Origin of the sequence: Embleya hyalina, assembly GCF_003967355.1 — a bacterium.
Taxonomy (GTDB): domain Bacteria; phylum Actinomycetota; class Actinomycetes; order Streptomycetales; family Streptomycetaceae; genus Embleya; species Embleya hyalina.
Map to the genome: position 1 here is coordinate 1 of NZ_BIFH01000033.1, position 57,307 is coordinate 57,307.

Below are 57,307 nucleotides of genomic sequence, written 5' to 3' on the forward strand. Positions count from 1 at the left end.
AGCTCCGCACGCCGCCGCCGGCGGCCCACCCCACGGCCCGGACCCGCCCGGCGCCGGCCGGTCCGCAGCCGAGAGTGCGACGCGCGTTGGAAGCCACCCGGCCCGCTCGGGAAGGTCGCCCGGGGGATTCGACCCGACCGCCTGCCTGCTCCCCGCTGCCTGCCGGCCGGGTTTCGGTGCGTGATGCATTCGGCTCGTCGGGGATCACGAGCTTCCGAGTTCGGCTCGCCCCGCTGGGCGGTACCGTTGGGGGTTTGTTGTGGGGGGATTGTTCTTCGGAAGGATTTGTTCTCGTGGCCCGCATCGTGTTGTTTCACTCGGCCTATGGGCTGCGGCCCGCCGTTCAGGACGCGGCCGGGTGGTTGCGGGGGCTCGGGCATGAGGTGGTGGTGCCTGATCTGTATGACGGGCGTTGCACCGAGTCGATCGAAGAAGGCATGGAGATCAAGGACGAGATCGGTGCGGACGAGCTGATTCGGCGGGCGGTGAAGGTGGCTGCGGGGCTGGGGGAGGGGCTTGTGTACGCGGGCTTTTCGCTCGGGGCCTCGATCGCGCAGAACGCCGTGTTCGCGGATCGCACCGCGGCTGGGCTGTTGATGTTCCACGGCACCTCCGACCTGCGTGAGGACGCCGTGACGGAGGTGCCGGTGCAGTTGCACGTGGCCGAGCCGGATCCGTTCGAGACCGAGGACTGGCTGGGGACCTGGTATCTGGGCATGCGCCGCGCCGGGGCGGATGTGGAGATCCACCGCTACCGGGGCGCCGGTCACCTGTTCACCGATCCCGGGCTGCCGGACTACGACCGCGAGGCCGCCGCGCGTGCCTGGGCGATCGCCTCGGACTTCCTCAACGAGATCGACTCGGCCGCGGCGGCCGCGGCGGCCAGCGACTGAGGCTTCTTGGCCAGGCTCACGTACTTGCGCGGACCGGTCTGCGCGGGCACCTGCGGGGTCGGACGCGCCTTCGCGAAGCGCCCGTTCCCGCTGTACGGGCCCACCGCCTCGTTGCCCAGCGGCGCGGGCGCGGTGGCGATCCGGGGCAGCGCGTACGGGTGTTCGCGGCGCAGGTAGTCGAGCAGCTTCTCGCGGACCTCGCAGCGCAGCGTCCACAGGTCGTCGGAGTCGCGGGCGGTGACCACCGCGCGGACCAGGATCGTGGTCGGCGTGGTGTCGGTGACGTACAGGCTCCAGCCCTGGCCGTCCCACAGGCCGGTGTCCTTGAGGATCCGGTGCAGTTCCTCGCGCAACTCGCTCACCGGCGCCGAGTGGTCCAGGTGCAGGAACACCGTCCCGGTCATCCGGGTGTCGGTGCGCGACCAGTTCTCGAACGGCCGCGAGGTGAAGTAGGACACCGGCATCACGATCCGGCGCTGGTCCCACGTGTTGACCACCAGATAGGTCAGGGTGATCTCCTCGATCGTGCCCATCTCCTGGTTGACCACCACCGAGTCGCCGATCCGGACCATGTCGCTGAACGCGATCTGCAACCCGGCGAACAGGTTGGCCAGCGCGCTCTGCGCGGCCAGACCGGCCACCACGCCGAGCAGACCGGCGGAGGCGAGCAGGCTGGTTCCGATCGTCTTCATGCCCGGGAAGGTCATGATCATCGCGGCGAAGGTGATGATCCCGACGATCGCCACCGCCGTGCGCCGGATCAGCGCGATCTGGGTCTGTATCCGGCGCACCCGGCCGGTGTCCGTCGCGTTCGCCGCGTAGCGCTCGAACGAGGTGTTCACCAGCAGGGTGACCGCGTGCACGATCAGCCACGAGCAGGCCGCGATCACCGCGAGCACCAGGATGTGCCGGATCATCCCCCGACTGCGCTCGGGCAGCGCGGCGGCGGGCTCGGCGAGCAACAGCATCGAGGTGCCGAGGGTCGCCACGATCGAGGCGCGGCCGCGCCGCGCCATCGACCACAGTGGTCCGGTCAGTGGTTTGCGGGTCTGTACTTCGCGGGCCAGGCGAGCCATTCCCCAGGTCACCAGGCCCGTGAAGGCGATCACCGAGACGAGCACGATGAGCGGGCGAAGTATGTGCCACACGTCCACGTCGAAGGCCTCCCAGGGGCTTGCGGTCAAACACGTACGGTACCCGAGCCCGCCGAGGTCACCCATCGCCTCGCGGGGCGCGCGGGAGGCGCCCCGGGGGTTCGCGGGGGCGATAGCGTGCTGGTTCGGGTGGTGCACGGCACGGAGGACGCGCGATGTCCAAATGGACCAGGATCGGCAAAGCCGGCTTCGGCGCGGTGCGTCGCGGACAGCGGTTCCGCAGCGCTTCCCGGGCCGCGGCACAGCGCTCCGCCGAGGCCGGCGCGACCGCCTTCGACCCGGACGTGGACACCCGGCTCACCGCGCGGCAGACCGCCCTGCTGATCCGCTACCTGGCGGGCAAGGTGGTGCTGGGCCGGCTGGAATTCGTCTTTCTGGTCAAGTATTCGTTGGTGCTGATCGGCCTTCCGGCGCTGTTTCTGTTCCCGCCCCTGGGAATCGTGTTGCTTGTGCTGTTCTGCCTCGCGGCGCTGACGCAGTGGATGATCTCGCGTGCGGTCGGGCGGCTCGCCGCCTTTCATCGACTCGGCGCCGCCGAGGGGGAGTTGACCGACGCGGCGACCGTGTGGTGGCCCAACCTCAAGCGCGAGACCGCCCGGGTGGGCCTGCCGACCCGGCCGCTCCCGCTGCTGCGCCTCGCCGCCGCCCGGGCGACTCGGCGGTTGGACCCCGAGCGCGAGGCGGCGTTCGCGGCGATCGACTGGCGGGCGGTGCTGCCGCGCGACCAGTGGCGGCGGGCCCGGGTGCTGCTCGCGGAGGAGGCGGGCGGCGGACCGGCCGGGCGGACCGCGTAGAGTCGTCGGGTCGTGTGTCACCCCGCGCGCGCACCTCCTGACGCGCGTCGCGGGCGCCGCACACCGTCACCACCACCTTCAGGACGACGCGCGGGGTCGGATGTACAAGCTGCCCGGAACGGACGAGCGGAGCGTGACCATTCCCGGCGAGCGCGCGAACGCCGACCCGTGCTTCACGGTGCGCGGCCTGACCAGGACCTATCGCACCGGGCGCCGGCGCGATCGGCAGGTCGTCACCGCCAACGACACGATCGACCTGGACGTGCGCCGGGGCGAGATCTTCGGCCTGCTGGGGCCCAACGGCGCGGGCAAGTCCACCCTGGTCCGCCAGCTCACCGGCCTGCTCCGGCCCGACTCCGGCAGCATCGACCTGCTCGGCCACGACCTGGTGCGCCGCCCCGACGTGGCCGCCCGACTCGTCGCCTACCTCGGCCAGGAGTCCGGCGCGCTGGACGAGTTGACCGTCGCCCTCGCGATCGAGACCACCGCCAGGCTGCGCGCGCTCGACGCCCACCGGGCCCGAGCCGAGCGCGACGCGGTGCTCGACGAACTCGAACTCGGCCCGATCGCGGACCGTCCGCTGAAGAAGCTCTCCGGCGGCCAGCGCCGACTGGCCTGCGTGGCCACCGCGCTGGTGGGCGATCGGCCCGTGCTGGTCCTGGACGAGCCGACCACCGGCATGGACCCGGTCGCGCGCCGCGCGGTGTGGGCCGCGGTGGACCGCCGCCGGGCCGACGGCGGCGCCACCGTGCTCCTGGTCACCCACAACGTGATCGAGGCGGAGACCGTGCTCGACCGGGTCGCGGTGCTCGACGAGGGCCGGGTGATCGCGTGCGACACCCCCGGTGGCCTGAAGGCCATGGTCGGCGACGAGGTCCGACTCGACCTGGTCTGGCGGGCCGACCCGCCGATGGACGACCCGGCGGTCGGTATGCTCGCGCGCAGCGCGGTGCGCACGGGCCGACGCTGGAGCACCCGGATGGAACCGGGAATGGCCCGCGAACTGCTCGCCGGTGTCACCTCCGGGCCCGCGTTCGAGGCGCTCGACGACTTCACGCTGTCCACGCCGAGCCTGGAGGACGTCTACCTCGCGCTCGGCGGCCGCCACCAGGGACTGGTCAAGGGATGAGGGTGTCGACCCCAGTGAGTGCAGCGAGCATCGAGACCGCGCCGACACGCCCGGTCGAATCGGTCGCCCCGGCGGCGGGTACGCCGCTCGCCGCCGGGCTGCTGACCGTCTACCGCGCGCAGTTGTCCCGGGTGCGGGTCTCCCGGGTGCCGCTGCTGTTCGTCGCGGTGTTCCAGTCGGTGGGCATCATGATCCTGATGCGCGGCGTGGTGGACACCGGCAGCGACAGCGCCCGCGAGGCGGTGGTGGCCGGGTCCGGCGTGCTCGTGGTCGCCTTCGTCGCGCTCAACCTGCTCGCCCAGCACTTCGGCAACCTGCGCGCGGCCAACGCGCTCGACTACTACCTGACGCTGCCGGTGCGCCCGGCCGCCGTGGTGCTCGGCATCGCCGCCGCGTACGCGTCCTTCACGCTGCCCGGCACGGTGGCCACCGCGGTGATCGGCGCGCTGATGTTCCAGCTGCCGCTGGCCAACCTGTGGGTGCTGCTGCTGGTCGTACCGCTGTCCGGCGCGGCCCTCGCGGGCATCGGCGCGGTCTTCGGGCTGCTCGCGCCGCGCCCGGAACTGGCCACGCTCCTCGGCCAGTTGGGCATGTCGGCGGCGCTGCTGCTGGGCGTGCTGCCGGAGGACCGGATGCCCGAGGTGATCGTGCTCGCCCGGGACCTGCTGCCGTCGTCCTACGGGGTGGACGCGTTCATCGCGAGTTACGGCGACCCGAACTGGGCGGTGGTGGCCGGCAACCTGGCGGTCTGCGCGGGAGTGGGTGTGGTGATGCTCTCGCTGGCCACCTGGGCCTTCCGGCGCAGTACCCGGGCGTAGCCGACGCCCTTCGACACCGGACACATCGCCGCGCGGGGCCGACCCGCGGGCTCGAGCCGTACATGGGACGCTGACCAGATGACGTCTGCCGGGGATATCGACCCCTACCCGTCGCCCGAGGGCGCGCACGTGGGCTTCGCGCCCGGGTACGACGCGCCCCCCTCGCTGTGGCGGCGCTACCGCACCGACGTGATCGCGTTCGCCGCGGTGGTCGCGACCTGCCTGGTGGTGGGCGTGATCGTGGGCGTGGTCTGGGAGCAGATCACCCCCCGGGTGCCGCTGATGGCCACCAAGGAGGGCGTCTTCCAGGTCTCGCCCGAGACCGAGACCTCGATCGCCCTGGACGGCTGGTTCGCGGTGTGCGGCGTGGTGGCCGGCATCGTGCTCGCGCCGCTCGCGTTCTGGCGGTTCCGTCGGCAGGGCGTGGCGACCGCGCTCGCGCTGACCGTCGGCGGGATCGCCGGCGCGTATCTGGCCTTCAAGGTCGGCGTGGCGCTCGGTCCGGACGGGATCGCCGACGAGGTGCGTCGCGTCGGTCTGGGCAAGCGCTTCGACCAGGAGTTGGACCTGAAGGCCAAGGGCGTGCTGCTGCTGTGGCCGATCGCGTCGATGGTGATCTTCCTCGGTCTGTCCGCCGGGTTCGCCCCCGCGGAGCGCCGCGAGACGTTCCAGGGACCGTGGCCGTGGGCGCCCCAGGGCCCGGGCCGAGACCACGCCCCCGGCCCGTTCCCGGACTCGACCGTGTCCACCCCGGTGGACCTCACCAAGCACCGGTCCGACGAGGGCTGACCCCGGGGGCGGTACGCGGTACCCGGGCCGACCCCTGCGGGGCGAAGCCGCTAGACCCGCCCCACCGGAGCCGTCACCGCGTCCGTGAGCCGGATCAGGTCGGCCGGGGCCAGCTCGATCTCCAGGCCCCGGCGACCCGCCGACACGTACACGGTCTCCAGCGCGAGCACGGAGGCGTCCACCACGGTGGGGTGCCGGCGCTTTTGGCCGAGGGGGCTGATCCCGCCGAGCACGTAGCCCGTGGCCCGCTCGGCCGCCGCCGGGTCGGCCATCGCCGCGCGCTTGCCGCCGACCGCCGCGGCCAGCGCCTTGAGGTCGAGCCTGCCCGCCACCGGGACCACCGCGACGGTGAGCGCGCCGTCCACGTCGGCGAGCAGCGTCTTGAACACCCGCTCCGCCGGGACGCCGAGCACCGTCGCGGCCTCCTCGCCGTACGAGGCCGCGTCCGGGTCGTGCGTGTACGCGTGCGTCGTGAACGCCACGCCCTCGCGGGTCAGCGCCACCGTCGCCGGGGTGCCCTGTCCACCCTTGGTCCTGCCCTTCGCCATGCCGGCGCGCCCTTCGGTCGGGTCGGTCGGGCCCGAGGCGGTCGGGCCCGCCTCGGCCGGTCCGCGTTCAGTTGGGTTCGATGTTCTGCCGCAACAACTCGATCGCGGGCAACGAGGGCAGGTGGTCGAGCAGCGCCGCCTCACGGCGCAGCAGTTCCACCTCGGCGGTCAGCCGGGCGGTCGCGTCCTCCGCCTCCAGGAGCCGCTGCTTGTCGTGCGGGTCGAGCACCACCGCGGCGGCCACCAGGTAGGACAGCACGACCGGGTCGTCGGGCAGCTCCGGCAGGCTCATCGGAGTGCGCTGCTGGGCGGTGAGCAGCCGGCGCTGATACTCGGCGAAGGCCCGCGTCGCGGCCAGCCCGAGCACGTCGGCCCGCTCGCCGGGCGGATCGGCCAGGTATTCGACCTCGGCGTACAGATACGGCCCCGAGTCGTCCACCGAGACCAGCTCGAACCGGGTCGCGCCGGTGGCCACCAGGTCGTAGCGGCCGTCCTCGTGCGTCTTGATCGTGGCGATCTCCGCCGTGCAGCCCACCTGGTGCAGGACCGCCCGCGGATCGCCCTGGATGTCGCCGACCTCGCGCCCGGTGCGCAGCGCCACCACGCCGAAGCGCTGCTCCGCCTGGGGCAGCGCCTCCAGGTCCCGGACCAGCGCGCGGTATCGCTCCTCGAAGATGTGCAGGGGCAGCACCAGACCCGGATAGAGCACCGAGTTGAGCGGGAAGAGCGGAAGCCGGTCGGTCACGGTGACCAAGAGTAGGCCCTGACCGCCGGAGCGCGTCGATCATTGATCTCACCCACGATTGAGCACCCGCGTCGCGCCCGCCGCCGCGGCCCCGGCGAGGATCCAACCGAGCAGGATCAGCGAGTAGGCGAGCCACTGGCCGATCCCGGTCGGCTTCCACGCGCCGTCCTGACCGAGTGTCACCACCGGCAGGAGCAGGTCGAGGGTGTACCAGAACGGGTTCCAGCGCGGCGCCTCGTCCGCCTTCAGCGGGGCCGGCGGATCGGCCGCGAACACCGCCGTGCCGATCGCCACCAGCGCGACCAGCCAGCCGACGGCGCGCGCCGGGCGGTAGCCGTAGCCGATCGCCACGTCCTGCACATGGCCCCAGAGCCGGCCGGCCGGGCCCAACCCGGCGCGCCGCCTGCGCTGCTTGGCCAGCAGCACGGTCCGGGCCTGCTCGTCCTCGCCCGCCGTGCGGTAGGCGGCGGCGAGTTGGTCGTAGGGCTGGGGGGCGTATTCGGCGGTGCCCCGCTCCACCCAGTCCACCCGCTGACGCACGCTCAGCGGGGGCTCGGCGCGCAGCGTCGTGTACCGCGTCCCGGCCAGGACCAGGTCGCCGGGCGCCGGCCAGGAGTCCGGCCCGTCGGTGAGCGTGCCGAAGGTCGCGTTGGTGAGCACGATCCGTCCGCGCGGCGGCCGGGCCGGCTTCATGTGCAGGCCCTGCGCGACCACCCGCGACATGGTCAACTCCTCGCCGGGATTCGCGCAGATCACCGCGCGCCTGAGCACCAGGCCGCCGCCCAGGCGCGCGTCGTTGAGCCGGATCGAGCCGGTCGCGGCGAAGCCCACGCTCAGATGCAGCGAGTGCTCGACCGTGATCCGCCCGAGATCCATCGCCAACTCCCCGGGGCGCTCCACCGTCGCCCCGTACAGCGTGACCCGCCCGCCGAACCGGCCCCCGTACAGGCTCACCTGACCGCGGAAGACGCTGCGGTCCATCGACGAGTCCGCGCCCACGTGCAGGCCGTTGGCCATCAACGCCACCCCGCGCCGGTCCGGACCGACCACGCAGTCGTCGATCCGCAGGTCGTTGTCCACGCGCGTGTCCAGGATCCGCAGGCCGCGCGCCACCTCGCAGCGGCACAGCGACAGGTCGCCGTCGACCCGCATGTTGCGGCCCTGGATCTCGGTCAGCGCGCAGTCGAGCAGGTTCAGCGTCCGCGTGCTCGCCACGTTCAGCACGATCGGGCCCTCGAAGCGGCAGCCGATCATCGAGACGTAGACGTCGAGCCGGGCGCCGCCCAACTCCAGGTCGCCCACCACCCGGGCGCCGCTCAGGCGCAGCGCCGTGGTGTGACCGGGCTCCGCCTCCGGCGGCTGGAGCAGCAGCCGGGCGAGCACCTGGGCCCGGACCGTGCGGTCCGGCCCCCACGTCGCGCCCGTGCGCGGGTCGTCGTCCGCCGGCACGCCCGTGCCCAGATTCAGCCGCTCGCCGCGTCGATACGCCTCCCACAGGCGGATCTCGGTCGCGCTCAGATGCCCCGGCGGTGTGCTCATCCGTGTTCCCCCGACACTGGAAGGCTGCTGCGTCCCGCCCATGATCGCGCGTCTCACTGTCCGACACGCGAGGACGTATGGTTCGGAGCCGTCTCTACACTGGGGCGGGTGATCTCCCGTATCGACCTGCGCGGTCCCGCCTCGCGGGCTGTCCTGGACAGCCCCGCCGCACTGCGCGACGTGTTGCCCCGAGCCGAACTCGACGTCGAGGCGGCCCTGGAGAAGGTCCGCCCCCTCTGCGAGGACGTCAGGCATCGCGGCGTCGAGGCGCTGATCGAGATCACCGAGCGCTTCGACGGTGTGCGCCTGACCGACATCCGGGTGCCCGCCGAGGCGATCGCCGCGGCCCTGGACACGCTCGCGCCCAAGGTGCGCGCGGCCCTGGAGGAGTCGATCCGTCGGGCCCGCGCGGTGCACCGCGAGCAGCGCCGCCAGGACGTCACCGTGCAGGTCGTGCCCGGCGGCACGGTCACCGAGCGGTGGGTGCCGGTCGAGCGGGTCGGGCTGTACGTGCCAGGCGGCAACGCCGTCTACCCGTCGTCCGTGGTGATGAACGTGGTCCCCGCCCAGGAGGCCGGCGTCGCCTCGATGGCGGTCGCCTCGCCGCCGCAGGCCGGCTTCGGCGGGCTGCCGCACCCGACCATCCTGGCCGCGTGCGCGCTGCTCGGGGTGGACGAGGTCTACGCCGTGGGCGGGGCCCAGGCGATCGCGATGTTCGCGTACGGCGCGGGCTCGTGCGCGCCGGTGCACCTGGTCACCGGTCCCGGCAACATCTGGGTCGCCGCCGCCAAGCGGCTGCTCAAGGGCCGGATCGGGATCGACGCCGAGGCCGGGCCGACCGAGATCGCGGTGCTCGCCGACGACACCGCCGACGCCGGGCACGTCGCGGCCGACCTGATCAGCCAGGCCGAGCACGACACGCTGGCCGCGTCGATCCTGGTCACCGACTCCGAGGCGCTGGCCGACGCGGTCGTGGAGGAGCTGAAGGTGCGGGTGGACGCCACCCGGCACCGCGAGCGGGTCACCGAGGCGCTGGCGGGCCGGCAGTCGGGGATCGTGCTGGTGGACTCGGTGGACGACGGCCTCGCCGTGGTGGACGCCTACGCCGCCGAGCACCTGGAGATCCAGACCGCCGACGCGGGCGCGGTCGCCGCCCGGGTGCGCAACGCCGGCGCGATCTTCGTCGGCGCGTTCGCCCCCGTCTCGCTCGGCGACTACTGCGCCGGGTCCAACCACGTGCTGCCCACCGGCGGCTGCGCCTGCCACTCCTCGGGCCTGTCCGTGCAGTCCTTCCTGCGCGGGATCCACGTCGTGGACTACTCGCGCGCGGCGCTCGCCGACGTCGCCGAGCACGTCAGCGTGCTGGCCGACGCGGAGGACCTGCCAGCGCACGGGGCGGCCGTGCGGGCCCGCTTCGCGACCGGCGAGCTGTCCGGCCTCGCGGCATGGGAGGAGGGCGCGTGAGCGATCTGGACCGGCTGCCGATCCGCGCCGAACTGCGCGGGCAATCACCGTACGGCGCCCCGCAGTTGGACGTCCCGGTGCGGCTCAACACGAACGAGAACCCGTATCCGCTGCCGGCCGCGCTGGTGGCGCGGATCGCCGAGCGGGTCGCCGCCGCGGCCCGCGACCTGAACCGCTACCCGGACCGGGACGCGGTGGAACTGCGCACCGCGCTGGCCGACTACCTGTCCCGGACCGGCGACTACCCGCTGGGCCCGGAGCGGGTGTGGGCGGCCAACGGATCCAACGAGGTGCTGCAACAGCTGCTCCAGGCGTTCGGCGGCCCCGGGCGCACGGCGCTGGGCTTCGACCCGTCCTATTCGATGCACGCGCTGATCGCGCGCGGCACCGGCACCGAGTGGATCTCCGGCGCGCGCGGCGCCGACTACACGATCGACCTCGACGAAGCGCTGGCGCGGATCGCCGAACACCGCCCGAACGTGGTGTTCCTGTGCTCGCCGAACAACCCCACCGGCACCGCGCTCGCCGGCGAGGTGGTCGAGCGGGTGTACGACGCCGCGCAGGCCGCCCGGCCGTCGCTGGTGATCGTGGACGAGGCCTACGTCGAGTTCGCGCACACCGCGTCGCTGCTGCCGCTGCTGGAGGGCCGGCCGCACCTGGTGGTGAGCCGGACCATGTCCAAGGCGTTCGGCGCGGCGGGCCTGCGGCTCGGCTACCTCGCGGCGGACGCCGCGGTGGTCGACGCGGTGCAACTGGTCCGCCTGCCGTACCACCTCTCCGCGGTCAACCAGGCCACCGCGCTGGCCTGCCTGGAGTTCGAGGACACCCTGCTCGGCTATGTGCGCGAGCTCAAGGAACAGCGCGACCGGCTGGTCGAGGAACTGCGCGCGCTCGGCTGCGAGGTGACCGACTCCGACGCCAACTTCGTGCAGTTCGGCCGGTTCGACGACCCGCACGCGATCTGGGCGGGGATCCTCGAACACGGGGTCCTGGTCCGCGACAACGGGGTCCCGGGCATGCTGCGGGTGACCGCCGGCACGGACGCCGAGAACACGGCCTTCCTGGACGCGATGCGGCACGTTCTCAAAAGCGCGCGTCCGAAGGACTGAGAGAAAGTCGAAATCACCGTCATGGCAAGAACCGGTCGCGTCGAACGCGCCACGAAGGAAACCTCCGTCGAGGTCGAGATCGACCTGGACGGCTCGGGGAAGGTCGACGTCGCCACCGGCGTCGGCTTCTTCGACCACATGCTCGACCAGCTCGGCAAGCACGGCCTGTTCGACCTGACCGTCAAGACCCGGGGCGACCTGCACATCGACGCGCACCACACGATCGAGGACACCGCCCTCGCGCTCGGCGCCGCGTTCCGCCAGGCCCTCGGCGACAAGAAGGGCATCCGCCGCTTCGCGGACGCCTCCGTGCCGCTGGACGAGGCGCTGGCCCAGGTCACCGTGGACCTGTCCGGCCGGCCCTACCTGGTGCACTCCGAACCGGATCGCATGGCGCCGATGATCGGCCCCGACTACGACACCACGCTGACCCGGCACATCCTGGAGTCGTTCGTCGCCCAGGCACAGATCTGCCTGCACGTACACGTGCCGTACGGGCGCAACGCGCACCACATCGTCGAGGCGCAGTTCAAGGCGCTCGCCCGGGCGCTGTCCGACGCGTGTGTGCTCGACCCGCGCCGGGCCGGCGTGATCCCCTCGACGAAGGGCGCGCTGTGAGCACCGGCGCGATGGTCCTGATCGTGTTCGGGCTCTTCCTGGTCGGCGGGTGTATCTCGTTCGTCAAGCAGGGCCTGCCCAAGAGCGTGATCGCCCTGCTCGCCGTCGGCGCGTTCTTCTCGATCGCGGCCGGCGTCCTGAAGATCGGATAGGCGCGTGCCCAAGAAGGTCATCGTCCTCGACTACGGATTCGGGAACGTGCGCTCGGCCGAGCGGGCGCTCGCGCACGCCGGCGCCGACGTCGAGATCAGCGCGGACCAGCACGCCGCGCTGAACGCCGACGGGCTGCTCGTGCCCGGCGTCGGCGCGTTCGCGGCGTGCATGGAGGGCCTGCGCGCGGTCCGCGGCGACACCATCGTGGACAAGCGGCTCGCCGGCGGCCGGCCGGTGCTCGGCATCTGCGTCGGCATGCAGATCCTGTTCACGCGCGGCGTCGAGCACGGGGTGGCCACCGAGGGCTGCGCCCAGTGGCCGGGCACGGTCGAGCGACTGGCCGCCCCCGTGGTGCCGCACATGGGCTGGAACACCGTCGAGGCGCCCGCGGACAGCGTGCTCTTCCGCGACGCCGCGCCCGACACGCGCTACTACTTCGTGCACTCCTACGCGGTGCGCACGTGGGAGATGCCGGTGGTCCAGGACGGCCCGCACATCCCGCCCGGCGTCACCTGGAGCACGCACGGCACGCCGTTCGTGGCGGCCGTGGAGAACGGCGCGCTCAGTGCCACCCAGTTCCACCCGGAGAAGTCCGGCGAGGCCGGCGCGCAACTGCTGCGCAACTGGCTCGAGACGCTGTAGCCCGCGCGGCGCGCGCACCGCGCCGCACCGCGATCGCATCCCCGACCGCACCCCGTCCGAACTTCCGACCGAACTGCTGAGGATCCCAAGCGTCATGACCGAGACCCACCGCCTCGAACTGCTGCCCGCCGTCGACGTCGCCGACGGCCAGGCCGTCCGCCTGGTCAAGGGCGAGGCCGGGTCGGAGACCTCCTACGGCGACCCGCTGGCCGCCGCCCTGGCCTGGCAGAGCGCCGGTGCCGAGTGGATCCACCTGGTCGACCTGGACGCCGCCTTCGGCAAGGGCAGCAACCGCGCACTGCTCGCCGAGGTGGTCGGCAAGCTCGACGTCAAGGTCGAGTTGTCCGGCGGCATCCGCGACGACGCCTCCCTGGAGGCCGCGCTCGGCACCGGCTGCCGCCGGGTCAACCTGGGTACCGCCGCGCTGGAGACGCCCGACTGGGTGCGCTCCGCGATCGCCCGGCACGGCGACCGGATCGCGGTCGGCCTGGACGTGCGCGGCACCACGCTGGCCGGGCGCGGCTGGACCCGCGAGGGGGGCGAACTGTTCGAGACGCTGGCCCGGTTGGACGCCGACGGCTGCGCCCGCTACGTGGTCACCGACGTGAACAAGGACGGCACCCTCGCGGGCCCGAACCTGCGGTTGCTGCGCGACGTCTGTGCGGCCACCGACCGCCCCGTGGTGGCCTCGGGCGGGGTGTCCTCGCTGGCGGATCTGCGCGCGATCGCCGAACTGGTGCCGCTGGGTGTGGAAGGCTCGATCGTCGGCAAGGCGCTGTACGCCCAGGCGTTCACCCTCGAAGAGGCGTTGGAGGCTGTGTCCCGGTGACAAGAAGCGACAATTCGGCCGGCTCGGGTGGTTCGGGCGGCATCGAGCGGTACTCCTCCGGCGGACCGTGGGAGGACACGTTCGGCTACTCGCGCGCGGTCGCCGTCGGCGACTACGTGCACGTGTCGGGCTGTACCGCGGTCGTCGAGGGCAATCTGGCCCACGAGGGCGATCCGCACCACCAGGCGCTCGCCGCCTTCCGGATCGCGCTGGACGCGCTCGCGCACTTCGGACTCGGCGCGGCGGACGTGGTGCGCACTCGGATGTACATCACCCACTCGCGCGACTCGGACGACGTCGGGCGCGCGCACGGCGAGCTGTTCGCCGAGGTACGACCGGCCGCCACCATGGTCGTGGTCGCCGGGCTGATCGACTCGCGGATGCTCGTCGAGGTCGAGGTGGACGCGTACCGGGGGAGGGCGTCGTGACGTTGGCCGTACGGGTGATCCCGTGTCTGGACGTGGACGCGGGCCGGGTGGTCAAGGGCGTCAACTTCGAGAACCTGCGGGACGCGGGCGATCCGGTCGAGATGGCCCGGGTGTACGACGCCGAGGGCGCGGACGAGTTGGTCTTCCTCGACATCACCGCCTCCTCGGGCAATCGCGAGACGACCTACGACGTGGTCCGGCGCACCGCCGAGCAGGTGTTCATCCCGCTCACCGTCGGCGGCGGGGTGCGCGCGGTCGAGGACGTGGACCGGCTGCTGCGGGCCGGCGCGGACAAGGTGGGCGTGAACACCGCGGCGATCGCGCGGCCGGAGTTGATCGCCGAGATCGCCGACCGCTTCGGCTCCCAGGTGCTGGTGCTCTCGGTGGACGCGCGGCGGCGCCGCGACGGTGCGCCGGGCTTCGAGGTGACCACGCACGGCGGGCGCACCGGCACCGGCATCGACGCGGTCGCCTGGGCGGCGCGGGCGGCCGGATTGGGCGCGGGCGAGATCCTGCTCAACTCGATGGACGCCGACGGCACCAAGGACGGCTACGACCTGGAGCTGATCCGCCTGGTCCGGGCCGAGGTGGGCATCCCGGTGATCGCCTCCGGCGGCGCGGGCGCCCTGGGGGACTTCGTCCCGGCCGTGCGGGCGGGCGCCGACGCGGTGCTCGCGGCCAGCGTGTTCCACTTCGGCATGTTGCGGATTCCGCAGGTCAAGGACGTATTGCGGGAGGCGGGGCAGCCGGTGCGCTGAGCCCCGAACCGAGCGGGAAAGCCGACCGCGGGTGCGGTCGGCTTTTTCGTGCCGGGATGTGCAACCTTTTTTGCGAAAGACTTATTGCGAAAGAACTCTTTCACATCTATCGTGGGGTCATGAGCGAGCAGCCTCCGCCCCGACGGATGATCAAGGACGTACAGACCCTCAAGGTGTTCACCCACCCGCTGCGGATCTCGCTGCTGCGGATGCTGCACGCCGGCGGTCCGGCCACCGCGTCGATGCTGGCCAAGCGGGTCGACGCGACCCCGGCCCTGGTCAGCTACCACGTCCGCACGCTGGCCGCGCACGGCTTCGTGGTGGAGGACCCCGAGCACGCCGAGGACGGGCGCGAGCGCTGGTGGAAGGTGGTCGAGGACCTGACCTTCTCGCTCGGCGACTTCGCCGACGACCGGGTCGGCCGGGACCTGTCCACCGGCATCGTGCGGGTGCTCGGCTCGCAGTCCGAGGACCGCTACCGCCGGTTCCTGGACGAGGTCGAGTCGTGGGGCCCGGAGTGGGCCGGCGCCGCCTTCAGCGGTGCGCCGACCCTCCGGCTGACCGCCGACGAGCTGCGCGAACTGGGCGAGGCGCTGCAGGAGTTGGTGGCCCGATACCGGGACCGGCAGACCCCGGGCGCGGAGCATGTCGAGGTCTACGTCCGAGGTTTCCCGTACCGCATGTGATCGCCGGGCGCCGCACCCGCGCCCGCCCGCCCGCCCGAGCCGTCCGACGCCATCCGGTACCGGAATGGGGAGCATCATGGCCGTACCCGACACCGCGACCGGCGTCGCGACCGCGACGCCCCGACCCGCGCACCGCGACCCGCGCGTGCTGGCCTGGCTCGGCGCCTTCACCGCGTCGCTGATCGGCGACCAGATCTGGTTCCTGGCGCTGTCCTGGACGGCGGTACGCGGCGGCGACGGCACGCAGACCGGCCTGGTGCTGGCCGCCGGCTCGCTGCCCCGGGCGCTGCTGATGTTGCCCGGCGGGGCGATCGCCGACCGGTACGGGCCGCGCCGGGTGGTGATCGGCAGCGACCTGGTGCGCTGCCTGGTGATGGTGATCGCGGCGTTCGCGGTGGCGGCGAGCAGTCCGACGATCTGGCTGCTGATCACGATCGCGCTGGTGTTCGGCGCGGTGGACGCGCTGTTCATGCCCGCCGTCGGGGCACTGCCGGTGCGGCTGACCACCCGCTCGCAACTGGTCCGGGTCCAGGGCATGCGCTCGTTGTCCCAGCGGGTGGCCACCGTGGTGTCCGCGCCGATCGGCGGCGCGGTGCTCGCCTGGGGCGACGCCGAACTCGCCTTCACGCTGAACGCGGTCCTGTTCGGGCTCTCCCTCGCGCTGCTGTGGCGGCTGCGCCCGGGGCCCGTGCCCGAGCCGGAACCGGGCACGGAGGAGCCCGAGTTGGGCCTGCGCGCCGGGCTGCGGTACGTGCTCGGGCATACCTTCCTGCGCCCGCTCCTGGCCATGGTCGCGCTGATGGAGTTGGGCTTCACCATCCCGATGAACGTCGGCATCGTGCTGCTCGCCGACGACGCGGGCTGGGGGCCGGGCGGGATGGGCACGGTGCTGGGCGGGTGGGGGGTCGGTGCGGCGATCGGCGCGCTGGGGCTGACCGTTGCCGGGCGGGTGCCGCGTCCGGTGTTCGTGCTGCCGGCGGGGATGCTGGTGATGGCCGGCGGTCTGGTCGGCCTCGGCTACGCGCCGGGGGTCGGTGTCGCGGTGGCCTGCGCGGCGGTCCTGGGCGTGGGTACCGGCGTGGTGGGCGGGGTCGGGAGCGCGCTGGTGCAGACCACGTGCGCGCCGAGCGCCCTGGGTCGGGTGACCGCGCTGCAGATGATGTTCGCGGTCGGCCTGATCCCGCTGCTGTACCCCGTCGGCGGCCTGATCGCCACGGAGTTCGGCCCCTCGGCCGTGTTCGCCGGCGGCGGCGCGGCGATGCTCGCGGGCATCCTGGTCGCGTTGGCGAGCGGACCCTTTCGGCGCCGGACCTGACTTCGGGTCACGGAAGGATTCCGGTCGCACAACGATCATCTGACTCGAAGTCAAGCAGTTGGGCCCGGCCGAGCGCGAGGTTCACCCGATCGGGCAGGCTAGGCACATGACGATGCCGCCATCACCCGGACAGGGTGGCTACCCCGGATACGGGCAGCAGCCAGGCCAGGGTTATCCGAGCAACCAGCCGTACCCCGGGCAGCAGTACCCCCAGGGCGGACAGCAGTACCCACCGCCGCCGAACCCGTACGGCGGCGGCGGACCGCAGTATCCCGGCAACTACGGCGGTGGCGGGGGCTATGGCGGCGGCATGCCGCCGGGCCCCAACCAGGGCGGCTCCGGCAAGGGCCCGCTGATCGCCGTGGTGATCGCCGCGATCGTCGTGGTCGGCGGGATCATCGCCACCCTCGTGGTGGTCCTGGGCGGGGACGACAAGAAGAAGTCGGCGTCGCCCACGCCCGGTCCGACCACCTCGGCCGTGTCCTCGCCGAGCGCCACGCAGAGCGCGCCGCCCACGACCCGTCCGACCACGAGCCGCCCGACCGCGCCGCGCACCACCGCGTCCGGCGGCACGGACCCGACCATGCCCTCCGAGGTCCAGTACGTCGACCTGTCCAAGGGCGACTGCGTGACCCTGGACACCACCTCGGGCACCATCGACAAGAAGACGTGCACCACCACGCACAACGGCGAGGTCATCATGACCTACGAACTGACCGGCAGCACCTACCCGGGCGAGTCGGCGATCACCGACCAGACCGAGACCAAGTGCACCCCGGCGCTGACCGCGGCGGTGAACGGGCGCCCCGACGCCTCGCAGTTCACCTTCACCTACACCTTCCCGAAGCAGCCGGGCTGGGACATCGGTCGCCGCAAGGTGACCTGCATCGCGAAGTACAAGTCGGGGCAGACACTCACCAAGCCCCTGCGCTGACCGAGCGCTCGGCCCTTGGGGGAGGGATCGACGTGATGAGCAGTCCCGGCGGATATCCCGGCGGCGACCAGGGCGGTGGCAACCCGGGCGCCGGCGGCTACGGCAACTACGGCGGGGGAGGATACGGCGGCGGCTCCGGCGGCGGTTATCCGGGCGGCCCGGTGGGGCCCCCGCCCGCGAACCCGCCTCCGCCCTACGACGGTCCGACCATCGGCGGGCCGCCCTATCGCGCGGGCCCGCCCTACGGAGGCGGCGGCCCGCCGTACGGCGGAGGTCCGCCCTACGGCCCGCCCACCGGGCCACCCGGCGGCGGCCGCAGCGGTCGGGTGGTGGCGATCGTCGTGGTCGTCGCGCTGGTGATCGCCGCCGGCGTGATCGCGCTGGTGCTGAACCTGGGGGACGACGGCAAGAGCGACAAGGCGGTTCCGACGCCGAGCGCGACCCGGCCCACGAGCGCGCCGCCGAGCGACACCGCGTCGCCCGCGGACTCGCCCGAGCCGCCCACGAGCGAGCCGCCGGCCACGGACACCCCCACCTCGCCGCCGGCGACCAACCCCAACGGCAGCGTCGCGGTGCGCAAGGTCCCGCTCAGTCCGGGCGACTGCGTCTCGTTCACGGCCGGGAGCACCGACGTGAACAAGGTCGGGTGCACCACGCCGCACGACGGGCAGCACATCGAGAACGTCGCGCTCCCGGACGGCGCGTGGCCCGGCGACGCGGAGATGGACACCAAGGCGTCGGCGGTGTGCAAGCCGATCACCGAACCGGTGATCGGGCGGCAGCCCGATGCCGCGCAGCTGACCTGGCTCTACATCTACCCGAAGGAATCGGGCTGGGCCTCCGGTGACCGCGAGGTCCAGTGCCTGGTGTCCTACTCGGACGAGACCAAGAAGCTGACGGCGCCCCTGCAATAGGGGCACGGCCCGGGTGGGTCCTCGAACGCCGGACGGGCTGGGGCCTCGGCCGCGAACGATGCCGGCCGCCACGTGCGGTGGCCGGCCTCCGGCCCGGTTGTCCTCAAACGCCGGACGGGCTGTTCCGGCCTCGAGCGCCGGCCCGGCTGGTCGGCCGCAAACGCCGGCCGGGCTGGGGTTGGGCTGGTGTGGGCTTGGAGGTTGCGGCTGGGGATGGGTGCCGGATGGGCTGCTTGTCCTCGAGTGCCGGACGGGCTGTTTGGCTTCGAGCGCCGGGCGGGCCGGCGTTGGGCTCCGGTGGGCCTGGAGGGCGCGGCTGGGGACGGGTGTTGGACGGGCCGGGTGGCTTCAAGCGCCGGCTCGGCTGTTTGGGTTCGAAGGGCGGACGGGCTGAGGTTGGGTTGGTGCGGGTTCGGAGGCCGGGGTCGGGCGCGGGTGTTCGGACGGGTGGGTTGTCGACAGCCTGTCCGGCGTTCGAGGACGGCCGGGCCGGAGGCCGGCCTCGGCGTGAGCGGGGTGTTGGGTGGCCGGCCCGTCGGCAACGTTCATTGCCGAACGCAGCCGACGATCCGGCCTGTCCGGCGTTCGAGGGTGGCCGGGCCGGGGCGGCTTCGGGGGGGATGGGTGTGGGGCCGGGCTCGTCGGCGACGTTCGTGGCTGAACGCGGCCGAGTGGGGTGGTGGCCGGCCCGTCGGGAACCTTTGTTGCCGACGGGCCGAGGGAATCCAGCCCGTCCGGGGCGGGGGCGGCTCAGGGGATGTGGGGTGTCAGGGTGGGCTCGGGGTGGTTTTTTGTTGGGCTGTCCAGGACGCGTGCAGGCGGGCGTAGATTCCTCCGGTGTTGACCAGCCTTGTGTGCGGGCCGCGTTCGACCAGCTTTCCGGCGTCGAACACCAGGACCTCGTCCGCCGATTCGGCCGTGGACATCCGGTGCGCGATGAACACCGCGGTGCGGCCCCGGGTCAGCCCGTCCAGCGCCCGGTTGATCCGGACCTCGGTGGCCGGGTCGACCGCCGACGTCGCCTCGTCCAGGACCAGCAGGTCCGGGTCGGCGATGTAGGCCCGGACCAGCGCGACCAACTGCCGCTCGCCCGCCGACAACGACTCGCCGCGCTGACCCACCCGGGTGTCCAGGCCGGCGGCCAGTCCCGCGAGCCAGTCGGCCAGCCCCAGGTCGGCGAACGCGCCGACGATCGCCGCGTCGTCCGCGTCCGGCCGGCCGTACCGCACGTTCTCGCGCAGCGTGGCGTCGAACAGGAAGCCCTCCTGCGGCACCATCACCACCCGCGCGCGCAGCGACGAGAAGCGCACCCGGGGCAGTTCGACGCCGTCGAGCAACACCCGGCCCTCGTCCGGGTCGACCAGGCGGGTGAGCAGCTTGGCGAACGTGGTCTTGCCCGAGCCGGTCTCGCCGACCACCGCCACCCGGGTCCGGGGCGCGAGCGTGACGTCCACGTCGTGCAGGATCCGCGGGCCACCGGGATAGCCGTACGAGACGTGGTCGAACCTCACCTCGACCGGGCCGCGGGCCAACTCCTCGCCCGCCGCGCCCGGATCGGCGATGTCCGGCTCCGCGTCCAGCACCTCCAGCACCCGACGCCAGCCCGCGAGCGCGTTCTGCGCCTCGTTCAGGATCTCCACGCCCATCTGCACCGGCCCCACGAACAACGTGACCAGGAACAGGAACGCGACCAGCTCGCCCACGCTGAGCTGCCCGTCGATGCCCAGCCACACCCCGACGACCACCACCAGGCCGTTGGCCAGGCCGACCACGAACTCGCCCATCGGGAAGGTCAACGCGACGAACAACTGGGCCCGGGTCTGCGCGTCGCGGTGCGCGTCGACCGACTCGTCGATCCGGCGCGCGGTGCGCTCCTCGATGCCGTGCGCGCGCACGATCGCGGCGCCCACGACCGGCTCCGAGATGGCGCCCAGCATCCGGCCCATGGCGACGCGCACGTGTGAGTACGCGGCGGCGATCCGCTTCTGTACCGCGCGCATGAAGAAGTACAGCGGCGCGAAGCACACCCACACCAGCAGGGTCAGCTGCCAGGAGTAGACGAACATCAGCACCGTCACCAGCGCGATCTGCCCGACGCTGACGATCAGCAACAGGCCGCCGAACTGGATGAATCGGCTGATCGTGTCCACGTCGCCGGTCACCCGCGAGACCAGCGAGCCGCGCTTCTCGGACTGCTGGTGCAGCGTGGACAGGTCGTGGATGTGCCGGAAGGCGGCCACCCGCATCGTGGACAGGCCGCGTTCGCTGGTGCGGTACAGCCGCACGTTCATCGCGTACGCGGACACCGCGGTGACCACCACCGCCAACGCGGCGAGCGCGGCCATCGTGCGCACCACGGTCAGGTCGGGACCGGCGTCGGCGCGCAGACCCCGGTCGATGGTCTGCTGCACGGCCAGCGGCACCACGATCCGGCCGGCCGTGCCGATCACGGCCAGCAGCAGGGTGACGATCAGACCCTCGGTGAACTCCGGGGTCATCCGCAGGCCGCGGCGCAGCACGCTCAGGCCGGACTCGGTCGGCGTGTCGGCGTCGGCGGCTATTCGGGAGCCCGACCTCGGCTCCGGCTCGGGTTCGGCCGGCTTGGGCACGGCGGTGGCGATACTCATGAAGCCGTGGCCTCCTCGGCCTCGCTGACGTCGATGTCGGTGTCGAGTTCCTGCTCCGCGTCCTCGCGCGCGGCGCGTTCGTACGCGTTGACCAGGCGGCGGTAGCCCACCGAGCGCTCCAGGAGCGTGTGGTGCGGGCCGCGGTCGAGCACCCGGCCGCCCTCGACGTAGACCACCTCGTCGGCGAGCGCGATGGTGGCCTTGCGGTAGGCGACCACGACCACGGTGGCCGGTCCCGCGTCGCGCAGCCCGTGCAGGATGGCCGCCTCCACGCGCGGGTCCACCGCCGAGGTGGCGTCGTCCAGGACCAGCAGGCGCGGCCGGCGCACCAGGGCCCGGGCCAGCGCGATCCGCTGGCGCTGGCCGCCGGAGAGGGTGGTGCCGCGCTCGCCGACCTGGGTGTCCAGGCCGTCGGGCAGCGCGGTGACGAAGTCGGCCTGGGCGATCCGCAGCGCCTCGTGCACCGCCGCGTCGTCCAGGTCCAGGCCCAGGGTGATGTTGTCGCGGACGCTGTCGTCGAACAGGAACGCCTGCTGCGGGACCAGCGCGGCGGTGGCCGCGATCCCGCCCCGCCGGTAGTCGCGCAGGTCGGTGCCGTCGAGCAGGATCCCGCCGTCCACCGGGTCGACCAGCCGGACCAGGAGCGAGACCAGGGTGGACTTGCCCGATCCGGTCGGGCCGACCACGGCGATGGTGCGCCCGGGGTCGACGTCGAACGCCACGTCGTGCAGCACGTCGGTGTCGTCGGTGTAGCCGAAGCGCACCGCCCGGGCCTCCAGGCGGGCCGGACCGGCCGCCGCGTCGCCGCCCTCGATCTCGCCGTAGGTGTGCTCGCCCTCGGCGTCCAGGACGCCGCGGACCCGGTCGTAACCGACCACGGAGCGCGGCATGTCACCGAGCAGCCAGCCGATCGCCCGCACCGGGAAGGCCAACAGGGTGAACAGGTAGGCGACCTGTACCAGGTCGCCCGGGGCCAGATCGCCGTGCGAGACCCGCACCGTGCCGACCACCAGGACCAGCAGCACGCCGAAGCCGGGCAGCGCCTCCAGGATCGGGTCGAACAGCGCCCGGACCCGGCCCACCGCGATGTTCGCGTCGGCCAGCTCCCGCGACGCGGCCGCGAACCGGGTGGTCTCCTCGCTCTCCCGGCCCAGCGTCTTGACCACGAGCGCGCCGTCGAAGCTCTCGTGCGCGATCTCCGCGACGTCGGCGCGCAACTCCTGCGCGCGCATCGCCAGCGGCCCCTGCCTGCGCTGGTAGACGATGTTGAGCCCGGCGATCGCCGGGAAGATCACGAAGCCGACCAGCGCCAGCGCCCAGTCGGTGATCACCATCGAGATCGCCGCGACGAACAACATCACCACCACGCCGGTGGCCATCGGCAGCGGCGCCACCGGGTTCCACGCCGCCTCGACGTCGGCGTTCGCGTTCGACAGCAGCGTGCCGGTCGGGTGGCGGTGATGCCAGGCGAGCGGCAGCCGCAGGTATTGCCGGGTGACCCGGCGGCGGAAGGTGGCCTGGAGGCGGTACTGCATCACGCCCGCCCACAACCGCCGACCGATCACGCCGAACGCCTTGAGCAGCGCGACGCCGAACACCGCGGCGAACGCGCCGATCAGCGCGCCCGCCGTGGTGTGCCCGTCGCGGAAGGCCGGGATGATCACGTCGTCGGTGACCCGCCCGAGCACCAGCGCCGAGCCCACCGTCATCACGCCGTACACCGCGCTCGCGCTCACCGCGGCGGCGAAGATCCGCGGCTCCTCGCGGATCGCGACGCCGAGTACGCGCAGTCCTTGTCGCAGAACGACCTTGTCCGCCACGGGGCTCACTTTCACGCGGATTCCCATGGATCCACCGGAATCCATGGGAACGCAGCCGCCGCGAACGGGGCTGTCGACGATGTTTGTCCGATGAACGTACAAGGCGCCGCCGACCGCCCCGATTCCCCGTCCGCCCCGCCGGCTCGATCCGGAACACCGGTCTCCGGGCGGATTGGAGCAGACCATTCCCGCATGTCACCCTGTTTCGGGCGCTCCCGGCGGACGGGCTCGCGACGCCCCGGTTGTCCGCAACCAAACCCCGGGTCGGGCTCGTCTCCACGAGCGTGCCCTGACCATGATCGATAGACCGAGGACGCCGCTGTGGGCCTCACCAGCCTCAAACTGATAATCCTGCTGTGCCTCGTCACCGTCGCGGCGGCGTCGGCGGCCGTGTTCTTCTGGCCCAAGCTGTCCCGCCAGCACGTGGTGCCCATCCTGGGCCGGGTCGGCATCCTGCTGAGCACACAGGTCCTGCTCCTGGCCACGGTCGCGGTGATCGGCAACCGCTATTTCGTCTTCTACACGACCTGGGACGACCTGTTCGGGCGCACCGGCAAGCCCGTGCTGAACTTCGGCGAGACCGGTCCCGGAGACATGCCCAAGCTGGTCAAGGAGAAGGGCACCGAGACGATAGACGTCCCGCAGGGGAGCAACCCCCAGGTCGCGGGCCAGATCATGCAGGTCGACCTGGTCGGACGACGCAGCGGGATGGGCACACCCGCGCTCGTCTACCTGCCGCCGCAGTACTTCCAGGCCCAGTACAAGGACCGGCGCTTCCCCGTCGTGGTCACCCTCACCGGCTACCCCGGCAACGAGCGCAACCTGGTCACCCGGCTGGAACTGCCCAAGATCGCCGCCAACGAGATCGCCGCCGGCCGGGTCCAGCCCACCATCTTCGTGATGATGAAGCCGAGCGTCGGCCTCGACCGCGACACCGAGTGCACCGACGTGCCCGGCGGCCCGCAGGTCGGCATGTTCTTCAGCCAGGACCTGCCCGAGGCGATCAACCAGGCATACCGGGTCGCCCCGGGACCGCGCGGCTGGGCCATGCTCGGCGACTCCACCGGCGGCTACTGCGCGGCCAAGCTGCCGATGCTCAACTCGGACCGGATCGGCGCGGGCGTCGCGCTCTCCGCCGACTACGGCGCCCCCTCCGACGGCGACACCGGCGACCTGTACGGCGGCAGCAAGGCCTACCGCAACCAGAACGACCTGCTGTGGCGGCTGAAGAACCTGCCCATGCCGCCCGTCAGCCTGCTGCTCACCAGCAGCGAGAGCGGCGAACCCAACCTCGCCGACACCAGGGAGTTCCAGAAGCTGGCCAAGCCCCCGCTCAAGGTGGACACCCTGGTCCTGCCCACCGGCGGGCACAACTTCAAGACCTGGCAGACGGTGCTGCCCGACGCGCTGCGCTGGCTGAGCACACAGCAAAAGGTCGACCACCCCAAGGAGCCGGGGCCGGTGGCCGCCTCGCCGTGACCGGCCGCGTCGCGGCTCGCGCCCCTTGATTTCGTTCGGCGCGGGCCGAAGGATCGGCACATGCCGACTTCCCACGCCCGCGCCGAACGCGCCGCGCTCGCCGAACTGCTGCGCGTCCTCGGACCGGACGCGCCGACCCTGTGCGAGGGCTGGACCACCCGGGACCTCGCGGCCCACCTCGTGGTCCGCGAACACCGCCCGGACTCGGGACCGGGCCTGGTCTTCAAGCCGCTCGCCGGATACACCGAGCGGGTCCGCCGCCGGCAGGCGGCCAAGCCGTACGAACAGAGCGTGCGCCTGGTCGCCGACGGGCCGCCGACGCTGTCCGCGTTCGGCATCCCCGGCGTGGACGCCGCGGCCAACACGATGGAGTACTTCATCCACCTGGAGGACGTCCGGCGGGCCCAGCCCGGCGGCGCCGAACCGCGCGAACTGGACCCCGCGCTCACGGAGATCCTGTGGAAGCGGGCCAAGGGCTCCTCGCGGATCGCGCTGCGCGGGGTGACGGTGGGGGTGGCGCTGCGCCGCACCGACACCGGCGCCGACGAGCCGGCACAGCCGATCCACAAGGGCACCCCCCTGGTCACGCTGGCCGGACACCCGGCCGAACTGCTGCTGTACCTGTTCGGCCGCAAGGAGCACGCCCGGGTCGAGGTCACCGGCGACCCGGACGCGGTACGGGCGCTGCGCGCGGCCGATACCGGCCTGTGAACGCTCGCGCGGCCGGCCCGCGCGGGTCTGCGACAATGCGCGCATGACCGGTGCCTCCCACCCGCCCGCGCGGCCTTCCGACCTCGATCCGAGCATCGCCGCCCGCCTCAAGCGCGACCCCGACGGCCTGATCGCCGCCGTCGCCCAGGCGAGCGACACGGGCGAGGTGCTGATGGTCGGCTGGATGGACGACGAGGCGCTGCACCGTACGCTGACCACCGGCCGGTGCACCTACTGGAGCCGCAGCCGGCAGGAGTACTGGGTCAAGGGCGACACCTCGGGCCACGTGCAGAAGGTGGTCTCGGCCGCCCTCGACTGCGACGGCGACGCGGTGCTCGTGCGCGTCGAGCAGACCGGCGCCGCGTGCCACACCGGCGCGCGCACCTGCTTCGACGCCGACGTCCTGCCGGTCTCCTCCTGACCGTCCACCCCCGCCCGTCGCCTCGTGACCGTCCGGTCGCCGGACCGGTCCCCTCCGCCGACCCGCCGCCCGGGAGATTGCGCTCGCCATGACCACCGGAACCGTCACCCCCGACCCGGACACCTTCCGGGAACTCGCCCGCGACCGGCGCGTCATCCCGGTCACCCGGCGCTTCCTGGCCGACGGCGACACGCCCGTGGGGCTGTACCGCAAGCTCGCCGCCGAGCGACCCGGCACCTTCCTGCTCGAATCCGCGGAGAACGGCCGTTCCTGGTCCCGCTATTCGTTCGTGGGCGTGCGCAGCGCGGCGATGCTCACCGAAGTGGCCGGTCGGGCCCGATGGTTGGGCACCCCGCCGGTGGGCGTGCCGGTGGACGGCGACCCGCTGGAGGTGCTGCGGGCCACGATGGAGGCGCTGCACACCCCGCACGGCATCCCGGGTCTGGACCTGCCGCCGCTGACCGGCGGGATGGTCGGCTACCTCGGCTACGACGTCGTGCGCCGGCTGGAACGGCTGCCCGAGTCGAGCGTGGACGACCTGCGGATCCCCGAACTGATGATGTTCCTGGCCACCGACCTCGCGGTGCTCGACCACGTGGACGGCAGCGTGCTGTTGATCGCCAACGCGATCAACCACGACAACCGCGAGTCGGGCGTGGACGAGGCGTATCGGGCGGCGGTGGCCCGGCTGGACGTGATGACCGCGGACCTGGCCCGCCCGACCGGACTGGCCGCCGCGGCGTTCGAGCGTGCGGCGCCGGCCGAGGCGGTCGGCCCCTGGGGCTCGGCCGAGTACCGCAAGGCGGTGGCCGCGGCCAAGGAGGAGATCCGGGCCGGCGAGGCGTTCCAGATCGTGCTCTCCCAGCGCTTCGAGATGCCCACCGAGGCCGGCGCGCTGGACGTGTACCGGATCCTGCGGGCGACCAACCCCAGCCCGTACATGTACCTGTTCCGGATGCCCGGCCCCGACGGCGGCGCCGAGGGCGGATTCGACGTGGTCGGCTCCAGCCCCGAGGCGCTGGTCAAGGTCGAGGAGGGGCGGGCGATGGTGCACCCGATCGCGGGCACCCGCCATCGCGGCGCCACGCCCGCCGAGGACGCCGCGCTCGCCGAGGAGTTGCTGGCCGACCCGAAGGAACGCGCCGAACACCTGATGCTCGTCGACCTGGGCCGCAACGACCTGGGCCGGGTCTGTGCGCCCGGCACGGTCGAGGTGGTCGACTTCATGTCGGTCGAGCGCTACAGCCACGTGATGCACATCGTGTCCACGGTGGTGGGCGAGTTGGCGCCGGGGCGTACCGCGCTCGACGTGTTCGCCGCGTGTTTCCCGGCGGGCACGCTGTCCGGCGCGCCCAAGCCGCGGGCGATGGAGATCATCGAGAACTTCGAGCCGACCCGGCGCGGCCTGTACGGCGGCTGTGTGGGCTACGTGGACTTCGCCGGGGACCTGGACACCGCGATCGCGATCCGCACCGCGCTGATCCGCGACGGCGTCGCCTACGTCCAGGCGGGCGCGGGTGTGGTCGCCGACTCGTCGCCGGAGGCCGAGGACGTGGAATGCCGCAACAAGGCGGCGGCGGTGCTACGGGCGGTGGCGATCGCGGCCACGCTGGCCCCGGCGCACGAGAGCCCGGCGTCCTGACGGACGGGGGGCGCTCCGGTGGGGCGTGGACCCGACCCGGGTCAAGGCGCGGCGAGGCGTGGTTCATGCTGGACGCATGACCGACGCGAGGACCGAGGCCGGCGCGGCGCGCCGCGGCACCGAGACGGACGACCGATCGCCGGGCGGGGCGCCGACCGCCGAGGCGGCCGAATCCGAGGCCGGGGCGGCCGAGACGGTGGACGTCGCCCTGCGGGACCGCAAGACCGCCCGGCGCGAGTTGACCGTCGCGGTGTTGCTGGTCCTGGTCGGCGCGGGTGTCGTGCTCTCGGTGGCGGGGCGCACCTGGGCCGAGGGCACGGCGCTGGTGCACGGCTCGCACATCGCGGTGCACGCGAGCGGCAACACGATCAACAAGGCCACCTCGGCGCTCGCGCTGCTCGGCCTGGCGGGCGGCCTCGCGATCCTCGCGACGCGGACTTTCGGCCGCACGCTGATCGGCGCGCTGATCGCGCTGGCGGGGGTCGGGGTCACCGTGCTGGCCGTACAGGGCGCCCGCGACACCTCGGCGGTGGACGGCGAGGCGGCGAAGAAGGCGGCCGTCGAGGGTGTGCGGGCGGTGGACGTGAGCCACGCGGTCTGGCCGTGGTTCGCGGCCCTGGGCGGTGTGCTGATCGTGCTGGCCGGGCTGTTCGTGGTGATCCGCGGGCGGCGCTGGCCCGGAATGTCCAACCGCTACGAGGCGCCGGCGGGGCGGGGGGCCGGGGCCCGGCGGCGTACCGCGACCAACGCGGACCTGTGGAACGCGTTGGACCGGGGCGAGGACCCCACGCGCTGAGCACTGCTCCCGGCGGGTGACAATAAGAATCGCGCGGGTGCGACCCGCGCGCTTACGCGTGTGCAGTTGTGAAGCCGAAGGAGTCGATCGATGTCGTCGCAAGCCGGAAACCACGGCAGCACCCCCGCGGCCTGGACCGTGACCATACTGGCGCTGATCGGTTGCACCGTCTCGGGTGTCGCGATGATCGCGGCCAACGTGATGCTTTTCTGGGTCGGGGCCGCGGTGGTGTTGGTCGGCTGCATCGCCGGTGCGGGGATGCGGATGGGTGGGCTCGGGGCTGCGCCCGCGCGTCGCTGACGCCTCCGCCTTCGGCCCCATGCGACTCGGGCCGTGCGGCGGCCTTTGGCCTCAAACGCCGGCCTGGCTGGGTGGCCTCAAACGCCGGCCGGGCTGATTGGGCTCGTGCGTTGGTCGGGCTGTTTGGGCTCGGGTGTCGGCCGGGCTGGGTGGCCTCAAGCGCCGGCCGGGCTGATTGGGCTCGTGCGTTGGTCGGGCTGTTTGGGCTCGGGCGCTGGCCGGGCTGAGTGGGCTCAAGCGCTGGTCGGGCTGTTTGGGCTCACGCGTCGGTCGGGCTGTTTGGGTTGGGGGTGGTGGGTTTTCGGGTGGTGGTGGGTGGGGTGTTCTAGGGTTGGCGTGTCGGCCTAGGGGGGAATGTGGCGTACGGCTACCCGGGGGATCCCGGTGGTGGGGATCGGGCGCGGGAGTGGAGTGCGCCGCCTCGGCCGTTCGGACATGCCGTGCCCCCCTATGGGCCGCCCACCACGCCGCCGCCCGCGGGGCCGCCGCCGGGGGCGCCGGACAACTACCTCGCCTGGGCGGTCGTGGCGACCGTGTTCTGTTGTTTCCTGGCCGGGGTTCCGGCGTTGCTGGCGGCCACCAGCGTCAACGAGCGGTGGCAGCGCGGTGATGTGGCGGGAGCCCGGCTCGCCTCGCTGCGGGCGCGCAACTGGACGATCGGGACCGTCCTGCTCGGTGTGATCTTCTGGACCACCTGGATGGTCGGTGTCTTCCTGCTCGGCTGGAAAGACACGTTGGGTGACCTGTGACGGCACGTCCCGACGGCACAATGAGTCCGTGAGCATGCCCGCCCGCCCCTCGCCGAGTACCGGATTCCGGCTGCGCAACCTGGGGCTTCCGGCCACGAGCCTGACCGTGCTCGCGGCCGCCACCACCTATGTGGGCCTGGTGGATCCGCGCGAGAGCGGCCACTACCCGTCCTGCCCCTATCTGGTGATCACCGGCCTGGCCTGTCCCGGCTGCGGCGGGCTGCGCTGTGTGCACGCGCTCACCCACCTCGACCTGCCGGCGGCGCTGGGCTACAACGCGCTCGCGGTCGCGCTCTTCCCCCTGATCGGGTGGTTGTGGCTGCGCTGGGCGGTGCGTACCGCGCGCGGCGAGCCGCGTCGCACGTTGGCCGATCCTCGTTGGTTGCGGGCGCTGCTCGTGGTCGTACTGGTCTTCTGGATCGTTCGCGACCTGCCGTTCGGCGCGGGGCTCGCGCCCTGACGCACAGTGATCGGCGGCGGCTCCGCGAGCCGGCCCGTGCGCACGGGGCGACCGTGCGACGCCGTATGCTGCCCCCACCTCTTCGGCGGTGCGATGTGTCGGGTCTGTTCGAATCGGCCTATACCATCGAAGGGCCGGGGGAGCAGGTTCTCCGGACGAACGAGGGGATGTAGGGCGTGACTGTGCTCGACGAGATCATCGACGGTGTCAACGCCGACCTCGCCGCACGACAGGCCCGCGTATCCCTTGACGAGATCAAGGAACTCGCGGCCCAGGCGCCGGCGCCCCGCGACGCGGAGAGCATCCTGCGCGGCGACGGCATCGCCGTCATCGCCGAGGTCAAGCGCTCCAGCCCCTCCAAGGGCGCGCTCGCCGCGATCGCCGACCCGGCGGGCCTCGCCGCCGACTACGAGTCCGGCGGCGCCTCCGTGATCAGCGTGCTCACCGAGCAGCGCCGCTTCGGCGGCTCGCTCGACGACCTCGACGCGGTCCGCGCCGCGGTCGACATCCCGGTCCTGCGCAAGGACTTCATGGTGACGAGCTATCAGCTGTGGGAGGCCCGCGCGCACGGCGCCGACGTCGCCCTGCTGATCGTCGCGGCCCTGGAGCAGAACGCGCTGATCTCGTTGATCGAGCGCTCCCGCTCGATCGGTCTCACCACCATCGTGGAGGTCCACGACGAGGAGGAGACCGCCCGCGCGCTCGACGCCGGCGCCACCGTGATCGGGGTCAACGCGCGCAACCTCAAGACCCTCGAGGTGGACCGCAACAACTTCGCCCGGATCGCCCCGCTGATCCCGGACACCTGCGTGCGCATCGCCGAGTCCGGCGTGCGCGGCCCGCACGACCTGATCGCCTACGCCAACAACGGCGCCGACGCCGTCCTGGTCGGCGAGTCGCTGGTCACCGGTCGCGACCCGCGCAGCTCGGTCGCCGACCTGGTCGCCGCCGGCGCCCACCCGGCGATCCGGCACGGACGCGGCTGAGGGCGCGGGCACGATGAGCATGGACCCGCGACTGGCCCGGGGCTGCAAGCCCCGCGGCTGTCGCGCGCCCGCCCGCCGGGTGCGTGGCCGCCGCGTGCGGTACGTGATCGGCTGCGAGCCCGGCCAGGTGCCGGGCAGCCGATGGCGCCGACACGTTTCCTGACCCACCCGTCAGCAACGTGCCGTCCCACGGCATGCCACACCGACAAGGACCCCGCATGTCCAGCACTGCCCAACTGCCGGATCCCTCCGGCCACTTCGGCGTCTTCGGCGGGCGGTTCCTGCCCGAGGCGCTGATCGCCGCCCTCGACGAGCTGACCGCCGCCTACGAGAAGGCCAAGGACGACCCGGAGTTCCAGGCCGAGTTCACCGGCCTGCTGCGCGACTACGCCGGCCGCCCGAGCATCGTCACCGAGGCGCCCCGCTTCGCCGAGCACGCCGGCGGCGCGCGGATCATCCTCAAGCGCGAGGACCTCAACCACACCGGCTCGCACAAGATCAACAACGTGCTCGGCCAGGCCATCCTGACCAAGCGCATGGGCAAGACCCGGGTGATCGCCGAGACCGGAGCCGGCCAGCACGGCGTGGCCACCGCCACCGCGTGCGCGCTGCTCGGCCTCGAGTGTGTCGTCTACATGGGTGAACTCGACACCCAGCGTCAAGCACTCAACGTGGCCCGGATGCGGGTGCTCGGCGCCGAGGTGATCCCGGTGGCGATCGGCTCGCGCACCCTCAAGGACGCGATCAACGAGGCGCTGCGCGACTGGGTCGCCAACGTCGACACCACCCACTACCTCCTGGGCACCGCGGCCGGCGCGCACCCCTTCCCGGCCATGGTCCGCGACTTCGTCCGGGTGATCTCGGTCGAGGCCCGGCAGCAGGTGCTCGACCTGACCGGGAAGCTGCCCGACGCGGTCTGCGCGTGCGTGGGCGGCGGCTCCAACGCGATCGGTGCCTTCCACGCGTTCATCCCCGACGAGGGCGTGCGGCTGTACGGCTTCGAGGCGGGCGGCGACGGCGTGGAGACCGGGCGGCACGCCGCCTCGATCACCGGCGGCTCGATCGGCGTACTGCACGGCGCGCGCACCTACCTGCTCCAGGACGAGTACGGGCAGACGCAGGAATCGCACTCGATCTCGGCCGGCCTGGACTACCCGGCCGTCGGGCCCGAGCACGCCTGGCTGCACCAGACCGGCCGGGCGATCTACCGGCCGATCGACGACGCCCCCGCGATGGAGGCGTTCCGGCTGCTGTGCCGCACCGAGGGCATCATCCCGGCGATCGAATCGGCGCACGCCCTGGCCGGCGCGATCGAGGTCGGGCGCGAACTCGGCCCCGACGCGACCATCCTGGTCAACCTCTCCGGGCGCGGTGACAAGGACATGCACACCGCCGCCAAGTACTTCGATCTCCTCGACGCGGAAGCGGAGCAGTCGTGACCGGCACCGGTACCACCACCAGGCTCACCGAGGTGCTGGCCGCGGCCCGCGCGGACAACCGCGCCGCGCTGGTCGGATACCTCCCGGCGGGGTACCCCTCCGTCGAGGGCTCCGCCGCCGCGATGCGCGCGATGGTCGAGGGCGGCTGCGACATCATCGAGGTCGGCCTGCCGTACAGCGACCCGCAGATGGACGGCCCCGTCATCCAGCGCGCCGTCGAACACGCGCTGGCGCACGGCACCAACACCCACCACGTGATCGACAACGTGCGCGCGGTCGCCGAGACCGGCGCCGCGACGCTGGTGATGTCCTACTGGAACCCCATCGAGCGCTACGGCGTCGAGCGGTTCGCGAGCGAGTTGGCCGCGGCCGGCGGCAGCGGGGTGATCACCCCGGACCTGATCCCGGACGAGGCACACGAGTGGATCGCCGCCACCGACCGCCACCGGCTGGACCGGATCTTCCTGGTCGCGCTGTCCTCCTCCGACGAGCGCGTCGCCTACACCACCCGGCACTGCGGCGGCTTCGTCTACGCCGCCTCGGTGATGGGCGTCACCGGCGCCCGCGCGTCGGTGAGCACGCTCGCGGGCGACCTGGTCGCCCGCACCCGCGCCACCACCGATCTGCCGGTGTGCGTGGGCCTGGGCGTCTCCACCGCCGCCCAGGCGGCGGAGGTGGCCGGCTACGCCGACGGCGTCATCGTCGGCTCCGCGTTCGTCCGCGCCCTCCTGGACGCGCCGAACGAACGGGCCGGCCTGGACGCCGTCCGCGCCCTGGCCGGCGAACTCGCCGAGGGCGTCCGCAAGCGCTGACCGCCCCGAAGGTCTCATCCCGTGTAAAAACCGAACAAAACGAGCACCGGCTGACCGACGGCCGCCGCAGCACTCCAGCGGCGGCCGTCGGCATGCCACGCGCCATCCCGCCCCAACCCCCCCATCGGAGGAACCCGCGTTGAGCGCCAAGACCAGGACCAACCGAACGCCCGTCATCCTCGCCGTCGTCGGCGTGTTCGTGGTCGCGGTGCTGGCCGCCGTCCTGGGCGTCGTGCTCACCACGGGCAACGAGAGCAAGAGCGACGACTCGGGCCCCGCGGCACAGCCGACCGGCGCCAAGGCGGCCATCCGCGACGTCGACCTCGCGAGCCTGCCCGCCGCCGTGCGGGCCGACGGCACCATCCGCGTCGGCGGCGACGCGGCCCCGGTCACCGTCACCGTGTACGAGGACTTCCGCTGCCCGTTCTGCAAGCGCTTCGAGGCCAACTTCGGCCGGCTGCTCGCCGACTACGTCCAGGCCGGGAAGATCAAGGTCGACTACCACATCGCGTCCTTCCTGGACGGCAAACTCGGCGGCACCGGATCGGTCAAGGCCGCCAACGCCGCGCGCTGCTCGGTCGACACCGGCAAGTTCGCCGCCTACCACGCCGTGCTGTTCGAGAACCAGCCCGACGAGTCCGAGGACGGCTACACCGCCGGCCGCCTCCTCGACCTGGCCGGACAGGTCCCGGGCCTGCGCGGCGAGACCTTCGACGCGTGCGTGAACACCGACGCCAACGCCGCCTGGGTGAGCGCCGCCGAGAGCACGTTCGAACGCTCCGGCGTCTCCGCCACGCCCGCCGTCGCCGTGGACGGAAAAATTCTGGACTCCGGGAACTCGGCCATGCGTTCGCCCGACAACCTTCGTGAACTGCTCGATCAACGCCTGGGGAACCCCGGGAGTGGTAAGGCGGCGCTCGGACAGGAACCTCAGGCGCCTTCGGCCGGTTAGACAGGACATGTGCCGGTCCGGGCGCGGGGGACCAGCGGACCGGCCGTCCCTGAACCTCACCCGTCGTGACGGAGGTCAGACCGTGGGAAGCAAGACGATCGAGCCGGCGGCCGAGCGATGAGCGCGACGGCCGGCGCGACCGGGGTGGGCGCGGCAGGCCCGCTCGCGGGGTTGCGGCCATACGTGCCGTGGATCGGCCTCGCCGTACGGCTCGGCCTGGCCTTCGTCTGGGCGTACGCCGGCTGGGAGAAGGCACTCGACCCCGACCAGGCCGCCTACGCGGTCCGCGGCTACGACGTGCTGCCCGACGGCCTGGTCGACCCCGTCGGCTACGCCCTGCCCTACCTGGAACTGGGCCTGGCCCTGCTCCTGGTGCTCGGCCTGGGCACCCGGCTCGTCGCGTCCCTGTCCGCGCTGCTCCTGCTCGTGTTCATCGCGGGCATCGCCCAGGCGTGGGCGCGCGGCCTCGCGATCGACTGCGGCTGCTTCGGCGGCGGCGGTCCGGTCGAGCCGGACAAGACCGCGTATCTCGAGGAGATCCTGCGGGACTGCGGCTTCCTGCTGCTCGCGATCTGGCTGATCGTCTTCCCCCGCACTCGGCTGTCCGCCGACGCCTGGCTGTTCCCGGAGGAACCGCCCTACGACGAGGACTTCGAGGACGAGGACGACGAGGACGCCGACGAGCCGCACACGGACGCGGACGAGTACCGCGGGGACGCGAACCGGAACCCCGGAACCCGGGAACTGAAAGGCCCTGAGATCACGTGAGCTCGAAGAATTCGGCAGGCAAGCGCACCGCGCGGGAGCGGATGGCGCAGGAGCGCGCCCGCCAGCAGGCGGCCGCCAAGCGCAAGCGGGTGCTGATCATCGCCGGCGCCGTCGTGGCCGTCCTCGCGGTCGTCGCCATCATCGGCGTGGTCGTCGGCACGTCCAAGACCAACAAGAAGAAGGGGCCCTGGAAGGACGCGCTCGCCAAGCCCTACAGCGCCCCGCCCAACCTGTCCGAGGACGGCCTGGGCGTCCCGGTCGGCAGCAACCCGAACGCCCCCTCGCTGATCATGTACGAGGACTTCCGCTGCCCGATCTGCCACGAGGTGGAGAAGGCGCTCGGCCCCACCCTGCGGCAGATGGCCGACGCCGGCACGATCAAGATCGACTACCACATCGCCTCGTTCCTGGACGGCAAGCTCGGCGGCAACGGCTCCAAGTACGCGGCCAACGCGGCCGGATGCGCGCAGACCGCGGGCAAGTTCGCGCAGTACCACGACACGCTCTTCGCGAACCAGCCGGACGAGTTGAACGACAAGTTCGGCAACCGGTCCTATCTGATCGACCTCGCGGGCAAGGTCGACGGCCTGCGCTCGCCGGCCTTCGACCAGTGCGTGAACGACCTGAGCCACGCCGGATGGGTGAACAAGGTCGAGGACGCGTTCCAGAACGCCAAGATCGGTGACACCCCCGTCACCGGCACCCCGACCGCCGGCATCAACGGCAAGACCATCGACCTCATCGTCAAGGGCCGCGGCCTGGCCACCCCCGACGAGGTGCGCGCGCAGATCCTGGCGGCGATCAAGTAGTCGCCGTCCGTCGCCGCACCGGCGGGCGCGACCCCGAAATCCCCGGGGTCGCGCCCGTTCGCACGTGCCCGGCGGCACACGTATCCCCCCGCACCCGGTAGCGTCGTACCCGCCATGGACCTCGCATTCATTCCCAGCCCCTCGCGCGGACAGATCGACCTCGGTCCGATCCCGCTGCGCGGCTACGCGCTGTGCATCATCCTCGGTGTCGTCCTCGCGATCTGGCTCGGCGAGCGACGCTGGGTCGCCCGCGGCGGTCGCGCCGGCACGGTCGGCGACATCGCCGTGTGGATGGTGCCCTTCGGCCTCGTCGGAGGCCGCCTCTACCACGTCGTCACCACGCCGGAGCCGTACTTCGGCGACGGCGGCGACCCCATGCAGGCGTTCGCCGTCTGGAAGGGCGGCCTCGGCATCTGGGGGGCCATCGCGCTCGGCGCGGTGGGCGCCTGGATCGGCTGCCGGCGCCGGGGCATCCCGCTGCCCGCGCTGGCCGACGCGCTCGCCCCGGGCATCGTGCTCGCCCAGGCGGTGGGCCGCTGGGGCAACTGGTTCAACCAGGAGCTCTACGGCCGCGAGACGGACGTGCCGTGGGCGGTGAAGATCGACGGCGACCACAACGTGATCGACCCCGGCCAGAGCGGCACCTTCCACCCGACGTTCCTGTACGAGTCGTTGTGGTGCGTCGGCGTCGCGGTGCTGGTGATCTGGGCCGACCGCCGCTTCAAGCTGGGCCACGGCCGGGCGTTCGCGCTCTACGTCGCGGGCTACACGGTGGGCCGGTTCTGGATCGAATACATGCGCGTCGACGACGCCGAACACGTGCTCGGCATGCGGCTCAACAACTGGACGGCGATCCTCGTCTTCGCCGGCGCCCTCGCCTACATCTGGATCTCGGCCCGCAAGCACCCCGGCCGCGAGGCCCCGGAGACGCTGCGCGGACACGACCCGGAGGGCGGGGACGACGCGGAGGCGGCCGGGACGGACGCGGACGCGAAGGCGGTCGACGCGGATCCGGTCGACGCGGATCCGGAGCGGACCGACGCGGACGCCGAGAAGGGCGCTTCCGTCGACCTCGGCAAGCCCGACCGCTCCGCCCCCGGCGACGCCGAGGCGGACGCGGACGCGGCGGCGACCGACGCCGAGCCCGGCCCGGACGACGCCGGGGAGCACGCCGGCTCCGGCCCGCGCGAGGCCGCCGACAAGGGCTGACCGCAGCGCGCCCGCGAAGGCCGTCCGAACCCGCGCCCACCTGCGGGTTCGGACAGCCTTTCCTGGCCGGCGGCACCCGGCGGCGAAACGGTAGCGTCGTGGCCCCAGCGTGACGAGAGGGCCGAACGACCGTGAAGACCAGCCACATAGCCGCCGAGGTGCCCGACCCCGCTCCGGAGCTCGGACACCAGGACGGCGTCGACCACACCCACCGCGACATCGGCGGCGGCTGGCTGCGCCCGGCCGTGTTCGGCGCGATGGACGGACTGGTCTCCAACTTCGCGCTCATCTCCGGCATCGTCGGCAGCGACGCGACCCCCAGGACCGTCGTGGTCACCGGCCTGGCCGGCCTGGCCGGCGGCGCCTTCTCGATGGCGGCGGGGGAGTACACCTCGGTCGCCTCCCAGGCGGAACTGGCCCGCGCCGAGGTCGAGGTCGAACGCCGCGAACTGTGCCGCAGCCCCGAGGCCGAACAGCGCGAACTGGCCGAGCTGTACATCGCCCGCGGCCTGGACGAGGACCTGGCCGTCGAGGTGGCCCGGCAACTCTCCCGCGACCCCGAGCTGGCCCTGGAGATCCACGCCCGCGAGGAACTGGGCGTCGACCCGCACGACCTGCCCTCGCCGTGGCTGGCGGCGGGCTCCTCGTTCGGCTTCTTCGCGATCGGCGCGCTGCTCCCCCTGCTGCCCTACCTGCTCGGCGCGACCACCCTCGCGCCCGCGCTGATCCTGACGGCGCTCGGCCTGTTCGGCGCCGGCGCCGTGGTCTCCCGGGTCACCGCCCGGCCGTGGTGGTTCGGCGGAACCCGCCAGTTGGTGCTCGGCGCGGCCGCGGGCGGACTCACCTACCTGCTCGGCCTGCTGATCGGGCAACAGGTCTAGCGGGCGCCCGCCACGTGAACGCGGCGTGAGGTGTCCGTAACCTCCGCGTAGCCCGGCGACCCCACCCGGAAACCAACCGCCATAACGGTCCGAGACGTGCGGTTTCGTCACCCGGATGGTCGGGAATGAGCCACCCGATATGCCAAGGCGACCGGCGCGGCGCAGCGCTGGAAAGCCGGGCCGAATCACCCTGACGACCGCATGGTGAGACGGGTTTGTCCCGGGTTCCGGATAGACGTACTGATCGTGTAACCTGCACGAAATCGCAGAGGGCCAACGTCGTCCCTGTTGCGCACCACACGCCACGACGACGACGGGAGCGCCCATGCCTCCTGCCATGCCCGCATCCTCGGGCCCCCTCTTCTCCGCGATTCCCGCGGCCCAGGGGTTGTACGACCCCCGTAACGAGCACGACGCCTGCGGTGTCGGATTCGTGGCCACGCTCACCGGCGAGCCCAGCCACGACATCGTCGACCAGGCGCTGACCGTCCTGCGCAACATGGAACACCGCGGCGCCACCGGCGCCGAGCCCGACACCGGCGACGGCGCGGGCATCCTGATCCAGGTCCCCGACGCCTTCCTGCGCGAGACGGCCGGCTTCGCGCTGCCCGCCGCCGGAAGCTACGCGGTCGGCATCGCCTTCCTGCCCGACGACGACGTGCACGCGGGCCGCGCCAAGTCCTCCATCGAGCGCATCGCCGCCGAGGAGAACCTGCGCGTGCTCGGCTGGCGCGAGGTGCCCACCACGCCCGGCCTGGTCGGCAACGGCGCCCGCGCGACGATGCCGCGCTTCGCCCAACTGTTCGTCGCCGGCGTCGACGACACCGCCACCGGGATCGCCCTCGACCGGCTCGCCTTCGCGCTGCGCAAGCGCGCCGAGCGGGAGGTCGAGGTCTACTTCGCCTCGCTGTCCGCGCGCACCCTCGTCTACAAGGGCATGCTCACCACGGGGCAGCTGGAGCCGTTCTTCCCGGACCTGTCGGACCGGCGCCTGGCGTCCGCGATCGGCCTCGTGCACTCGCGGTTCTCCACCAACACCTTCCCGGCCTGGCCGCTCGCCCACCCGTACCGCTTCATCGCGCACAACGGCGAGATCAACACGGTCAAGGGCAACCGCAACTGGATGGCCGCGCGCGAGTCCATGCTCGCCACCGACCTCATCCCCGGCGACCTCGGCCGGCTGTACCCGATCTGCACGCCCGACGCGTCCGACTCGGCGTCCTTCGACGAGGTCCTGGAACTGCTCCACCTCGGCGGCCGGCCGCTGCCGCACGCCGTGCTGATGATGATCCCCGAGGCGTGGGAGAACCACGCCACGATGGACGACGCCCGGCGCGCCTTCTACAAGTTCCACGCCACCGTGATGGAGCCGTGGGACGGCCCGGCCTGCGTCACCTTCACCGACGGCAGCCTGATCGGCGCCGTCCTGGACCGCAACGGCCTGCGGCCCTCGCGCTACTGGGTCACCGACGACGGCCTGGTCGTGCTCTCCTCCGAGGTCGGCGTCCTGGACATCGACCCCGCCAGGATCGTCCGCAAGGGCCGGCTCCAGCCCGGCCGGATGTTCCTGGTCGACACCGAGGCCCGGCGGATCGTCGAGGACGACGAGATCAAGACCGCGCTCGCCGCCGAACACCCCTACCAGGAATGGCTGCACGGCGGCCTGATCAACCTGGAGGACCTGCCCGAGCGCGAGCACGTCGTGCACACGCACGCCTCCGTCTCGCGCCGCCAGCAGACCTTCGGCTACACCGAGGAAGAACTGCGCGTCATCCTCGCGCCGATGGCCCGCGCCGGCGGCGAACCGCTCGGCTCGATGGGCACCGACAGCCCCATCGCCGCGCTCTCCGCCAAGCCCCGGCTGCTGTTCGACTACTTCGTGCAGCTCTTCGCCCAGGTCACCAACCCGCCGCTGGACGCGATCCGGGAGGAACTGGTCACCGCGCTCGGCAGCTTCGTCGGCCCCGAGGGCAACCTCCTCGACGCCCAGCCCGCCGACTGCCGCAACGTCGTACTGCCCTTCCCGGTGCTGGACAACGACGAACTCGCCAAGCTCATCCACATCAACCTCGACGGCGACCAGCCCGGCCTGAAGGCCGTCACCATCTCCGGGCTCTACCCGGTCGACGGCGGCGGCACGGCGCTGGCCAAGCGACTCGAGGAGATCCGCGCCGAGGCCACCCGCGCGATCGCCGACGGCGCCCGCATCGTGGTGCTGTCCGACCGCCACTCCGACGCCGAACACGCGCCGATCCCCTCGCTGTTGCTCACCTCCGCCGTACACCACCACCTGATCCGGACCAAGACCCGGACCCGGGTCGGGCTGATCGTCGAGGCCGGCGACGTCCGCGAGGTGCACCACATCGCGCTGCTGATCGGCTACGGCGCGGCCGCGGTCAACCCCTACCTGGCCATGGAATCCGTCGAGGACCTGGTCCGCGAGGGCGTCTTCCTCAGCGACATCGCCCCCGAACAGGCGATCCGCAACCTGATCAAGGCGCTCGGCAAGGGCGTGCTCAAGGTGATGTCCAAGATGGGCATCTCCACCGTCGCCTCCTACCGCGGCGCCCAGGTGTTCGAAGCCATCGGCCTCGCCGAGGACTTCGTCGCCGAATACTTCACCGGCACCACCAGCAAGCTCGGCGGCATCGGCCTCGACATCGTCGCCGAGGAGGTCGCCCGCCGGCACGCCAAGGCCTACCCGCCCACCGGCATCGCGCCCTCGCACCGCCGGCTGGAGATCGGCGGCGAGTACCAGTGGCGCCGCGAGGGTGAACCGCACCTGTTCGACCCGGAGACCGTCTTCCGGCTCCAGCACTCCACCCGGACCCGCCGCTACGACATCTTCAAGAAGTACACCGCGCGCGTGGACGAGCAGTCCCGGCGCCTGATGACCCTGCGCGGCCTGTTCGGCTTCCGCGACGGCGTGCGCGAGCCCGTCCCGATCGACGAGGTCGAACCGATCTCCGAGATCGTCAAGCGGTTCTCCACCGGCGCGATGTCCTACGGCTCCATCTCGATGGAGGCGCACCAGACGCTCGCCATCGCGATGAACCGGCTCGGCGGCAAGTCCAACACCGGCGAGGGCGGCGAGGACCCCGAGCGGCTCCACGACCCCGAGCGGCGCTCGGCGATCAAGCAGGTCGCCTCCGGGCGCTTCGGCGTCACCAGCGAATACCTGGTCAACGCCGACGACATCCAGATCAAGATGGCCCAGGGCGCCAAGCCCGGCGAGGGCGGCCAACTGCCCGGGCACAAGGTGTACCCGTGGGTCGCCCGCACCCGGCACTCCACCCCCGGCGTCGGCCTCATCTCGCCGCCGCCGCACCACGACATCTACTCCATCGAAGACCTCGCCCAGCTCATCCACGACCTCAAGAACGCCAACCCCGCGGCCCGAGTGCACGTCAAGCTCGTCGCCGAGGTCGGCGTCGGCACGGTCGCGGCGGGCGTGTCCAAGGCGCACGCCGACGTGGTGCTCATCTCCGGACACGACGGCGGCACCGGCGCCTCGCCGCTCACCTCGCTCAAGCACGCGGGCGGCCCGTGGGAACTCGGCCTCGCCGAGACCCAGCAGACGCTGCTGCTCAACGGCCTGCGCGACCGCATCGTGGTGCAGACCGACGGCCAGCTCAAGACCGGGCGCGACGTGCTCGTCGCGGCGCTGCTCGGCGCCGAGGAATACGGCTTCGCCACCGCGCCGCTCGTGGTCTCCGGCTGCGTGATGATGCGCGTGTGCCACCTCGACACCTGCCCCGTCGGCGTCGCCACGCAAAACCCCGTACTGCGCGAGCGGTACAGCGGCCAGGCCGACCACGTGGTCAACTTCTTCGAGTTCATCGCCGAGGAGGTCCGCGAACTGCTCGCCGAACTCGGCTTCCGCACCCTGGAAGAGGCCGTCGGCCACGCCGAACTCCTGGACACCGCAGCGGCGATCGAACACTGGAAGGCCGAAGGGCTCGACCTCGCACCGCTGTTCCACGTGCCCGCGCTGCCCGAGGGCGCCGCCCTGCACCGCACCGGCCCGCAGGACCACGGACTGGCCAAGGCGCTGGACAACCAGCTCATCCAGCTCAGCGCCGACGCGCTCGAGCACGGGGAGAAGGTCGTCCTCGACCTGCCGGTGCAAAACACCAACCGCACCGTCGGCACGATGCTCGGCCACCAGGTCACCAAGCGCTACCGCGGCGCCGGACTGCCCGACGACACCATCGACATCACGCTCACCGGCTCCGCCGGCCAGTCGTTCGGCGCGTTCGTGCCCAAGGGCATCACCCTGCGGCTCGAAGGCGACGGCAACGACTACGTCGGCAAGGGCCTGTCCGGCGGCCGGATCATCGTCCGGCCCCACCGCGCCGCGACCTTCGCCGCCGAGGACAACATCATCGCCGGCAACGTGATCGGCTACGGCGCCACCGGCGGCGAGATCTACCTGCGCGGCGTCGTCGGCGAACGCTTCTGCGTGCGCAACTCCGGCGCCACCGCCGTCGTCGAAGGCGTCGGCGACCACGGCTGCGAATACATGACCGGCGGCCGGGCCGTCGTACTCGGCCGCACCGGCCGCAACTTCGCGGCCGGCATGTCGGGCGGCATCGCCTATCTCCTCGACGCCGACCCGAACAACATCAACACCGAACTCGTGGGCGTCGAGGACCTCGACGCCACCGACCGCGCCGAACTGCACGACGTTGTGCGCCGGCACCACGAGGAGACCGGCTCGGCCGTCGCCGAAGCCCTGCTCTCCGACTGGGACGCCGCCTCCCGGCGCTTCACCAAGATCCTGCCCAGGGACTACAAGGCAGTGCTCGCCGCCAAGGACGCCGCCGAGCGAGCCGGTCTCCCCGAGACCGAGATCGTCCAGAAGATGATGGAGGCGGTTCATGGCTGACCCGAAGGGCTTTTTGACCACGCCCCAACAGCTCGGCACGCGGCGCCCCGTCGACGTGCGCATCCGGGACTGGAAGGAGGTGTACGAGGAGCGCACGCTGCTCCCGATCATCACCGAACAGGCCGGCCGCTGCATGGACTGCGGCATCCCGTTCTGCCACAACGGCTGCCCGCTGGGGAACATCATCCCCGAGTGGAACGACCTGGTCTGGCGCGACGACTGGCAGGCGGCGAGCGAACGCCTGCACGCCACCAACAACTTCCCGGAGTTCACCGGGCGGCTCTGCCCCGCGCCGTGCGAGGCCGCCTGCGTGCTCGGCATCAACCAGGCGCCGGTCACCATCAAGAACGTCGAGGTCTCGATCATCGACCGGGCGTGGGACGACAACAACGTCGCCCCGCAGCCACCGGACCGGCTCTCCGGCAAGACCGTCGCGGTGATCGGCTCCGGCCCCGCCGGCCTCGCCGTGGCCCAGCAGCTCACCCGCGCCGGGCACACCGTGGCCGTCTACGAGCGGGCCGACCGGATCGGCGGACTGCTGCGCTACGGCATCCCCGAATTCAAGATGGAGAAGCGGCACATCAACCGGCGCATCGAACAGATGCGCGCGGAGGGCACCAAGTTCTACACCGGCATGCAGATCGGCACCGACCTGGACGCGGCCAAGCTGCGCCGGCGCTACGACGCGGTGGTGATCGCGGCCGGCGCCACCGCCGCGCGCGACCTGCCGATCCCCGGACGCGAGTTCGGCGGCGTGCACCAGGCGATGGAATACCTGCCGTTCGCCAACAAGGTGCAGGAGGGCGACCTCGTCGCCTCGCCGATCGACGTGGCCGGCAAGCACGTGGTGATCATCGGCGGCGGGGACACCGGCGCCGACTGCCTGGGCACCGCGCACCGCCAGGGCGCGGCCTCGGTCACCCAGCTGGAGATCATGCCCCGGCCCTCGGAGGAGCGGCCCGCCGCGCAGCCGTGGCCGACCTACCCGATGACCTATCGGGTGGCCAGCGCGCACGAGGAGGGCGGCGAGCGCGTCTACGCCGTCAACACGCAGGAGTTCGTGGGCGGCGAGGACGGGCGCGTCAGGGCGCTCAAGCTGGTCGAGGTGGTGTTCGAGGACGGCCGCTTCGTGCCGGTGCCCGGCAGCGAGCGGGAGATCCCGGCCGACTTCGTCTTCCTGGCGATGGGCTTCACCGGGACGGACCGCTCCAACGGGCTGGTCGAGCAGCTGGGCCTGGCCCTGGACGAGCGCGGCAACGTGGCGCGCGACGAGGCGTTCGCGACCAACGTGGACGGCGTGTTCGTGGCCGGCGACGCCGGACGCGGGCAGTCGCTGATCGTCTGGGCGATCGCCGAGGGCCGCTCGTGCGCGGCGGCGGTGGACGGCTGGCTGACCGGCGGGACCAACCTGCCTTCGCCGATCCGGCCGACCGATCGACCGCTCACGGTGTGACGGAGCGCGACCGCACGGGTCGGGATTGAATATGTGACGAAAGTCGCGTGAACGAGAAAGGGCGCCGCCGTTGCGGCGCCCTTTCCGCATGCCGGAAAAGCGCCATATACCGGACGCGGGTACGGCTTACCCAGCGGTAGGAACTAGGCTTTGGGACCATGCGTCGAGCCAAAATTGTCTGCACCCTGGGTCCTGCCACAAATTCGTATGAACAGATCCGCACGCTGGTCGACGCAGGCATGGATGTAGCCCGCTTCAACCTCAGCCACGGCGCGTACGCCGAGCACGAGGAGCGTTATCACCGCGTTCGTCGGGCATCCGACGAAACCGGTCGCAGCGTCGGCATCCTCGTCGACCTCCAGGGCCCGAAGATCCGCCTGGAGACCTTCGCCGAAGGCCCCGTGCTCCTGGAGCGCGGCGACGAGTTCACGATCACGACCGAGGACGTCCCCGGCGACAAGCACGAGGTCGGCACCACCTACAAGGGGCTGACCGCCGACGTCACCAAGGGCGAGCGGATCCTGATCGACGACGGCCGGGTCACCCTGGAGGTCGTCGACGTCGAGGGCCCGCGCGTGCACACGATCGTCATCGAGGGCGGGATGGTCTCCGACCACAAGGGGCTCAACCTGCCCGGCGTGGCGGTGAGCGTCCCCGCGCTGTCCGAGAAGGACATCGAGGACCTCAAGTGGGGCCTCGCGCTCGGTGCCGACATGATCGCGCTGTCGTTCGTGCGCGCCGCGAAGGACATCGAGGACGTCCACAAGATCATGGACGAGGTCGGTGTCCGGCTGCCGGTGATCGCCAAGATCGAGAAGCCGCAGGCGGTGGACAACCTCGAGGAGATCGTCCACGCCTTCGACGCCATCATGGTCGCCCGCGGCGACCTGGGCGTCGAGATGCCGCTGGAGGCCGTGCCGATCGTGCAAAAGCGCGCGATCACGCTGGCCCGGGCCAACGCCAAGCCCGTCATCGTCGCCACCCAGATGCTCGACTCGATGATCAGCGCCTCGCGTCCCACCCGGGCCGAGGCATCCGACGTCGCCAACGCCGTCCTGGACGGCACCGACGCGGTGATGCTCTCGGGCGAGACCTCGGTGGGCAAGTATCCGATCGAGACCGTCAAGACCATGGCGCGGATCGTGGTCGCGGCGGAGGACTCCACCGCGATGCAGGAGGAGATCCGCACCCTGGCCGGTCCGCGCACACAGGGCGGGGTGATCGCGAAGGCCGCGATCGAGATCGCCGAGCGGCTCGACGCCAAATACCTGGTCGCGTTCACCCAGAGCGGCGACACGGGTCGCCGGCTGTCGCGCTACCGCTCGATGATCCCGATGCTGGCCTTCACCCCGGAGCCGGCGGTGCGCAGCCGGCTGGCCCTCACCTGGGGCCTGGAGACCTTCCTCGGCCCGCTGTGCAGCCACACCGACGAGATGGTCCGTCAGGTGGACGCGGCCCTGCTGGCCATCGGCCGCTGCAAGAAGGGCGACCTGGTCGTCATCACGGCCGGCTCCCCGCCCGGCGTCCCCGGCTCCACCAACCTGATCCGCCTGCACCACATAGGAGATCTCCCGACCGAGTAGTGGTCGGCCCTCGCACGACCGATGGCCCGTCACCCGCCCCGGCGGATGACGGGCCATCAGTATTTGGGCCCCACATGCTCATCCATCAACGCGACGGACGCCCGCCGGGCAACGGAAAGAAGGTTGCTGCGAGCGAATTTCCACTCGACACCGAGTTCGTCCAGGGTTGTCGTGAGGATGCGCATGATGTCCGTGGATTCGTTGGCGAAGAGGTAGCGCGGGTATTCGTAGCGTTTGCGCTCGCCGGCGACCATGCGTGTGGTCCAGTTCATGTTCCGGCAGCCGTCCGAGTGGATGAGCCCGCGCACCAGAGCCCAGGGCTCGGCGTGGACGATGTCCTGCTGCCAGGACTCCAGGATGATCGGGCGCAGGTGTTTGCGGCCGGGGCCGTGCTGGGGGAACAGGCATGGCCAGTGTTGCGAGTAGCGCTTGACGTCCTTGCATCCTTGCCGAGGTACGAGGTTCGGTACGGAGCCGGGGAGGACGAGGGTCATGGCGTTCGCGCATTCCTGCATCAGGCCGGGCCAGACGTTCGCGCAAGAGATGGACAGGCTGTAGGAACGTGGGTGCGCCACGATATGGCCGTCGCCGAGATACAGGCCGAGAAGATAGGAGTACGCCCGACGATCGACGTCGATGTCCTGGCAGCGGAAGCAGGGGGACCCGCGTCGTGCGGGGAGTTCGCCGTCGCGAAAGCGTTCCATGTGAAGCCAGTAGCCCACTGTCCCCGTAGGGACGCGCAACCGCCGGGCAACCTCGGCGTTGGGGATGCCTGCCTTCAGCAGGTTGAGCACCTGACGGCGCAGATCAGGATCGTGCATGGATCCACGGTGCGCCGCCGGTGCCCACTCGGCCAGGTGTTCGAGCCGATTTCACCCGAATGGGTGTTCCTGTGATTACCGCTGGTACCGGGTGCGGGATTCGAACCCGCAAGCCCTCTCGGGCAGATGGGTTTGAGCCATCCGCGTATGCCATTCCGCCAACCCGGCAAGCAGGGTGATCTCGGTGACCAAAACCCCCTGCCAGGAGAACACCTTACCGCGTCTCGGTACCCTCGTGTCCGCACCATTTCTCTGATCGAGGAGCCACGTGACCGCCGCCACGCAGCCGCCCGCCGCAGAGCAGGACAGTCGGCGCGCCCGTGTCGTCATTGCCGAGGACGAGGCGCTGATCCGGCTCGATCTGAAAGAGATGTTGGAGGAAGAGGGGTACCACGTCGTCGGGGAGGCGGGGGACGGGCAGCGGGCCGTGGAGCTGGTGGAGGAGTGTCGGCCCGATCTGGTCATCCTCGACGTGAAGATGCCGATATTGGATGGCATTTCGGCGGCCGAGCGGATCGCCCAGGCGCGGCTCGCGCCGGTGCTCATGCTGACCGCCTTCTCGCAGCGCGAACTGGTCGAGCGGGCCCGGGACGCGGGGGCGATGGCCTACCTCGTCAAGCCGTTCACCAAGGGCGACCTCGTTCCGGCGATCGAGATGGCCGTCTCGCGCTACACCGAACTGGCCGCCCTGGAGCGCGAGGTGGGCGACCTCACCGCGCGGCTGGAGACCCGCAAGCTGGTGGACCGGGCGAAGAGCGTGTTGCAGGAGAAGTACGGGATGTCGGAGCCGGAGGCGTTCCGGTGGATCCAGAAGGCTTCGATGGACCGCCGGATGTCGATGCGCACCGTGGCCGAGGTGGTCGTGTCCGGGGGCGACGTCGCCGACTGATCCGGGATTGTCGATTCAGCTACGAACCCGTCCGGTTCCCGACAAACCGGACGGGTTCGTCGTTTTTCCGGCAGCTGATGATCATATTTGATCACTTTGGATCGCAAGAATTCGTTTCCAGTTTCTTTTGGATTACATCTGGTTACGGGCGCATCACATCTCCGTCGGCGGACTGCCGCTGCCGTTCCGGCCGGACTACATTCCGGGCACCGCATGTTCATCGCGGTTTGTGAAGGCGCCCCGATGCGGGCTCCGAACTTTTTCTACAAGGGGTTGGGGTTTGCTGTGCTCAAGCGACGCGTGATCAAAATCGCGCTGCCCATCGCGGCAGCGGCACTCGTGCTTTCCGCGTGCGGCAGTGACGATGACGGCGACAAGAAGAAGGACGGGGGCAGCACCGCTCCCGGCAACTCCGGCGGCGGTAACAAGCCGACCTGGACCATCGGTTTCCAAGCGGGCCTCTCGGGGGAGAATGCTCAGCTTGGCATCAACGAAGAGAACGGCGCTCGGCTCGCCGTCGAGCAGGCCAACGCGAAGGGCGATCTTCCCTTCACGCTCAAGTTCAAGACCTCGGACGACGAGGCGTCGGAGACCAAGTCGGTCTCCGCCGCGCAGAAGCTGATCGACGACAGCAATGTTGTTGCCGTTATCGGCCCCGCCTTCTCCGGTCCGACCAAGGCCGCGTCGCCGAACTACGCCAAGGCGAAGCTCGCCACGGTTTCCCCGTCGGCGACCAACCCGTCCCTGACGAACCCGGAGAACAATTTCACCGCGTTCCTGCGGGGTGCGCCGAACGACAACGCCCAGGGTGGCGGGATGGCGAAGTACCTCTCGAAGAAGCTCCAGGTCAAGAAGGTCTTCGTCGTCGACGACAAGACCGAGTACGGCGTGGGTCTGTCGAAGGTCGCCAAGGACGAGTTGACCAAGGCCGGCGTCCAGGTCGTCTCGGACAGCGTGCCGAAGGCCACCCCGGACTACGGTCCGATCTCCACGAAGATCAAGAACTCCGGCGCGGACGCCATGATCTACGCGGGCTACTACCAGGACGGCGCGCCGTTCGCCAAGAAGCTGAAGGAAGCGGGCTTCAACGGCCCGAAGTTCTCCGGTGACGGCACCAACGACGCGCAGTTCGTCTCGCTGGCCGGCGACGCCGCCAACGACTGGTTCCTCACCTGCCCGTGCGCCGACGCGAACGTCGAGGCGGCCACGAAGCAGTTCACCGACGACTACAAGAAGCGCTTCAACACCAACCCGAGCACCTACTCGGCGGAGTCGTTCGACATCGCCAACCTGGTGATCGACCAGATGAAGTCGTTCGGTGCGGAGAAGATCACCCGCGAGGGGATGCTCACCAAGCTCAAGGGCGCCTCGTACAAGGGTCTGACCAAGACCTTCAAGTTCAAGCAGAACGGTGAATTCGACGGCGCCACGACCTTCATCTACCAGGTCAAGGGCGGCAAGATCGGCTACATGGGCGACATCGACCAGCTCGTGGGCGGCTGACCTCCTCGTCGAGGACGTCGCCACCTGACGATCGGGCCCGGGCCTTCCCGGAGTTTCGGGAGGGTCCGGGCCCGTCCGGTTTTCTTGAGGAAGCTTTCCTTATGCAACCTGATGAAATCCTGGATTACCTTATTCCAGGGATCATGCTCGGTGCGCTGTACGCGGTCATCGCCATCGGCTATACCCTCGTCTATGGTGTGCTACAGCTCATCAACTTCGCACACAGCGAAGTCTTCATGGTGGGCGCCTATTCGGCCCTGCTCGCCTTGACCTGGATCGACCCGAGCACCAACCCGACGGCACTGGTGTCGGTCTTGTTGGTCGCGGCGGGGCTGGCCGTTTCCGGTACCGCCGGAGCGGCCACGGCCTTCGCTTTGGAAAAAGTCGCATACAGACCGCTCAGACGCAGGAACGCGCCACGTTTGGCGTTCCTGATCAGCGCGATCGGGGCCTCCTACTTCCTGCAGAACCTGGCGGGGAAGTTGTTCGGCCGCGACTCGCGCGCACTGCCGACGCTGTTCGAGAACAAGAAGGTCTTCTCGGTCTTCGGCACCCAGGTGACCATCCTGCAGCTGCTCATCGTGTGTGCGGCCGTGCTGATGATGGTCGGCCTGGACTACCTGGTGAACCGCACCAAGCTGGGCTCGGGTATCCGGGCGGTGGCGCAGGACGCCGAGACGGCGGGCCTGATGGGCGTGGACATCGACAAGGTGATCTCGCGTACGTTCATCATCGGCGGCTTCATGGGTGGCATCGCCGGCTTCCTGTTCGGCCTGCACCTGCAACTGTCGTTCACGATGGGCTTCCTGCCGGGCATCACCGCGTTCGCCGCGGCGGTCGTCGGCGGGGTCGGCAACATCCGCGGCGCGATGATGGGCGGCATGCTGCTCGGCATCGTGGAGAGCTTCTCCTCGCCGATCTTCGGTGAGTCGTGGCGGTACGTCAGCGCCTTCGCGGTGTTGGTCCTGGTGCTGATGTTCCGGCCGACCGGCATCCTGGGCGAGCGCTTGGGGAGGTCGGCGTGACCACGACCACGACGGATTTCGCGCCCACCGCGGCCACGCTGGCCAAGCTGCGGCGCAAGCGCTGGTACCAGCACCCGATGTACGGCCGACTGGTGGGCACCGTCGCCGCGGCCGTACTGCTGGACGTGATGAGCGGTCCGCAGGGCAGCCGCGAGGACGTGTTCTTCTCGCTGGACAAGAGCCTCGGCTCGATGCGCGTGGTCTGGTGGATCCTCGGCGCGGTCGCGCTGTGGGCGGTGATGGAGTTCGGCAAGCCGCTCTATCAGCGTTTCCTGGGGCCGAAGGTGGGCCCGCTGGACCGGTTCACCACACCCGTCACCGAGCCGGTCAAGGCGGTGACGGCGCAGGCCAGGGCGAAGACGGCGGATCTGCGCCGGATCGTCTGGGTGCGGCTCGGCTTCTCGGCGGTGGTGATCGGCCTGCTGATCCTGCTGCCGAACCTGCTGTCCACCTTCTGGAACCAGGTCCTGGTCAACGAGGTGGCGATCTACGTCCTGCTCGCGATCGGGCTGAACGTGGTGATCGGCTGGGCGGGTCTGCTCGACCTGGGCTTCATCGCGTTCTTCGCGATCGGCGCGTACAGCACGGCGTACTGGACCGGCGCGATGCCGGTGGATCCGCCGTTCAAGCTGAACGCGTTCCTGGTGATCCCGGTGGCGGTGGCCACGTGTCTGCTGGCCGGGCTGCTGCTCGGCGCGCCGACGCTGCGGTTGCGCGGTGACTATCTGGCGATCGTCACGCTCGGCTTCCACGAGATCATCTACCTGATCGCCAAGAACGCGGACGGGTTCACCAACGGCCCGCGCGGTGTCCAGGGCATCTCGAACTTCGGGATCCACATCGGTCCGATCGACTACGACTGGGAACTGGATCCGGTGCCCTACTGGTACCTGCTGATCGGTATCGCCACGATCCTGATCATCGCGTTCCTGCGGCTGGAGCACTCCCGGGTGGGTCGGGCCTGGACGGCGATCCGCGAGGACGAGGTGGCCGCGTCGGCCACCGGCGTGCCGACGGTGAAGTTCAAGCTGATGGCGTTCGCGATCGGCGCGTCGACGTCCGGCATCGCCGGGGTGGCGTACGCGAGCAAGGCGCGCTTCATCAGCCCGGAGAGCTTCCTGCTGCTGTTCTCGGTCCTGGTGGTCGCGTACGTGATCTTCGGCGGCATGGGTTCGCTGTGGGGCGTGATCATCGGTACCGCGTTCCTGGCCTGGCTGCCGCAGTACATGAAGGACTGGGTCGATCCGAACGACCGCTTCATGTACCTGGGCGCGCTGCTGATCATCATGATGATCTACCGCCCGCAGGGTCTGATCCCGTCGGTGCGGCGCAAGCGTGAGTTGAGCATGGCCAAGGCGGGTCTCGGCGACGCGGACGCGATGTCGGAGCCGGCCGGCGGGAGGATGACGTGAGCATCACCACGACGAAGGCGGACGACCGGCCGCGGGTGGATCCGGGCGACCAGGTGATGCGGGTGCGCGGCGTGACGCTGCGCTTCGGCGGCCTGGTGGGCCTGTCCGATGTGGCGTTGGACCTGCACCGGGGCGAGATCCTGGCGGTGATCGGGCCGAACGGCGCGGGCAAGACGTCGCTGTTCAACTCGCTCACCGGGATGTACGTCCCGCAGGAGGGCACGATCGTGCTGCGCGACCGGTCGGGCGGCGAACACTCGCTGCTCGGTCGCAAGCCGCATCTGGTCAACCGGCTCGGGGTCGCCCGCACCTTCCAGAACATTCGCCTGTTCGGCGCGTTGACCGCGTTGGAGAACGTCAAGATCGCGGCGGAGACCCGACAGAAGTCGGGCCCGGTGTCGATCATGCTGGGGCTGCCGAACGCGCGCCGCGAGGATCGCGAGAGCGATCGGCGGGCGCTGGAGTTGTTGCACTTCGTCGGTCTGGACGGGCTGCTCAACGAGTTGGCCGCGTCGCTGTCCTACGGCCAGCAGCGCAGCCTGGAGATCGCCCGGGCGCTGGCCACCGATCCGCAGGTGTTGCTCCTGGACGAGCCGGCGGCGGGCACCAACCCGACCGAGAAGCTCGACCTGGAGGTGCTGATCCGGCGGATCAACCGCGAACTGGGCATCAGCGTGCTGCTGATCGAGCACGACATGCGTCTGGTGATGTCGGTGGCGGACCGGGTCACGGTGCTCAACTTCGGCAAGGTGATCGCCTCCGGCTCGCCCGCCGAGGTGCAGCGCGACCCGGAGGTCGTGGCCGCGTATCTGGGCGCGGAGATGGCCGCCGAGATGACCGGTGCGACGCAGGCCGAGGTCGGCGGGGTGCCCGAGGAAGGTTCGGTCCCCGCGCAGCGGGACGGGGAGGAGCAGCGATGAGCGCCGCCGACGCCGCGGGCGCGGACGCGGTCGGTGTGGCCGAGTCGGCCGCCGGCACCGCCGTACCGCCTCGGAAGAAGATGCTGGAGCTGGACGATCTGCACGTGTTCTACGGCGCCATCCAGGCGCTGAAGGGTGTGCACATCGAGGTGAACGAGGGCGAGATCGTGGCCCTGCTGGGTGCCAACGGGGCGGGCAAGACCACCACGTTGCGCACCATCTCGGGGTTGTTGACGCCGCGTGAGGGCGAGGTGCGCTGGCGCGGCGAGCGCATCGACGGGGTGCCGGCGCACCACGTGGTGGGGCTCGGCATCGGGCACTCTCCGGAGGGTCGTCGGGTGTTCCCGGCGATGACCGTCACGGAGAACCTGAACATGGGCGCCTATCGGTTCAAGTCGGTGCCCAAGGCCGAACTGGACCGGGTGTTCGAGCTGTTCCCGCGGCTGGCGGAGCGCCGTGAGCAGTTGGCGGGCACGCTGTCGGGTGGCGAGCAGCAGATGCTGGCGATCGGGCGCGCGTTGATGGGGCAGCCCAAGCTGCTGCTCCTGGACGAGCCGTCGATGGGTCTGGCGCCGCTGATCGTGGCGCAGATCTTCGAGATCATCCGGGAGATCAACGAGCAGGGCACCACGGTGTTGCTGGTCGAGCAGAACGCCGCGCAGGCGTTGCGGCTGGCGCACCGGGGTTATGCCCTGGAGACCGGGTCGGTGGTGTTGTCCGGGCCGGCCGATCGGTTGTTGTCGGATCCGAAGGTGCGCGAGGCGTATCTGGGCGAGGGCGCGTAGCGCGACGGCGTCCGCGCGGCGGAGGGGGTCGGCCCCTTCGCCGCGCGGCCCCGGCGCCGGTCGGCGGTGTCAGGGGCGCTTGATCAGGCAGCTGAGCCGCGCGGTGCAGATCCGCCGGTCGTGCTCGTCGGTGATCACGATCTCGTAGGTGGCCAGCGTGCGGCCCAGGTGTACGGGGGTGGCCACGCCGGTGATCACGCCGGAGTCGGCGGAGCGGTGGTGGGTGGCGTTGATCTCGATGCCCAGGGCCATGGCGTCGCGGCCGGCGTGCAGTGCGGAGCCCACCGAGCCGAGGGTTTCGGCGAGTACGCACGACGCGCCGCCGTGCAGCAGCCCGTAGGGCTGGGTGTTGCCCTTGACCGGCATGGTGGCGACCACACGTTGGGCGGATGCCTCGACGATTTCGATCCCCATGCGGTCGGCGAGGGTCTCCCGGCTGTCGAGGTTCATGGCGGCCAGGATCTCGTCGAGGCCGGCCGGGGTGCTCTCTTCGGGCATGGTGCGCTCCTGTCGGATACACGATGGTGTCGGCCTGACAGCCTAGGATCGCGGTCGTGGCAGCTACTCGGACCCCCCAGACCTCCGTTCCCGCCGGTTCCCGGCCGCGACTTCTGCTCCTCGACGGGCACTCGTTGGCGTACCGGGCCTTCTACGCGCTCAAGGAAGCGTCGATGAGTACCGCGACGGGTCAGCCGACCCAGGCGGTCTACGGGTTCACGTCGATGTTGGTGAACGTGTTGCGCGACGAGGCGCCGACCCATCTGGGCGTGGCGTTCGACGTGTCCCGGCAGTCGTTTCGCACCGAGGAGTTTCCCGACTACAAGGCGAACCGCTCGGAGACTCCGGAGGAGTTCAAGGGCCAGGTCGAGCTGATCGTCGAGGAGCTGACGGCGATGGGCGTGCCGACGATGCGCGTCGCCGGCTTCGAGGCCGACGACGTGATCGCCACGCTGGCCACCCGGGCCGCGGCCGAGGGTTTCGAGGTGCTGATCCTCACCGGCGACCGCGACGCTTTGCAGCTGGTCACGCCGGATGTGACGGTGCTGTATCCGATGATGGGCGTGAGCAAGCTGCACCGGTTCACGCCGGACGCGGTGGAGGAGAAGTACGGGCTGACCCCCGCGCAGTATCCGGACTTCGCGGCGCTGCGCGGCGACCCGAGCGACAACCTGCCGGGCATCCCGAAGGTGGGCGAGAAGACCGCGGCGAAGTGGATTCGCGAGTTCGGCTCGTTCGCGGAGCTGGTGGCGCGCGCCGACGAGGTCAAGGGTCAGGCCGGGCAGAACCTGCGCGACAACCTGGACAACGTGCAGCTGAACCGGCGGTTGACGGAGCTCGTGCGCGACGTCGAGCTGGACGTGACGCCGACGGATCTGGAGCGCAAGCCGTTCGACCGGGAGGCGGTCGAGGTGGTGCTCGACGCGCTGGAGTTCCGCAACGCGGGCTTCCGGGAGCGGCTGTGGGCGGTGGATCCCGGCGCGGTGGTCGCGGTCGCGGAGCCCGAGCCGGGCTTCGAGATGGACACCACGGTGGTCGCGCCGGGCGCGCTGGCCGAGTGGTTGGCCGAGCATGCCGCGGGTGCGGAGCGCACCGGGCTCGCGGTGGACGGCTCGTGGGGGCGCGGTACGGGTGAGGTCAAGGGGCTGGCGTTCGCCGCGGCCGACGGCTCGGCGGCGTTCGTGGATCCGCTGACGATGGACGCGGGCGACGACGCGGCGCTGGCGGCGTGGCTGGCGGATCCGCGGCGGACCAAGGCGGTGCACGACGCGAAGGGGCCGATCCTGGCGCTGGCCGCGCGCGGGTGGGCGCTGTGGGGGATCACCAGCGATACCGCGCTGGGTGCCTACCTGGTGCTGCCGGGGCAGCGCTCGTTCGCCCTCGAGGGCCTGGTGGAGCGGTTCCTGGGGCGCGAGTTGCGGGTGGACGCGGGCGGTTCGGGCGACGGGCAGTTGGCGCTCGACATGTCCGACGAGGCCGACGCGGAGCCGGGCGCGGCGCTGATGCTGGCCGCGCGGGCGGTGGTGGACCTGGCGGCGGCGCTGGATACCGAGCTGGCCGCCAAGGGCGGGTTGGAGCTGCTGCGCGACATGGAGTTGCCGCTGCTGCCGGTGCTCGCGCACATGGAGCAGATGGGCATCGCGGCCGACCTGCCCTATCTGGAGCGGCTGCGGGAGCAGTTCGCGGCGGCGGTCAAGCAGGCCACCGAGGAGGCGCACGCCGCGGTGGGGCACGAGTTCAACCTGGGCTCGCCCAAGCAGTTGCAGGAGATCCTGTTCACCGAGCTGGGCCTGCCCAAGACGAAGAAGATCAAGACCGGGTTCACCACCGACGCCGACGCGCTGACCTGGCTGGCGACGCAGACCGACAACGAGTTGCCGGTGATCCTGCTGCGTCACCGGGACCAGACCCGGCTGCGTACCACGGTCGAGGGTCTGATCAAGACGGTCGCCGACGACGCGCGCATCCACACCACGTTCAACCAGACCGTGGCGGCCACGGGCCGGTTGTCCTCGCAGGACCCGAACCTGCAGAACATCCCGATCCGGACCGAGGAGGGGCGGCTGATCCGGCGCGCGTTCGTGGTCGGCGAGGGTTTCGAGGGGCTGCTCACCGCCGACTACAGCCAGATCGAACTGCGGATCATGGCCCACCTGTCGCAGGACACGGCGCTGATCGAGGCGTTCACGTCGGGCGAGGACCTGCACTCGACGATGGCCGCGCAGGTCTTCTCGGTGGCGCCGGAGGCGGTGGACCACGGGCTGCGCAGCAAGATCAAGGCGATGTCCTACGGATTGGCGTACGGACTCTCCGCGTTCGGCCTGTCCCAGCAGTTGGACATCGAGCCGGCCGAGGCGCGCGGGCTGATGGAGACCTACTTCGAGCGGTTCGGCGGGGTGCGCGACTACCTGCACAAGGTGGTCGAGGAGGCCCGGCAGACCGGCTACACGGAGACCGTGTTCGGCCGGCGGCGCTATCTGCCGGATCTGACCAGCGACAACCGGCAGCGCCGCGAGATGGCCGAGCGCATGGCGCTGAACGCGCCGATCCAGGGTTCGGCGGCGGACATCGTCAAGGTCGCGATGCTCGCGGTGGATCGGGCCATGCGGGAGGAGAAGCTGGCCTCGCGGATACTGCTCCAGGTCCACGACGAACTGGTCCTGGAGGTGGCGCCCGGCGAGCGGGAGCGGTTGGAGACGCTGGTGCGTCGGGAGATGGCCGGCGCGTATCCGCTGCGTGCGCCGCTGGACGTCTCGGTCGGTTTCGGGGCGAACTGGGAGGACGCCGGTCACTGATCCGGAACGAGTGCGCCGTGGGGGTGGAGAGCCGGCCGAAGCCGGCATAGGTTCGCACGGGCACCGGTGGTCGCCGACGACCGGTGCACCGTCGAACTCGCGCACAGAGGGGGGAGCTTCGTGGAAGAGGCCGAATCGGGGCCCGATCCGCGGAAGCCGGGCGAATCGGAGGGGGACGCCGGCGAGGTGTCGGCGGAGCGGATATCCGCCGCCGCGCCCGCGGCCGAATCCGAGGGCATGCCCGGACCCGAGACGTCGCCGACGTCCGGCGCGCCGGAGGAGCCGGCCAAGCGCAGACGGATCCTGAATCCGTGGCTGGGCAGCGCGGCGGCGATCCTGGTCGTGCTGGCGTGCGGCGCGGCGGTGCAGTCCCCGTTCACCATGGTCACCGCGCACCGGGTGCCCACCTCCGATCTGCCGCGCCTGTCGGACGCGGCGCCGGTCGGCGGCGCCTCGGTCAACGGCGGCGGGCCCGCGCACTTCGAGTTGCCGCCGCCGGTGGTGCCGGCCGCGCTGCCGGGGGCCGCGACCACCGCGCCGCCGGCGACCACGGCCGCCCCGGGCGCGACGTCCTCGGCCGGGCCGCGGGGCACCACCGCGACCGGGACCGGCGGGATACCCCAGACGGTGCTGCTCGCGTATCAGCAGGCGGCGTCGAACCTGGCCCGGATGGATCCCGGCTGCAAGTTGCCGTGGACGCTGCTCGCGGGCATCGGCCGGGTGGAGTCGGAGCACGCGTACGGCGGGAACGTGACCGTGGACGGCACGTCGGTGACCCCGATCCTGGGTCCGCGCCTGGACGGCGGGCAGTTCGCCCGGATCACCGACACCGACGGCGGACGCTACGACTTCGACACCGAGTTCGACCGCGCCGTGGGGCCGATGCAGTTCATCCCGTCCACCTGGAAGGGCTGGGCGATGGACGGCAACCGGGACGGCGTGGCCAACCCGCAGAACATCTTCGACGCGACGCTCACCGCGGGGCGCTACCTGTGCGCGGGCAACCGGGACCTGTCCACCGGGGCCGGGCTGAACGCGGCCATCCTCAGCTACAACCACTCCGACGAGTACCTGCGCACGGTCACCTCGTGGATGACCTACTACGCGACCGGCGCGCGTTCGGTGCCCGACGCGCGGCAGCCGGTCAAGCCGACCACCAAGGCGCCGACCACGAAGCCCCCCGCCACCAAGCCGGCGAACCCGCCGGCGACGGGCGATCCGTCGAAGAGCGCGACGGCGAGCGCGTCGGGGTCGGTGGCGCCGCCGGTCTCGTCGAGCGCGTCGGGCGCGCCGGAGCAGTCCTCCTCGGCGGCCGCGTCGGCCGACGCCCCGACGGCGGGCGGCCGGTAGCCGGCCCGACCCGAGCGGCACCCGAGCAGAATCCGATCCGCAAAAAACGGGAACCTGTTCTCGTTTCTTGCTACCGTGCCCCATCGCCGACCGTCGCGGCGTCGGCCGGGGCAGCAGGAAAGGTGGGACCGCCGAATGCGTTCCTTCGCAGCGGTCGTGGCCGGGGCCCTCCTCGCGGTCGGGGCCGCGTTCGTGCTGAACGCGTGCGCCGCCGCGGATCCCGGGCCCGTGCACAAGCCGCTCCAGGTCACGAGCCCGCCCGCGC

53 protein-coding genes, 1 tRNA gene and 1 pseudogene (1 of these 55 cut by a window edge) are annotated in these 57,307 nt (G+C 71.4%); 46 read left to right on the top strand and 9 right to left on the bottom strand.

The annotated features are described in order from the left end of the window. Positions 1-293 precede the first annotated feature (293 nt). Complete coding sequence (locus tag EMA17_RS35155; RefSeq protein ID WP_126641238.1) at positions 294-893, top strand: dienelactone hydrolase family protein; 600 nt, start codon at positions 294-296, stop codon at positions 891-893. On the opposite strand, the gene EMA17_RS35160 is transcribed toward EMA17_RS35155, so the two are convergent. Next, positions 797-2,077 (bottom strand): mechanosensitive ion channel family protein, encoded by a 1,281-nt coding sequence (locus EMA17_RS35160; RefSeq protein WP_246127107.1) that lies wholly within the window; start codon positions 2,075-2,077, stop codon positions 797-799. The genes EMA17_RS35155 and EMA17_RS35160 overlap by 97 nt on opposite strands. A 125-nt stretch (positions 2,078-2,202) precedes the next feature. On the opposite strand from EMA17_RS35160, the gene EMA17_RS35165 reads away from it, so the two are divergent. From EMA17_RS35165 to EMA17_RS35180, 4 genes and pseudogenes are all read left to right on the top strand, one after another. Further along, a complete protein-coding gene (locus tag EMA17_RS35165) occupies positions 2,203-2,841 on the top strand; it encodes a hypothetical protein (protein ID WP_126641239.1) in 639 nt (212 codons plus the stop codon). A gap of 100 nt (positions 2,842-2,941) precedes the next feature. Further along, positions 2,942-3,847, top strand: a pseudogene (locus tag EMA17_RS35170) (ABC transporter ATP-binding protein); the annotation flags it as partial. After that, on the top strand, positions 3,733-4,788 hold the full coding sequence (locus EMA17_RS35175) for an ABC transporter permease (protein ID WP_503826245.1): 1,056 nt from the start codon (positions 3,733-3,735) through the stop codon (positions 4,786-4,788). The pseudogene EMA17_RS35170 and the gene EMA17_RS35175, both read left to right, overlap by 115 nt. Before the next feature lie 78 nt (positions 4,789-4,866). Next, entirely contained in the window at positions 4,867-5,577 is a 711-nt protein-coding gene (locus EMA17_RS35180) for an ABC transporter permease (RefSeq protein WP_126641242.1), read from the top strand. Between the two features lie 50 nt (positions 5,578-5,627). On the opposite strand, the gene ybaK is transcribed toward EMA17_RS35180, so the two are convergent. From ybaK to EMA17_RS35195, 3 genes are all read right to left on the bottom strand, one after another. Then, entirely contained in the window at positions 5,628-6,125 is a 498-nt protein-coding gene (ybaK, locus tag EMA17_RS35185) for a Cys-tRNA(Pro) deacylase (protein WP_078977609.1), read from the bottom strand. A gap of 67 nt (positions 6,126-6,192) precedes the next feature. Continuing rightward, entirely contained in the window at positions 6,193-6,879 is a 687-nt protein-coding gene (locus EMA17_RS35190; protein ID WP_126641243.1) for an LON peptidase substrate-binding domain-containing protein, read from the bottom strand. 39 nt (positions 6,880-6,918) lie between these two features. Continuing rightward, entirely contained in the window at positions 6,919-8,409 is a 1,491-nt protein-coding gene (locus tag EMA17_RS35195; RefSeq protein WP_126641244.1) for an oxidoreductase, read from the bottom strand. A 108-nt stretch (positions 8,410-8,517) separates the two neighbouring features. Here EMA17_RS35195 and hisD point away from each other — a divergent pair, with 108 nt between their 5' ends. The 12 genes from hisD to EMA17_RS35250 all read left to right on the top strand — a co-directional run bounded on the left by hisD (position 8,518) and on the right by EMA17_RS35250 (position 18,259). Next, positions 8,518-9,873: a histidinol dehydrogenase gene (gene hisD, locus EMA17_RS35200; protein WP_126641245.1), complete on the top strand. Its 1,356-nt coding sequence runs from the start codon at positions 8,518-8,520 to the stop codon at positions 9,871-9,873. Then, a complete protein-coding gene (locus EMA17_RS35205) occupies positions 9,855-10,982 on the top strand; it encodes a histidinol-phosphate transaminase (protein WP_126641246.1) in 1,128 nt (375 codons plus the stop codon). Before hisD ends, EMA17_RS35205 begins: the two co-directional genes overlap by 19 nt. Positions 10,983-11,003: 21 nt before the next feature. Beyond that, positions 11,004-11,600: an imidazoleglycerol-phosphate dehydratase HisB gene (gene hisB / locus EMA17_RS35210; protein WP_126641247.1), complete on the top strand. Its 597-nt coding sequence runs from the start codon at positions 11,004-11,006 to the stop codon at positions 11,598-11,600. Positions 11,601-11,611: 11 nt separating this feature from the next. Beyond that, positions 11,612-11,752 (top strand): CG2302 family histidine operon protein, encoded by a 141-nt coding sequence (locus EMA17_RS52715; protein WP_503826246.1) that lies wholly within the window; start codon positions 11,612-11,614, stop codon positions 11,750-11,752. Between the two features lie 4 nt (positions 11,753-11,756). After that, positions 11,757-12,395, top strand: coding sequence for an imidazole glycerol phosphate synthase subunit HisH (hisH, locus tag EMA17_RS35215; RefSeq protein ID WP_078977614.1), 639 nt, complete (start codon positions 11,757-11,759; stop codon positions 12,393-12,395). 94 nt (positions 12,396-12,489) lie between these two features. Next, on the top strand, positions 12,490-13,224 hold the full coding sequence (gene priA / locus EMA17_RS35220; RefSeq protein WP_126641248.1) for a bifunctional 1-(5-phosphoribosyl)-5-((5-phosphoribosylamino)methylideneamino)imidazole-4-carboxamide isomerase/phosphoribosylanthranilate isomerase PriA: 735 nt from the start codon (positions 12,490-12,492) through the stop codon (positions 13,222-13,224). Beyond that, positions 13,221-13,652, top strand: a complete 432-nt coding sequence (locus EMA17_RS35225) for a RidA family protein (protein WP_246127109.1) — start codon at positions 13,221-13,223, stop codon at positions 13,650-13,652. Before priA ends, EMA17_RS35225 begins: the two co-directional genes overlap by 4 nt. Next, positions 13,649-14,410, top strand: a complete 762-nt coding sequence (hisF, locus tag EMA17_RS35230) for an imidazole glycerol phosphate synthase subunit HisF (protein ID WP_126641249.1) — start codon at positions 13,649-13,651, stop codon at positions 14,408-14,410. Before EMA17_RS35225 ends, hisF begins: the two co-directional genes overlap by 4 nt. A gap of 119 nt (positions 14,411-14,529) precedes the next feature. Then, complete coding sequence (locus EMA17_RS35235) at positions 14,530-15,096, top strand: winged helix-turn-helix domain-containing protein (RefSeq protein WP_126641250.1); 567 nt, start codon at positions 14,530-14,532, stop codon at positions 15,094-15,096. A 76-nt stretch (positions 15,097-15,172) separates the two neighbouring features. Beyond that, a complete protein-coding gene (locus tag EMA17_RS35240) occupies positions 15,173-16,411 on the top strand; it encodes an MFS transporter (RefSeq protein ID WP_160161680.1) in 1,239 nt (412 codons plus the stop codon). A 106-nt stretch (positions 16,412-16,517) separates the two neighbouring features. Beyond that, entirely contained in the window at positions 16,518-17,345 is an 828-nt protein-coding gene (locus tag EMA17_RS35245) for a septum formation family protein (RefSeq protein ID WP_126641252.1), read from the top strand. Between the two features lie 35 nt (positions 17,346-17,380). Continuing rightward, positions 17,381-18,259: a septum formation family protein gene (locus EMA17_RS35250; protein ID WP_126641253.1), complete on the top strand. Its 879-nt coding sequence runs from the start codon at positions 17,381-17,383 to the stop codon at positions 18,257-18,259. Between the two features lie 767 nt (positions 18,260-19,026). Here the strand turns inward: EMA17_RS35250 and EMA17_RS35255 are convergent. Then, positions 19,027-20,886: an ABC transporter ATP-binding protein gene (locus EMA17_RS35255; RefSeq protein WP_126641254.1), complete on the bottom strand. Its 1,860-nt coding sequence runs from the start codon at positions 20,884-20,886 to the stop codon at positions 19,027-19,029. Further along, positions 20,883-22,706: an ABC transporter ATP-binding protein gene (locus tag EMA17_RS35260; RefSeq protein WP_126641255.1), complete on the bottom strand. Its 1,824-nt coding sequence runs from the start codon at positions 22,704-22,706 to the stop codon at positions 20,883-20,885. The genes EMA17_RS35255 and EMA17_RS35260 overlap by 4 nt, the downstream gene beginning before the upstream one ends. A gap of 321 nt (positions 22,707-23,027) precedes the next feature. On the opposite strand from EMA17_RS35260, the gene EMA17_RS35265 reads away from it, so the two are divergent. From EMA17_RS35265 to pyk, 20 genes are all read left to right on the top strand, one after another. Then, complete coding sequence (locus EMA17_RS35265) at positions 23,028-24,185, top strand: alpha/beta hydrolase (RefSeq protein ID WP_246127110.1); 1,158 nt, start codon at positions 23,028-23,030, stop codon at positions 24,183-24,185. Between the two features lie 60 nt (positions 24,186-24,245). Beyond that, the gene (locus EMA17_RS35270; protein ID WP_126641256.1) at positions 24,246-24,896 is read left to right on the top strand and encodes a TIGR03085 family metal-binding protein; all 651 of its coding nucleotides are present in this window, start codon (positions 24,246-24,248) and stop codon (positions 24,894-24,896) included. A gap of 43 nt (positions 24,897-24,939) precedes the next feature. Then, entirely contained in the window at positions 24,940-25,317 is a 378-nt protein-coding gene (gene hisI / locus EMA17_RS35275; RefSeq protein ID WP_078977625.1) for a phosphoribosyl-AMP cyclohydrolase, read from the top strand. An 88-nt stretch (positions 25,318-25,405) separates the two neighbouring features. Next, on the top strand, positions 25,406-26,959 hold the full coding sequence (locus tag EMA17_RS35280; protein WP_126641257.1) for an anthranilate synthase component I: 1,554 nt from the start codon (positions 25,406-25,408) through the stop codon (positions 26,957-26,959). Between the two features lie 76 nt (positions 26,960-27,035). After that, positions 27,036-27,755 (top strand): TIGR02234 family membrane protein, encoded by a 720-nt coding sequence (locus tag EMA17_RS35285; protein WP_126641258.1) that lies wholly within the window; start codon positions 27,036-27,038, stop codon positions 27,753-27,755. Between the two features lie 90 nt (positions 27,756-27,845). Beyond that, entirely contained in the window at positions 27,846-28,055 is a 210-nt protein-coding gene (locus tag EMA17_RS35290; protein ID WP_078977628.1) for an HGxxPAAW family protein, read from the top strand. Between the two features lie 440 nt (positions 28,056-28,495). Beyond that, positions 28,496-28,804: a CD225/dispanin family protein gene (locus tag EMA17_RS35295; protein WP_078977629.1), complete on the top strand. Its 309-nt coding sequence runs from the start codon at positions 28,496-28,498 to the stop codon at positions 28,802-28,804. A gap of 34 nt (positions 28,805-28,838) precedes the next feature. Further along, positions 28,839-29,264, top strand: a complete 426-nt coding sequence (locus EMA17_RS35300) for a DUF2752 domain-containing protein (protein ID WP_246127122.1) — start codon at positions 28,839-28,841, stop codon at positions 29,262-29,264. 176 nt (positions 29,265-29,440) lie between these two features. Continuing rightward, positions 29,441-30,250 carry an indole-3-glycerol phosphate synthase TrpC gene (trpC, locus tag EMA17_RS35305; RefSeq protein WP_126641261.1) on the top strand — a complete coding sequence of 270 codons (810 nt, stop codon included), beginning with the start codon at positions 29,441-29,443 and terminating at the stop codon, positions 30,248-30,250. A 19-nt stretch (positions 30,251-30,269) separates the two neighbouring features. Then, positions 30,270-30,413: a tryptophan biosynthesis modulator TrpM gene (gene trpM, locus EMA17_RS56125; RefSeq protein WP_371863096.1), complete on the top strand. Its 144-nt coding sequence runs from the start codon at positions 30,270-30,272 to the stop codon at positions 30,411-30,413. A 55-nt stretch (positions 30,414-30,468) separates the two neighbouring features. Beyond that, entirely contained in the window at positions 30,469-31,689 is a 1,221-nt protein-coding gene (trpB, locus tag EMA17_RS35310; protein ID WP_126641262.1) for a tryptophan synthase subunit beta, read from the top strand. Next, positions 31,686-32,501 carry a tryptophan synthase subunit alpha gene (gene trpA / locus EMA17_RS35315; protein WP_126641263.1) on the top strand — a complete coding sequence of 272 codons (816 nt, stop codon included), beginning with the start codon at positions 31,686-31,688 and terminating at the stop codon, positions 32,499-32,501. Before trpB ends, trpA begins: the two co-directional genes overlap by 4 nt. Positions 32,502-32,640: 139 nt before the next feature. Continuing rightward, positions 32,641-33,453 (top strand): DsbA family protein, encoded by an 813-nt coding sequence (locus EMA17_RS35320; protein WP_160161681.1) that lies wholly within the window; start codon positions 32,641-32,643, stop codon positions 33,451-33,453. A 117-nt stretch (positions 33,454-33,570) separates the two neighbouring features. Then, entirely contained in the window at positions 33,571-34,221 is a 651-nt protein-coding gene (locus EMA17_RS35325) for a MauE/DoxX family redox-associated membrane protein (protein ID WP_126641265.1), read from the top strand. Then, the gene (locus EMA17_RS35330; RefSeq protein ID WP_126641266.1) at positions 34,218-35,030 is read left to right on the top strand and encodes a DsbA family protein; all 813 of its coding nucleotides are present in this window, start codon (positions 34,218-34,220) and stop codon (positions 35,028-35,030) included. The genes EMA17_RS35325 and EMA17_RS35330 overlap by 4 nt, the downstream gene beginning before the upstream one ends. A 114-nt stretch (positions 35,031-35,144) precedes the next feature. Further along, positions 35,145-36,239, top strand: a complete 1,095-nt coding sequence (lgt, locus tag EMA17_RS35335; protein ID WP_126641267.1) for a prolipoprotein diacylglyceryl transferase — start codon at positions 35,145-35,147, stop codon at positions 36,237-36,239. A gap of 158 nt (positions 36,240-36,397) precedes the next feature. Then, positions 36,398-37,120 (top strand): VIT1/CCC1 transporter family protein, encoded by a 723-nt coding sequence (locus EMA17_RS35340; RefSeq protein ID WP_246127123.1) that lies wholly within the window; start codon positions 36,398-36,400, stop codon positions 37,118-37,120. 337 nt (positions 37,121-37,457) lie between these two features. Next, entirely contained in the window at positions 37,458-42,008 is a 4,551-nt protein-coding gene (gene gltB / locus EMA17_RS35345; RefSeq protein WP_174861483.1) for a glutamate synthase large subunit, read from the top strand. Further along, positions 42,001-43,461, top strand: a complete 1,461-nt coding sequence (locus tag EMA17_RS35350; RefSeq protein ID WP_126641268.1) for a glutamate synthase subunit beta — start codon at positions 42,001-42,003, stop codon at positions 43,459-43,461. The genes gltB and EMA17_RS35350 overlap by 8 nt, the downstream gene beginning before the upstream one ends. Positions 43,462-43,619: 158 nt before the next feature. Beyond that, complete coding sequence (pyk, locus tag EMA17_RS35355) at positions 43,620-45,044, top strand: pyruvate kinase (protein WP_126641269.1); 1,425 nt, start codon at positions 43,620-43,622, stop codon at positions 45,042-45,044. Positions 45,045-45,100: 56 nt separating this feature from the next. Here the strand turns inward: pyk and EMA17_RS35360 are convergent, their stop codons facing one another. Both EMA17_RS35360 and EMA17_RS35365 read right to left on the bottom strand, forming a co-directional pair. Then, positions 45,101-45,865, bottom strand: coding sequence for a helix-turn-helix domain-containing protein (locus EMA17_RS35360; protein ID WP_126641270.1), 765 nt, complete (start codon positions 45,863-45,865; stop codon positions 45,101-45,103). 82 nt (positions 45,866-45,947) lie between these two features. Continuing rightward, positions 45,948-46,033, bottom strand: a tRNA-Leu gene (locus EMA17_RS35365). A gap of 100 nt (positions 46,034-46,133) precedes the next feature. On the opposite strand from EMA17_RS35365, the gene EMA17_RS35370 reads away from it, so the two are divergent. From EMA17_RS35370 to EMA17_RS35395, 6 genes are all read left to right on the top strand, one after another. After that, entirely contained in the window at positions 46,134-46,754 is a 621-nt protein-coding gene (locus EMA17_RS35370) for an ANTAR domain-containing response regulator (protein WP_126641271.1), read from the top strand. A gap of 213 nt (positions 46,755-46,967) precedes the next feature. Next, a complete protein-coding gene (locus EMA17_RS35375; RefSeq protein WP_307721582.1) occupies positions 46,968-48,257 on the top strand; it encodes a branched-chain amino acid ABC transporter substrate-binding protein in 1,290 nt (429 codons plus the stop codon). Between the two features lie 101 nt (positions 48,258-48,358). Beyond that, a complete protein-coding gene (locus tag EMA17_RS35380) occupies positions 48,359-49,282 on the top strand; it encodes a branched-chain amino acid ABC transporter permease (RefSeq protein WP_170222317.1) in 924 nt (307 codons plus the stop codon). Beyond that, positions 49,279-50,694 (top strand): branched-chain amino acid ABC transporter permease, encoded by a 1,416-nt coding sequence (locus tag EMA17_RS35385; RefSeq protein WP_126641272.1) that lies wholly within the window; start codon positions 49,279-49,281, stop codon positions 50,692-50,694. The genes EMA17_RS35380 and EMA17_RS35385 overlap by 4 nt, the downstream gene beginning before the upstream one ends. Next, a complete protein-coding gene (locus EMA17_RS35390; protein ID WP_126641273.1) occupies positions 50,691-51,614 on the top strand; it encodes an ABC transporter ATP-binding protein in 924 nt (307 codons plus the stop codon). Before EMA17_RS35385 ends, EMA17_RS35390 begins: the two co-directional genes overlap by 4 nt. A gap of 80 nt (positions 51,615-51,694) precedes the next feature. Then, positions 51,695-52,399, top strand: a complete 705-nt coding sequence (locus tag EMA17_RS35395; RefSeq protein ID WP_170222322.1) for an ABC transporter ATP-binding protein — start codon at positions 51,695-51,697, stop codon at positions 52,397-52,399. A 69-nt stretch (positions 52,400-52,468) separates the two neighbouring features. Here the strand turns inward: EMA17_RS35395 and EMA17_RS35400 are convergent, their stop codons facing one another. Continuing rightward, positions 52,469-52,897: a hotdog fold thioesterase gene (locus EMA17_RS35400; protein WP_126641275.1), complete on the bottom strand. Its 429-nt coding sequence runs from the start codon at positions 52,895-52,897 to the stop codon at positions 52,469-52,471. 47 nt (positions 52,898-52,944) lie between these two features. On the opposite strand from EMA17_RS35400, the gene polA reads away from it, so the two are divergent. From polA to EMA17_RS52115, 3 genes are all read left to right on the top strand, one after another. Beyond that, a complete protein-coding gene (polA, locus tag EMA17_RS35405; protein ID WP_126641276.1) occupies positions 52,945-55,692 on the top strand; it encodes a DNA polymerase I in 2,748 nt (915 codons plus the stop codon). Between the two features lie 120 nt (positions 55,693-55,812). Then, a complete protein-coding gene (locus tag EMA17_RS35410; RefSeq protein WP_126641277.1) occupies positions 55,813-57,042 on the top strand; it encodes a lytic transglycosylase domain-containing protein in 1,230 nt (409 codons plus the stop codon). 135 nt (positions 57,043-57,177) lie between these two features. Beyond that, on the top strand, positions 57,178-57,307 hold the 5' portion of the coding sequence (locus tag EMA17_RS52115) for a hypothetical protein (RefSeq protein ID WP_160161682.1). It continues 8 nt past the right edge of the window; 130 of the gene's 138 nt are visible here — the first part of the coding sequence; it begins with the start codon at positions 57,178-57,180; its stop codon lies off the right edge, out of view.

What these genes read in the sequence shown, in the direction of transcription:
- EMA17_RS35360 (WP_126641270.1), bottom strand. Translation starts at nt 45,865, where the DNA reads ATGCACGATCCTGATCTGCGCCGTCAGGTGCTCAACCTGCTGAAGGCA.
- lgt (WP_126641267.1), top strand. Translation starts at nt 35,145, where the DNA reads ATGGACCTCGCATTCATTCCCAGCCCCTCGCGCGGACAGATCGACCTC.
- EMA17_RS35325 (WP_126641265.1), top strand. Translation starts at nt 33,571, where the DNA reads ATGAGCGCGACGGCCGGCGCGACCGGGGTGGGCGCGGCAGGCCCGCTC.
- EMA17_RS35250 (WP_126641253.1), top strand. Translation starts at nt 17,381, where the DNA reads ATGAGCAGTCCCGGCGGATATCCCGGCGGCGACCAGGGCGGTGGCAAC.
- EMA17_RS35280 (WP_126641257.1), top strand. Translation starts at nt 25,406, where the DNA reads ATGACCACCGGAACCGTCACCCCCGACCCGGACACCTTCCGGGAACTC.
- hisI (WP_078977625.1), top strand. Translation starts at nt 24,940, where the DNA reads ATGACCGGTGCCTCCCACCCGCCCGCGCGGCCTTCCGACCTCGATCCG.
- EMA17_RS35400 (WP_126641275.1), bottom strand. Translation starts at nt 52,897, where the DNA reads ATGCCCGAAGAGAGCACCCCGGCCGGCCTCGACGAGATCCTGGCCGCC.
- EMA17_RS35270 (WP_126641256.1), top strand. Translation starts at nt 24,246, where the DNA reads ATGCCGACTTCCCACGCCCGCGCCGAACGCGCCGCGCTCGCCGAACTG.
- EMA17_RS35350 (WP_126641268.1), top strand. Translation starts at nt 42,001, where the DNA reads ATGGCTGACCCGAAGGGCTTTTTGACCACGCCCCAACAGCTCGGCACG.
- EMA17_RS35180 (WP_126641242.1), top strand. Translation starts at nt 4,867, where the DNA reads ATGACGTCTGCCGGGGATATCGACCCCTACCCGTCGCCCGAGGGCGCG.
- EMA17_RS35290 (WP_078977628.1), top strand. Translation starts at nt 27,846, where the DNA reads ATGTCGTCGCAAGCCGGAAACCACGGCAGCACCCCCGCGGCCTGGACC.
- EMA17_RS35195 (WP_126641244.1), bottom strand. Translation starts at nt 8,409, where the DNA reads ATGAGCACACCGCCGGGGCATCTGAGCGCGACCGAGATCCGCCTGTGG.
- EMA17_RS52715 (WP_503826246.1), top strand. Translation starts at nt 11,612, where the DNA reads ATGGTCCTGATCGTGTTCGGGCTCTTCCTGGTCGGCGGGTGTATCTCG.
- EMA17_RS35205 (WP_126641246.1), top strand. Translation starts at nt 9,855, where the DNA reads ATGGGAGGAGGGCGCGTGAGCGATCTGGACCGGCTGCCGATCCGCGCC.
- EMA17_RS35375 (WP_307721582.1), top strand. Translation starts at nt 46,968, where the DNA reads ATGTTCATCGCGGTTTGTGAAGGCGCCCCGATGCGGGCTCCGAACTTT.
- ybaK (WP_078977609.1), bottom strand. Translation starts at nt 6,125, where the DNA reads ATGGCGAAGGGCAGGACCAAGGGTGGACAGGGCACCCCGGCGACGGTG.
- hisB (WP_126641247.1), top strand. Translation starts at nt 11,004, where the DNA reads ATGGCAAGAACCGGTCGCGTCGAACGCGCCACGAAGGAAACCTCCGTC.
- EMA17_RS35255 (WP_126641254.1), bottom strand. Translation starts at nt 20,886, where the DNA reads ATGAGTATCGCCACCGCCGTGCCCAAGCCGGCCGAACCCGAGCCGGAG.
- EMA17_RS35395 (WP_170222322.1), top strand. Translation starts at nt 51,695, where the DNA reads ATGCTGGAGCTGGACGATCTGCACGTGTTCTACGGCGCCATCCAGGCG.
- EMA17_RS35285 (WP_126641258.1), top strand. Translation starts at nt 27,036, where the DNA reads ATGACCGACGCGAGGACCGAGGCCGGCGCGGCGCGCCGCGGCACCGAG.
- EMA17_RS35235 (WP_126641250.1), top strand. Translation starts at nt 14,530, where the DNA reads ATGAGCGAGCAGCCTCCGCCCCGACGGATGATCAAGGACGTACAGACC.
- gltB (WP_174861483.1), top strand. Translation starts at nt 37,458, where the DNA reads ATGCCCGCATCCTCGGGCCCCCTCTTCTCCGCGATTCCCGCGGCCCAG.
- trpM (WP_371863096.1), top strand. Translation starts at nt 30,270, where the DNA reads ATGGACCCGCGACTGGCCCGGGGCTGCAAGCCCCGCGGCTGTCGCGCG.
- pyk (WP_126641269.1), top strand. Translation starts at nt 43,620, where the DNA reads ATGCGTCGAGCCAAAATTGTCTGCACCCTGGGTCCTGCCACAAATTCG.
- EMA17_RS35165 (WP_126641239.1), top strand. Translation starts at nt 2,203, where the DNA reads ATGTCCAAATGGACCAGGATCGGCAAAGCCGGCTTCGGCGCGGTGCGT.
- EMA17_RS35380 (WP_170222317.1), top strand. Translation starts at nt 48,359, where the DNA reads ATGCAACCTGATGAAATCCTGGATTACCTTATTCCAGGGATCATGCTC.
- EMA17_RS35240 (WP_160161680.1), top strand. Translation starts at nt 15,173, where the DNA reads ATGGCCGTACCCGACACCGCGACCGGCGTCGCGACCGCGACGCCCCGA.
- priA (WP_126641248.1), top strand. Translation starts at nt 12,490, where the DNA reads ATGACCGAGACCCACCGCCTCGAACTGCTGCCCGCCGTCGACGTCGCC.
- trpB (WP_126641262.1), top strand. Translation starts at nt 30,469, where the DNA reads ATGTCCAGCACTGCCCAACTGCCGGATCCCTCCGGCCACTTCGGCGTC.
- EMA17_RS35300 (WP_246127122.1), top strand. Translation starts at nt 28,839, where the DNA reads ATGCCCGCCCGCCCCTCGCCGAGTACCGGATTCCGGCTGCGCAACCTG.
- EMA17_RS35245 (WP_126641252.1), top strand. Translation starts at nt 16,518, where the DNA reads ATGACGATGCCGCCATCACCCGGACAGGGTGGCTACCCCGGATACGGG.